The organism is Azonexus sp. MM2026_4 (assembly GCF_055901855.1).
In genome coordinates this window covers 3,374,018-3,430,673 of record NZ_CM148380.1, presented here as the reverse complement: position 1 = coordinate 3,430,673, position 56,656 = coordinate 3,374,018, and the positions used below count along the sequence as shown (strand labels likewise).

At 63.7% G+C, this 56,656-nt stretch carries 52 protein-coding genes, 4 tRNA genes and 1 pseudogene (2 of these 57 cut by a window edge); 17 read left to right on the top strand and 40 right to left on the bottom strand.

Going from position 1 to position 56,656, the window contains the following annotated elements; all coding sequences use genetic code 11:
- The 19 genes and pseudogenes from tuf (AC0KWY_RS16080) to ilvD form a co-directional block, all read right to left on the bottom strand.
- Nucleotides 1-55: the beginning of an elongation factor Tu gene (gene tuf, locus AC0KWY_RS16080; RefSeq protein ID WP_474026483.1), read on the bottom strand. It extends 1,136 nt beyond the left edge of the window; the window shows 55 of its 1,191 coding nt (coding positions 1-55); it begins with the start codon at nt 53-55; the stop codon falls past the left edge of the window.
- A 21-nt stretch (nt 56-76) separates the two neighbouring features.
- Complete coding sequence (fusA, locus tag AC0KWY_RS16075; protein WP_474026491.1) at nt 77-2,170, bottom strand: elongation factor G; 2,094 nt, start codon at nt 2,168-2,170, stop codon at nt 77-79.
- An 18-nt stretch (nt 2,171-2,188) separates the two neighbouring features.
- Complete coding sequence (rpsG, locus tag AC0KWY_RS16070; protein ID WP_474026490.1) at nt 2,189-2,659, bottom strand: 30S ribosomal protein S7; 471 nt, start codon at nt 2,657-2,659, stop codon at nt 2,189-2,191.
- 110 nt (nt 2,660-2,769) lie between these two features.
- Nucleotides 2,770-3,147 (bottom strand): 30S ribosomal protein S12, encoded by a 378-nt coding sequence (gene rpsL, locus AC0KWY_RS16065; RefSeq protein WP_011286083.1) that lies wholly within the window; start codon nt 3,145-3,147, stop codon nt 2,770-2,772.
- A 154-nt stretch (nt 3,148-3,301) separates the two neighbouring features.
- Complete coding sequence (gene rpoC, locus AC0KWY_RS16060; protein ID WP_474026489.1) at nt 3,302-7,513, bottom strand: DNA-directed RNA polymerase subunit beta'; 4,212 nt, start codon at nt 7,511-7,513, stop codon at nt 3,302-3,304.
- 21 nt (nt 7,514-7,534) lie between these two features.
- Nucleotides 7,535-11,819 (bottom strand): annotated as a pseudogene (rpoB, locus tag AC0KWY_RS16055) (DNA-directed RNA polymerase subunit beta).
- A 206-nt stretch (nt 11,820-12,025) separates the two neighbouring features.
- On the bottom strand, nt 12,026-12,394 hold the full coding sequence (gene rplL, locus AC0KWY_RS16050) for a 50S ribosomal protein L7/L12 (protein ID WP_474026488.1): 369 nt from the start codon (nt 12,392-12,394) through the stop codon (nt 12,026-12,028).
- Nucleotides 12,395-12,432: 38 nt separating this feature from the next.
- Complete coding sequence (rplJ, locus tag AC0KWY_RS16045) at nt 12,433-12,930, bottom strand: 50S ribosomal protein L10 (RefSeq protein WP_474026487.1); 498 nt, start codon at nt 12,928-12,930, stop codon at nt 12,433-12,435.
- 222 nt (nt 12,931-13,152) lie between these two features.
- Nucleotides 13,153-13,848, bottom strand: coding sequence for a 50S ribosomal protein L1 (gene rplA / locus AC0KWY_RS16040; RefSeq protein ID WP_474026486.1), 696 nt, complete (start codon nt 13,846-13,848; stop codon nt 13,153-13,155).
- Nucleotide 13,849: 1 nt separating this feature from the next.
- Nucleotides 13,850-14,281, bottom strand: a complete 432-nt coding sequence (gene rplK / locus AC0KWY_RS16035; protein WP_275707754.1) for a 50S ribosomal protein L11 — start codon at nt 14,279-14,281, stop codon at nt 13,850-13,852.
- Between the two features lie 102 nt (nt 14,282-14,383).
- Nucleotides 14,384-14,917 carry a transcription termination/antitermination protein NusG gene (gene nusG / locus AC0KWY_RS16030; protein ID WP_474026485.1) on the bottom strand — a complete coding sequence of 178 codons (534 nt, stop codon included), beginning with the start codon at nt 14,915-14,917 and terminating at the stop codon, nt 14,384-14,386.
- Entirely contained in the window at nt 14,914-15,267 is a 354-nt protein-coding gene (secE, locus tag AC0KWY_RS16025) for a preprotein translocase subunit SecE (RefSeq protein WP_474026484.1), read from the bottom strand. Before secE ends, nusG begins: the two co-directional genes overlap by 4 nt.
- A gap of 24 nt (nt 15,268-15,291) precedes the next feature.
- A tRNA-Trp gene (locus AC0KWY_RS16020) sits at nt 15,292-15,367 on the bottom strand.
- A gap of 60 nt (nt 15,368-15,427) precedes the next feature.
- On the bottom strand, nt 15,428-16,618 hold the full coding sequence (gene tuf, locus AC0KWY_RS16015) for an elongation factor Tu (RefSeq protein ID WP_474026483.1): 1,191 nt from the start codon (nt 16,616-16,618) through the stop codon (nt 15,428-15,430).
- A 53-nt stretch (nt 16,619-16,671) separates the two neighbouring features.
- A tRNA-Thr gene (locus tag AC0KWY_RS16010) sits at nt 16,672-16,746 on the bottom strand.
- A 30-nt stretch (nt 16,747-16,776) separates the two neighbouring features.
- Nucleotides 16,777-16,850 (bottom strand) — tRNA-Gly (locus AC0KWY_RS16005).
- 40 nt (nt 16,851-16,890) lie between these two features.
- Nucleotides 16,891-16,975 (bottom strand) — tRNA-Tyr (locus tag AC0KWY_RS16000).
- A 115-nt stretch (nt 16,976-17,090) separates the two neighbouring features.
- Nucleotides 17,091-17,399 (bottom strand): c-type cytochrome, encoded by a 309-nt coding sequence (locus AC0KWY_RS15995; protein ID WP_474026482.1) that lies wholly within the window; start codon nt 17,397-17,399, stop codon nt 17,091-17,093.
- A 187-nt stretch (nt 17,400-17,586) separates the two neighbouring features.
- Nucleotides 17,587-19,443: a dihydroxy-acid dehydratase gene (ilvD, locus tag AC0KWY_RS15990; RefSeq protein WP_474026481.1), complete on the bottom strand. Its 1,857-nt coding sequence runs from the start codon at nt 19,441-19,443 to the stop codon at nt 17,587-17,589.
- A gap of 89 nt (nt 19,444-19,532) precedes the next feature.
- Here ilvD and lgt point away from each other — a divergent pair, with 89 nt between their 5' ends.
- Genes lgt through AC0KWY_RS15975 form a run of 3 tightly spaced genes read left to right on the top strand, consistent with a single transcriptional unit; the run spans nt 19,533 to nt 21,623 of the window.
- Complete coding sequence (lgt, locus tag AC0KWY_RS15985; protein ID WP_474026480.1) at nt 19,533-20,324, top strand: prolipoprotein diacylglyceryl transferase; 792 nt, start codon at nt 19,533-19,535, stop codon at nt 20,322-20,324.
- Nucleotides 20,325-20,365: 41 nt separating this feature from the next.
- Nucleotides 20,366-20,839: a VOC family protein gene (locus AC0KWY_RS15980; RefSeq protein ID WP_474026479.1), complete on the top strand. Its 474-nt coding sequence runs from the start codon at nt 20,366-20,368 to the stop codon at nt 20,837-20,839.
- A 22-nt stretch (nt 20,840-20,861) separates the two neighbouring features.
- The gene (locus AC0KWY_RS15975; RefSeq protein ID WP_474026478.1) at nt 20,862-21,623 is read left to right on the top strand and encodes a hypothetical protein; all 762 of its coding nucleotides are present in this window, start codon (nt 20,862-20,864) and stop codon (nt 21,621-21,623) included.
- A 54-nt stretch (nt 21,624-21,677) separates the two neighbouring features.
- Here the strand turns inward: AC0KWY_RS15975 and htpX are convergent, their stop codons facing one another.
- The gene (htpX, locus tag AC0KWY_RS15970) at nt 21,678-22,556 is read right to left on the bottom strand and encodes a protease HtpX (protein ID WP_474026477.1); all 879 of its coding nucleotides are present in this window, start codon (nt 22,554-22,556) and stop codon (nt 21,678-21,680) included.
- Between the two features lie 102 nt (nt 22,557-22,658).
- Here htpX and AC0KWY_RS15965 point away from each other — a divergent pair, with 102 nt between their 5' ends.
- The 6 genes from AC0KWY_RS15965 to lipA are packed head-to-tail and all read left to right on the top strand — an operon-like array spanning nt 22,659 to nt 27,447.
- Entirely contained in the window at nt 22,659-23,561 is a 903-nt protein-coding gene (locus AC0KWY_RS15965) for a LysR family transcriptional regulator (RefSeq protein WP_474026476.1), read from the top strand.
- A gap of 33 nt (nt 23,562-23,594) precedes the next feature.
- On the top strand, nt 23,595-24,731 hold the full coding sequence (locus tag AC0KWY_RS15960) for a D-alanyl-D-alanine carboxypeptidase family protein (RefSeq protein ID WP_474026475.1): 1,137 nt from the start codon (nt 23,595-23,597) through the stop codon (nt 24,729-24,731).
- Nucleotides 24,732-24,735: 4 nt separating this feature from the next.
- Entirely contained in the window at nt 24,736-25,611 is an 876-nt protein-coding gene (locus tag AC0KWY_RS15955; RefSeq protein ID WP_474026474.1) for a D-amino acid aminotransferase, read from the top strand.
- A 1-nt stretch (nt 25,612) separates the two neighbouring features.
- Nucleotides 25,613-25,882: an HP0495 family protein gene (locus AC0KWY_RS15950; RefSeq protein WP_474026473.1), complete on the top strand. Its 270-nt coding sequence runs from the start codon at nt 25,613-25,615 to the stop codon at nt 25,880-25,882.
- Nucleotides 25,883-25,889: 7 nt separating this feature from the next.
- Entirely contained in the window at nt 25,890-26,501 is a 612-nt protein-coding gene (lipB, locus tag AC0KWY_RS15945) for a lipoyl(octanoyl) transferase LipB (RefSeq protein ID WP_474029743.1), read from the top strand.
- Nucleotides 26,494-27,447, top strand: a complete 954-nt coding sequence (gene lipA / locus AC0KWY_RS15940; protein ID WP_474026472.1) for a lipoyl synthase — start codon at nt 26,494-26,496, stop codon at nt 27,445-27,447. Before lipB ends, lipA begins: the two co-directional genes overlap by 8 nt.
- A gap of 1 nt (nt 27,448) precedes the next feature.
- Here lipA and AC0KWY_RS15935 read toward each other — a convergent pair whose 3' ends face one another.
- The 7 genes from AC0KWY_RS15935 to AC0KWY_RS15905 all read right to left on the bottom strand — a co-directional run bounded on the left by AC0KWY_RS15935 (nt 27,449) and on the right by AC0KWY_RS15905 (nt 32,595).
- Nucleotides 27,449-27,973 carry a YMGG-like glycine zipper-containing protein gene (locus AC0KWY_RS15935; protein WP_474026471.1) on the bottom strand — a complete coding sequence of 175 codons (525 nt, stop codon included), beginning with the start codon at nt 27,971-27,973 and terminating at the stop codon, nt 27,449-27,451.
- A 13-nt stretch (nt 27,974-27,986) separates the two neighbouring features.
- Complete coding sequence (locus AC0KWY_RS15930; protein ID WP_474026470.1) at nt 27,987-28,331, bottom strand: hypothetical protein; 345 nt, start codon at nt 28,329-28,331, stop codon at nt 27,987-27,989.
- An 88-nt stretch (nt 28,332-28,419) separates the two neighbouring features.
- Nucleotides 28,420-28,743: a hypothetical protein gene (locus tag AC0KWY_RS15925; protein WP_474026469.1), complete on the bottom strand. Its 324-nt coding sequence runs from the start codon at nt 28,741-28,743 to the stop codon at nt 28,420-28,422.
- Between the two features lie 15 nt (nt 28,744-28,758).
- Complete coding sequence (locus AC0KWY_RS15920) at nt 28,759-30,054, bottom strand: acetyl-CoA hydrolase/transferase family protein (RefSeq protein WP_474026468.1); 1,296 nt, start codon at nt 30,052-30,054, stop codon at nt 28,759-28,761.
- Nucleotides 30,055-30,156: 102 nt separating this feature from the next.
- Complete coding sequence (locus tag AC0KWY_RS15915) at nt 30,157-31,299, bottom strand: THUMP domain-containing class I SAM-dependent RNA methyltransferase (RefSeq protein WP_474026467.1); 1,143 nt, start codon at nt 31,297-31,299, stop codon at nt 30,157-30,159.
- Nucleotide 31,300: 1 nt separating this feature from the next.
- The gene (locus tag AC0KWY_RS15910) at nt 31,301-31,717 is read right to left on the bottom strand and encodes a CopD family protein (protein ID WP_474026466.1); all 417 of its coding nucleotides are present in this window, start codon (nt 31,715-31,717) and stop codon (nt 31,301-31,303) included.
- Nucleotides 31,705-32,595 carry an NAD-dependent epimerase/dehydratase family protein gene (locus AC0KWY_RS15905; RefSeq protein ID WP_474026465.1) on the bottom strand — a complete coding sequence of 297 codons (891 nt, stop codon included), beginning with the start codon at nt 32,593-32,595 and terminating at the stop codon, nt 31,705-31,707. Before AC0KWY_RS15905 ends, AC0KWY_RS15910 begins: the two co-directional genes overlap by 13 nt.
- Nucleotides 32,596-32,628: 33 nt before the next feature.
- Between AC0KWY_RS15905 and AC0KWY_RS15900 the strand changes: the two genes are divergently transcribed.
- Together AC0KWY_RS15900 and AC0KWY_RS15895 are read left to right on the top strand one after the other, a co-directional pair.
- The gene (locus AC0KWY_RS15900) at nt 32,629-33,639 is read left to right on the top strand and encodes a CDP-6-deoxy-delta-3,4-glucoseen reductase (RefSeq protein WP_474026464.1); all 1,011 of its coding nucleotides are present in this window, start codon (nt 32,629-32,631) and stop codon (nt 33,637-33,639) included.
- A gap of 2 nt (nt 33,640-33,641) precedes the next feature.
- The gene (locus tag AC0KWY_RS15895; RefSeq protein ID WP_474026463.1) at nt 33,642-34,256 is read left to right on the top strand and encodes a LysE family translocator; all 615 of its coding nucleotides are present in this window, start codon (nt 33,642-33,644) and stop codon (nt 34,254-34,256) included.
- A 3-nt stretch (nt 34,257-34,259) separates the two neighbouring features.
- Here AC0KWY_RS15895 and AC0KWY_RS15890 read toward each other — a convergent pair whose 3' ends face one another.
- From AC0KWY_RS15890 to AC0KWY_RS15870, 5 genes are all read right to left on the bottom strand, one after another.
- The gene (locus AC0KWY_RS15890) at nt 34,260-34,964 is read right to left on the bottom strand and encodes an ABC transporter ATP-binding protein (protein WP_474026462.1); all 705 of its coding nucleotides are present in this window, start codon (nt 34,962-34,964) and stop codon (nt 34,260-34,262) included.
- The gene (locus AC0KWY_RS15885) at nt 34,957-35,718 is read right to left on the bottom strand and encodes an ABC transporter ATP-binding protein (RefSeq protein WP_474026461.1); all 762 of its coding nucleotides are present in this window, start codon (nt 35,716-35,718) and stop codon (nt 34,957-34,959) included. The genes AC0KWY_RS15890 and AC0KWY_RS15885 overlap by 8 nt, the downstream gene beginning before the upstream one ends.
- Nucleotides 35,715-36,788, bottom strand: coding sequence for an ABC transporter permease subunit (locus tag AC0KWY_RS15880; RefSeq protein WP_474026460.1), 1,074 nt, complete (start codon nt 36,786-36,788; stop codon nt 35,715-35,717). Before AC0KWY_RS15880 ends, AC0KWY_RS15885 begins: the two co-directional genes overlap by 4 nt.
- A gap of 121 nt (nt 36,789-36,909) precedes the next feature.
- Nucleotides 36,910-37,833, bottom strand: coding sequence for a branched-chain amino acid ABC transporter permease (locus AC0KWY_RS15875; protein ID WP_474029742.1), 924 nt, complete (start codon nt 37,831-37,833; stop codon nt 36,910-36,912).
- 94 nt (nt 37,834-37,927) lie between these two features.
- Complete coding sequence (locus AC0KWY_RS15870; RefSeq protein WP_474026459.1) at nt 37,928-39,187, bottom strand: branched-chain amino acid ABC transporter substrate-binding protein; 1,260 nt, start codon at nt 39,185-39,187, stop codon at nt 37,928-37,930.
- A gap of 478 nt (nt 39,188-39,665) precedes the next feature.
- Here AC0KWY_RS15870 and AC0KWY_RS15865 point away from each other — a divergent pair, with 478 nt between their 5' ends.
- The 3 genes from AC0KWY_RS15865 to AC0KWY_RS15855 are packed head-to-tail and all read left to right on the top strand — an operon-like array spanning nt 39,666 to nt 46,038.
- Nucleotides 39,666-43,184, top strand: a complete 3,519-nt coding sequence (locus tag AC0KWY_RS15865; RefSeq protein ID WP_474026458.1) for an indolepyruvate ferredoxin oxidoreductase family protein — start codon at nt 39,666-39,668, stop codon at nt 43,182-43,184.
- Between the two features lie 19 nt (nt 43,185-43,203).
- A complete protein-coding gene (locus AC0KWY_RS15860; protein ID WP_474026457.1) occupies nt 43,204-43,953 on the top strand; it encodes a class I SAM-dependent methyltransferase in 750 nt (249 codons plus the stop codon).
- A gap of 6 nt (nt 43,954-43,959) precedes the next feature.
- Entirely contained in the window at nt 43,960-46,038 is a 2,079-nt protein-coding gene (locus AC0KWY_RS15855) for a sensor histidine kinase (RefSeq protein ID WP_474026456.1), read from the top strand.
- Nucleotides 46,039-46,041: 3 nt separating this feature from the next.
- Here AC0KWY_RS15855 and AC0KWY_RS15850 read toward each other — a convergent pair whose 3' ends face one another.
- Entirely contained in the window at nt 46,042-46,704 is a 663-nt protein-coding gene (locus AC0KWY_RS15850) for a response regulator transcription factor (protein WP_474026455.1), read from the bottom strand.
- A 96-nt stretch (nt 46,705-46,800) separates the two neighbouring features.
- Here AC0KWY_RS15850 and AC0KWY_RS15845 point away from each other — a divergent pair, with 96 nt between their 5' ends.
- Entirely contained in the window at nt 46,801-47,271 is a 471-nt protein-coding gene (locus tag AC0KWY_RS15845; protein ID WP_474026454.1) for a PhaM family polyhydroxyalkanoate granule multifunctional regulatory protein, read from the top strand.
- Between the two features lie 4 nt (nt 47,272-47,275).
- Here AC0KWY_RS15845 and AC0KWY_RS15840 read toward each other — a convergent pair whose 3' ends face one another.
- Nucleotides 47,276-48,172: an AEC family transporter gene (locus AC0KWY_RS15840; RefSeq protein ID WP_474026453.1), complete on the bottom strand. Its 897-nt coding sequence runs from the start codon at nt 48,170-48,172 to the stop codon at nt 47,276-47,278.
- Nucleotides 48,173-48,277: 105 nt separating this feature from the next.
- On the opposite strand from AC0KWY_RS15840, the gene AC0KWY_RS15835 reads away from it, so the two are divergent.
- Both AC0KWY_RS15835 and AC0KWY_RS15830 read left to right on the top strand, forming a co-directional pair.
- Nucleotides 48,278-48,718 (top strand): NfeD family protein, encoded by a 441-nt coding sequence (locus AC0KWY_RS15835; protein ID WP_474029741.1) that lies wholly within the window; start codon nt 48,278-48,280, stop codon nt 48,716-48,718.
- 12 nt (nt 48,719-48,730) lie between these two features.
- Complete coding sequence (locus tag AC0KWY_RS15830; protein ID WP_474026452.1) at nt 48,731-49,585, top strand: SPFH domain-containing protein; 855 nt, start codon at nt 48,731-48,733, stop codon at nt 49,583-49,585.
- A gap of 34 nt (nt 49,586-49,619) precedes the next feature.
- Here AC0KWY_RS15830 and gabT read toward each other — a convergent pair whose 3' ends face one another.
- The 6 genes from gabT to AC0KWY_RS15800 all read right to left on the bottom strand — a co-directional run.
- Nucleotides 49,620-50,927, bottom strand: coding sequence for a 4-aminobutyrate--2-oxoglutarate transaminase (gene gabT, locus AC0KWY_RS15825; RefSeq protein WP_474026451.1), 1,308 nt, complete (start codon nt 50,925-50,927; stop codon nt 49,620-49,622).
- A gap of 28 nt (nt 50,928-50,955) precedes the next feature.
- A complete protein-coding gene (locus AC0KWY_RS15820; protein WP_474026450.1) occupies nt 50,956-52,416 on the bottom strand; it encodes an NAD-dependent succinate-semialdehyde dehydrogenase in 1,461 nt (486 codons plus the stop codon).
- 48 nt (nt 52,417-52,464) lie between these two features.
- The gene (locus AC0KWY_RS15815) at nt 52,465-53,292 is read right to left on the bottom strand and encodes an ABC transporter permease (protein ID WP_474026449.1); all 828 of its coding nucleotides are present in this window, start codon (nt 53,290-53,292) and stop codon (nt 52,465-52,467) included.
- Between the two features lie 12 nt (nt 53,293-53,304).
- Nucleotides 53,305-54,549, bottom strand: coding sequence for an ABC transporter permease (locus tag AC0KWY_RS15810; protein WP_474026448.1), 1,245 nt, complete (start codon nt 54,547-54,549; stop codon nt 53,305-53,307).
- An 84-nt stretch (nt 54,550-54,633) separates the two neighbouring features.
- Entirely contained in the window at nt 54,634-55,677 is a 1,044-nt protein-coding gene (locus AC0KWY_RS15805; protein ID WP_474026447.1) for an ABC transporter substrate-binding protein, read from the bottom strand.
- 62 nt (nt 55,678-55,739) lie between these two features.
- Nucleotides 55,740-56,656, bottom strand: partial view of an ABC transporter ATP-binding protein gene (locus tag AC0KWY_RS15800; protein ID WP_474026446.1) — the 3' portion only. The gene runs 193 nt beyond the window's last position; only the last 917 of its 1,110 coding nucleotides appear in the window; its start codon lies beyond the right edge, outside the window — the gene reads right to left on this strand; it ends in the stop codon at nt 55,740-55,742.

The following is a 56,656-nucleotide window of genomic DNA, read 5'->3' as shown; positions in this document are numbered from 1 at the left end:
CAATCGTGCCAACGTTGACGTGCGGCTTGGTACGCTCGAATTTTTCCTTAGCCATTATCGGGTCTCCAATAAAGGATTACTTCTTGTTGATGACAGCTTCAGCGACATTCTTCGGCGCTTCGGCGTAGTGCTTGAATTCCATCGTATAGGTCGCGCGACCTTGCGACAGCGAACGCAGGGAAGTGGCGTAACCAAACATTTCCGACAGCGGAACTTCGGCGCGAACTTCCTTGGTGCCGCCCGGCAGGTCTTCCATGCCCTGAACGATGCCACGACGCGACGACAGGTCACCCATGACGTTGCCCATGTAGTCTTCCGGCGTCTCGACAACGACCGCCATCATCGGCTCAAGCAGCGTCGGCGCAGCCTTCTTCATACCTTCCTTGAAGGCCATCGAAGCAGCCATGCGGAAGGCGTTTTCGTTCGAGTCAACGTCGTGGTAGGAACCGTCGAACAGCGTAAACTTGACGTCGACCACCGGGAAGCCGGCGAGGACGCCGCTGCCGATCGCATCCTGGAGGCCCTTGTCGACCGCCGGAATGTACTCACGCGGAACGACGCCGCCCTTGATGGCGTCGACGAACTCGTAGCCCTTGCCAGCCTCGTTCGGCTCGATCTTGAGCCAGACGTGACCGAACTGACCGCGACCACCGGATTGCTTGACGAACTTACCTTCCTGTTCGACCGCCTTCTTGATGCATTCGCGATAGGCAACCTGCGGCGCGCCGACGGCGGCCTCAACGTTGAATTCGCGCTTCATGCGATCGACGATGATGTCGAGGTGCAGTTCGCCCATACCGGAGATGATGGTCTGCCCGGACTCTTCGTCGGTGCGGACACGGAACGAAGGATCTTCCGCCGCCAGACGACCCAGCGCAATACCCATCTTTTCCTGGTCGGCCTTGGTCTTCGGTTCGACGGCAACGTGAATCACCGGCTCCGGGAAAACCATGCGCTCAAGAATGATCGGCGCGTCCGGATCACACAGGGTTTCACCGGTGGTGACTTCCTTCAAGCCGACGCAAGCAGCGATGTCGCCTGCCAGAACTTCCTTGATTTCTTCCCGGTTGTTGGCATGCATCTGCAGGATACGACCAATGCGCTCCTTCTTACCCCTGACCGAGTTGTACACGCTGGCACCCGAGGCAAGCACGCCGGAGTAAACCCGGATGAAGGTCAGCTGGCCGACGAACGGGTCAGTCATCAGCTTGAAAGCCAGAGCCGAGAACTTCTCGCTGTCATCGGCCTTGCGCGACACCTCGCGCTCATGCTCGTCAACACCTTGAACCGGCGGAATATCGACCGGCGACGGCAGGAGCTCGACAACGGCGTCCAGCATGCGCTGCACACCCTTGTTCTTGAAAGCGGTACCGCACAGCATCGGTTGAATTTCGCAGGCCAGGGTACGCAGGCGCAGCCCTTCGCGAATCTTCTCTTCCGGCAGCTCGCCATTTTCGAGATATTCGTTCATCAGGTCTTCGGAGGCTTCTGCAGCCGCCTCGACCATTTGCTCACGCCAGGTTTGCGCAGTTTCAAGCAGTTCGGCCGGAATGTCGCGGTAATCGAACTTCATGCCCTGAGACGCTTCATCCCAGTAGATGGCCTTCATCTTCAGCAGGTCAACAACACCCTCGAAAGTATCTTCGGCGCCGATAGGAATGACGATCGGCACGGGGCTGGCCTTCAGGCGCGTCTTCATCTGGTCGACGACCTTGAAGAAGTTGGCACCGGAGCGGTCCATCTTGTTCACGAAGGCCAGACGCGGCACCTTGTACTTGGTTGCCTGACGCCAGACGGTCTCGGACTGCGGCTGAACACCACCGACCGCACAGTACACCATGCAGGCGCCATCCAGGACGCGCATCGAGCGCTCGACTTCGATCGTGAAGTCAACGTGTCCCGGGGTATCGATGATATTGAAGCGATGCTCCGGGAACGAATTGTCCATCCCCTTCCAGAAACAGGTGGTAGCAGCCGAAGTGATGGTGATACCGCGCTCCTGCTCCTGCTCCATCCAGTCCATGGTGGCGGCGCCGTCATGCACTTCACCGATCTTGTGATTCACACCGGTGTAGAACAGGATGCGCTCGGTCGTGGTGGTCTTGCCGGCGTCGATGTGGGCGCTGATGCCGATGTTACGGTAGCGCTCGATAGGTGTCTTACGTGCCACGATAAAGCCCTCGGTAGATTAGAAGCGGAAGTGCGCGAAGGCCTTGTTGGCTTCGGCCATGCGGTGGACTTCGTCGCGCTTCTTGACGGCACCACCACGATTTTCCGAGGCCTCGAGCATCTCGGCGGCGAGACGCTGACCCATGGACTTTTCCGAACGCTTGCGTGCGAATTCGCGCAACCAGCGCATGGCCAGCGCGGCGCGACGCGCCGGGCGGACTTCGACAGGCACCTGGTAGTTGGCACCACCAACGCGACGCGACTTCACTTCAACCATCGGCTTGATGTTGGACATGGCCGCACCGAACACTTCCAGCGGGTCCTTGCCAGACTTCTTGTTGACGATGTCGAAGGCACCATAAACGATGCGCTCGGCAACCGACTTCTTGCCACTTTGCATGACGGCATTGATGAACTTGGAGACTTCGACGCTACCGAACTTGGGGTCCGGCAGGATGTCACGCTTGGGTACTTCACGACGACGGGGCATATCAACCTCTCTTGATCACTATTCAGTTGAAAAGCCGGGAAGAGGTTTTCACCCCCCCGGCCCTCTCGGCCGCCCAGACGGACGACCACTTACTCAAGCCGCTGATTGAATCAGGCAGCCTTCGGACGCTTCGCCCCGTACTTCGAACGGGACTGCTTGCGATCCTTGACGCCCTGGGTATCCAGGGAGCCGCGCACGGTGTGGTAACGCACACCGGGCAAATCCTTGACGCGACCACCACGGATCAGGACCACGGAGTGCTCCTGCAGGTTGTGGCCTTCACCGCCGATATAGGAAATCACTTCGAAGCCATTCGTCAGACGAACCTTGCAAACCTTGCGCAGCGCGGAGTTCGGCTTCTTCGGGGTGGTGGTGTAAACGCGGGTGCAGACGCCACGCTTTTGCGGGCACTTTTCCAGCGCAGGAACCTTGCTCTTGGCCTTTTCGGCGACGCGCGGCTTGCGCACGAGCTGGTTGATGGTCGGCATATCAAACTTCCTTCAACAGCCAGGCCCCGGACGGGGCACGACGGCAATTTTGTTATCCATAGCAGAGACAATGATTAGTCTCTGCCGACAAAGACCATAGATTCTATGGTTGATCAACCCCCTTGTCAACGTGACGCGGGGGTTGCCCTACGCCTCAGAGACCTTGATCGGCCTCCTGTGTTGCATTTTCGACAACGGCACCTTCGAACGGCCGATCCGCCGCGATGTCCTCGCCGGCCACCTGAGCCTTGCGACTGCGGTGATAGGCCAAGCCGGTGCCGGCCGGGATGAGACGACCGACAATGACGTTTTCCTTGAGACCGCGCAGTTCGTCGCGCTTGCCCATGATTGCGGCTTCGGTAAGAACTCGGGTGGTTTCCTGGAAGGACGCCGCCGAAATGAAGGAGTCGGTGGACAGCGAAGCCTTGGTGATACCGAGCAGCATGTGATCGTAGATCGCCGGCAACTTGCCTTCGGCGACGATCCGGTCATTCTCGGCAAACAGCTCCGCCCGCTCGACCTGCTCGGACTTGATGAACTTGGTGTCACCCGGATCGACGATGGTTACCCGACGCAGCATCTGGCGAACGATCACCTCGATGTGCTTGTCGTTGATCTTCACACCCTGCAGACGGTAAACGTCCTGGACTTCGTCGGTGATGTAGCGGGCCAGGGCCTCGACACCCTGCAGACGCAGGATGTCGTGCGGATCCGGCTCGCCTTCGACGATCTTCTCGCCCTTGTTGACCACCTGACCATCGTGCACCAGCACGTGCTTGTCCTTGGAAATCAGGAACTCGTGCTGCTCGCCCTCGAGATCGGTGATGACCAGGCGCTGCTTGCCCTTGGTGTCCTTGCCGAAGCTGATGGTGCCGGTGACTTCTGCCAGCACCGAAGCATCCTTGGGAGTACGGGCTTCGAACAGCTCGGCAACCCGTGGCAGACCACCGGTGATGTCGCGAGTCTTTGCCGATTCCTGCGGCATCCGCGCCAGCACGTCACCGACGCCGACCTGCTGGCCGTCGACCACCGAGATGATCGAGCCAACCTGGAAGGCAATCGAGACTGTGTGCTCGCTACCATGCACCTTGACTTCCTGACCGGCGTCATCGAGCAGCTTGACGACCGGACGCAAGCCCTTGGCCGAGGCCTTGCCGCCACGCTTGTTGTCGATGACGACGAGGGTCGACAGACCGGTCACATCGTCGATCTGCTTGGCAACGGTGACACCTTCCTCGACGTTGTCGAAACGCACGGTACCGGCGTATTCGGTGATGATCGGACGCGTGTGCGGATCCCAGGTCGCCAGCTTGGCACCGGCCTTGACCGCCTTGCCTTCATCGACCGCCAGCATGGCGCCGTACGGCACCTTGTGACGCTCGCGTTCACGACCGTGGTCATCGGTAATCAGCACTTCGCCGGAGCGGGAAATGACAACCTTTTCGTCCTTGGCGCTGGTCACGAAACGCATGTTCGACGTGTAGCGCACGGTACCGGCGGACTTCGCTTCGACTTGCGAGGCGACAGCGGCCCGGGAGGCCGCACCACCGACGTGGAAGGTCCGCATGGTGAGCTGCGTGCCCGGTTCGCCGATCGACTGGGCGGCGATGACGCCGACCGATTCGCCCGCGTTGACCATCGTACCGCGGCCGAGATCGCGACCATAGCACTTGGCGCACAGACCGTAGCGCGTATCGCAGGTCAGCGGGGTACGGACCTTGACTTCGTCGATGCCGAGCTTGTCGATCAGGTCGACCAGGTCTTCGTCGAGCATGGTGCCGGCGAAAATCACGGTTTCCTGGGTTTCCGGGTTGACCAGGTCGTCGACCGTAACGCGGCCGAGAATCCGCTCGCGCAGTGCCTCGATGACTTCACCGCCTTCGACCAGCGCCTTGACGACGAAGCCGTTGCGGGTGCCGCAATCATCTTCGGTGATCACCAGATCTTGCGTCACGTCGACCAGACGACGCGTCAGGTAACCGGAATTGGCGGTCTTCAGCGCGGTGTCGGCCAGACCCTTACGGGCGCCGTGGGTCGAGATGAAGTACTGAAGAACGTTCAGACCTTCACGGAAGTTCGTGGTGATCGGCGTCTCGATAATCGAGCCGTCCGGCTTCGCCATCAGGCCGCGCATACCGGCCAGCTGGCGAATCTGCGCCGCAGAACCGCGGGCGCCGGAGTCGGCCATCATGTAGATCGAGTTGAACGAATCCTGCTTGACCTTCTTGCCGTGGCGGTCGATGACTTCCTCGTGGCCGAGTTCGTCCATCATCACCTTGGCAACCTGGTCACCGGTGCGGCCCCAGATATCGACGACCTTGTTGTAGCGTTCGCCCTGGGTCACCAGACCGTTGGTGTACTGGGTTTCGATTTCCTTGACCTCGGCTTCGGCCGCGGCAATGATCTCGTGCTTCTTGGCCGGGACACGCATGTCGTCGGAGCAGAAGGAAATGCCACCGCGGGTTGCCAGGCGGTAACCGTTCTGCATCAGTTGGTCGGCGAAGATGACGGTTTCCTTGAGGCCGCAGCGACGGAAGGATTCGTCGATCAGCTTGGAGATTTCCTTCTTCTTCAGCGCCTTGTCGATCGCCTTGAACGGCAGGCCCTTGGGCAGGATGCGCGAAAGCAGCGCGCGGCCGGCGGTGGTTTCGACACGGACCATCTTCTCGGTCCATTCGCCGTCGACGGCGGCCGGCTCGTACTGCTTCAGACGCACCGAGATACGGGCGTGGATGTCGAGCTCGCTGGCAGCCATGGCGCGATCGATCTCGGCGATGTCGGCGAAGTACATGCCTTCGCCCTTGGCGTTGATCTTCTCGCGGGTGGCGTAGTACAGACCGAGAACGATATCCTGCGACGGGACGATGATCGGCTGGCCGTTGGCCGGCGACAGCACGTTGTTCGAAGCCAGCATCAGGGTCCGGGCTTCCATCTGCGCTTCCAGCGACAGCGGCACGTGGACGGCCATCTGGTCACCGTCGAAGTCGGCGTTGAAAGCCGCGCAAACGAGCGGGTGCAACTGGATCGCCTTGCCTTCGATCAGGGTCGGCTCGAAGGCCTGGATACCCAGGCGGTGCAGCGTCGGCGCGCGGTTCAGCATGACCGGGTGTTCGCGGATGACGTCTTCGAGCATGTCCCAGACGATCGGTTCCTGGCTCTCGACCATCTTCTTGGCTTGCTTGATCGTCGTCGCGTAGCCGCCGACTTCCAGCTTGTGGAAGATGAAGGGCTTGAACAGTTCCAGTGCCATCAGCTTGGGCAGGCCGCACTGGTGCAGCTTGAGTTGCGGACCGACGACGATGACCGAACGGCCGGAGTAATCGACGCGCTTGCCGAGCAGGTTCTGCCGGAAACGGCCGCCCTTGCCCTTGATCATGTCGGCCAATGACTTCAGCGGGCGCTTGTTGGCGCCGGTCATCGCCTTGCCGCGGCGACCGTTGTCGAGCAGGCTGTCGACCGCTTCCTGCAACATGCGCTTTTCGTTGCGCACGATGATGTCCGGCGCCTTCAGTTCGAGCAGGCGCTTCAGGCGATTGTTGCGGTTGATGACGCGACGGTAGAGGTCGTTCAGATCGGAGGTCGCGAAACGACCGCCGTCCAGCGGCACCAGCGGGCGCAAGTCGGGCGGCAGCACCGGCAGCACTTCAAGGATCATCCAGTCCGGCTTGATGCCCGACTTCTGGAAACCTTCGAGGATCTTCAGGCGCTTGGCCAGCTTCTTGTTCTTGGCTTCCGAACCGGTGACGTCGAGTTCGGCGCGCAGGTTCTCGACTTCGATGTTGAGGTCGAGGTTGCGCAGCATCTCGCGAATCCCCTCGGCGCCCATCAGCGCCTGGAATTCGTCGCCATGCTCTTCCATCATCTCGAGGTACTGGTCTTCGGTCAGCAGCTGACCGCGCTGCAGGTTGGAGACCATGCCCGGGTCGGTGACGACGTAGGCTTCGAAATAGAGGACGCGCTCGATGTCGCGCAGCGTCATGTCGAGGACCATGCCCAGACGCGACGGCAGCGACTTGAGGAACCAGATGTGGGCGACCGGCGAGGCCAGTTCGATGTGACCCATGCGGTCACGGCGAACCTTGGCCAGCGTCACTTCGACGCCGCACTTCTCGCAGATCACGCCGCGATGCTTCAAACGCTTGTACTTGCCGCACAGGCATTCGTAATCCTTGATCGGGCCAAAGATCTTGGCGCAGAACAGGCCGTCACGTTCCGGCTTGAAGGTGCGGTAGTTGATGGTTTCGGGCTTCTTGACTTCGCCGTAGGACCAGGAACGGATCTTTTCAGGCGAAGCGAGGCCAATGGTGATCGCGTCGAATTCTTCTTCGGCGGTCACCTGCTTGAACAGGTCGAGCAATGCTTTCATCGTTTAACTCCTGAGCCCTAATCAGTAACGTTCCAGATCGATATCGATCGCCAGCGAACGGATTTCCTTGACCAGCACGTTGAACGATTCCGGCATGCCGGCATCGATCCTGTGCTCGCCCTTGACGATGTTCTCGTACACCTTGGTACGGCCATTCACGTCATCGGACTTGACGGTCAACATTTCCTGCAGCACGTACGAGGCGCCGTATGCTTCCAGCGCCCACACTTCCATTTCCCCGAAGCGCTGACCGCCGAACTGCGCCTTGCCGCCCAGCGGCTGCTGGGTAACCAGCGAGTATGGACCGGTCGAACGGGCGTGCATCTTGTCGTCGACCAGGTGGTGCAGCTTCAGGTAGTGCATGTAGCCAACCGTCACCTGACGCTCGAAGGCATCACCGGTACGGCCGTCGAACAGCGTCATCTGACCGGAAGACGGCATGCCGGCGAGGGCCAGCATGGCCTTGATTTCTTCTTCCTTGGCGCCATCGAAGACCGGCGTCGCGAACGGCACACCTTCCTTGAGGTTGCCCGCCATTTCGAGGATTTCGGCGTCGGTCAGCGAATCCAGATCTTCCGGCTTACCCTTGCTGTTATACACCTCTTCGAGGAAACCACGCACTTCCTTGGCCGTCGCCTGACGGCGCAGCATGTCGCCGATCTTGTGGCCAAGACCCTTGGCAGCGAGGCCGAGGTGGACTTCGAGAATCTGCCCGACGTTCATCCGCGACGGCACGCCGAGCGGGTTCAGAACGATGTTCAACCGGACGGCCGTCGGCCATGTAGGGCATGTCCTCGACCGGCAGGATGCGCGAAACGACACCCTTGTTACCGTGCCGGCCGGCCATCTTGTCGCCGGGCTGCAGGCGACGCTTGACGGCAACATAGACCTTGACCATCTTCTGCACGCCCGGCGGCAGTTCGTCGCCCTGCGTCAGCTTCTTGCGCTTGGCTTCGAAAGCGACGTCGAAGTCCTTGCGTGCCTGTTCCAGGCCTTCCTTGACCTGTTCGAGTTGCAGCGCAATCTCGTCGTCGGCCAGACGGATGTCGAACCAGTGGTGCGGGTCCATGCCGTCCAGGTAGGCCTGGTCGATGACCGTGCCCTTGGCCAGCTTCTTCGGACCACCGTTGGCCTTCTTGCCGAGGATCAGACGACCGATACGCTCGAAGGCGTCGCGTTCGACGATACGCATCTGGTCGGCGAGGTCGAGCTTGTAGTGGCGCAGATGCTCGTCGATGATCGACTGGGCGCGCTTGTCGCGCTCGATGCCTTCGCGGGTAAACACCTGAACGTCGATGACGGTACCGGCAATCCCGGCCGGCACGCGCAGCGAGGTGTCCTTCACGTCGGACGCCTTCTCGCCGAAGATCGCGCGCAGCAGCTTTTCTTCCGGCGTCAGCTGGGTTTCGCCCTTGGGCGTGACCTTGCCGACCAGGACGTCACCGGCGTGCACTTCGGCACCGATGTACACGATACCGGCATCGTCCAGGCGGGACAGTTGCACTTCGCCGAGCGAGGCGATGTCGCGCGTGATTTCCTCGGGACCGAGCTTGGTGTCACGAGCGACGACCGTCAGTTCCTCGATGTGGATCGAGGTGTAGCGGTCTTCGGCAACGACGCGTTCGGAGATCAGGATCGAGTCTTCGAAGTTGTAGCCGTTCCACGGCATGAACGCGATCAGCATGTTCTGGCCGAGCGCCAGTTCACCCTTGTCGGTCGAAGCGCCGTCGGCAACCACGTCGCCCTTGGCGATGATGTCGCCGATCTTGACCATCGGCCGCTGGTTGATGTTCGTGTTCTGGTTGGAACGGGTGTACTTGACCAGGTTGTAGATGTCGACACCGACTTCACCGGCAACGGTTTCATCGTCGTTGACACGGACCACAACCCGGCCGGCATCGACGTAGTCGACGACACCGCCACGCAGGGCGACGACGGCAGTACCCGAGTCAACGGCGACGGTGCGCTCGATGCCGGTACCGACCAGCGGCTTTTCCGGACGCAGACAGGGAACGGCCTGGCGTTGCATGTTGGCGCCCATCAGCGCGCGGTTCGCATCGTCGTGCTCAAGGAAGGGAATCAGCGAGGCAGCAACGGAAACGATCTGGCCCGGCGCCACGTCCATGTACTGGACGCGCGACGGTTCGGCGAGAATGGTTTCGCCCTTCTCGCGGCAGGTCACCAGATCGTCGGCCAGACGGCCTTCGCCGTCGAGCTTGGCGTTGGCCTGGGCAACCACGTAGTTGCCTTCTTCGATCGCCGACAGGTAATCGATTTCATTGGTCACCTTGCTGTCGACCACGCGACGGTAGGCGGTTTCAATGAAGCCGTAGTTGTTGACGCGGGCGAACAGCGCCAGCGAGTTGATCAGACCGATGTTCGGACCTTCCGGCGTTTCGATCGGGCAGACGCGGCCATAGTGCGTCGGATGCACGTCGCGCACTTCGAAGCCAGCGCGTTCGCGGGTCAGACCGCCCGGACCAAGGGCCGAGACGCGGCGCTTGTGGGTGATTTCCGACAGCGGGTTGGTCTGATCCATGAACTGCGACAACTGGCTGGAACCGAAGAACTCCTTGATCGCGGCGCTGATCGGCTTGGCGTTGATCAGGTCGTGCGGCATCAGGTTGTCGGATTCGGCCTGGCTCAGACGCTCCTTGACGGCGCGTTCGACGCGGACCAGACCAGCGCGGAACTGGTTCTCGGCGAGTTCGCCGACCGAGCGGACACGCCGGTTGCCCAGGTGATCGATATCGTCGATATCGCCGCGTCCATTGCGCAGATCGACCAGAACCTTGATCACGTCGACGATATCGCGCGGCGACAGCGTCAGTTGTTCGCGGACTTCGACGTTGGCACCCAGCGGCTTGATGCGGGCGGCCAGTTCATCGGCTACGGCCTTGGTCAGGTTCTCGCTCAAGGCGCGGGCGCCGAAAGGCAGACCGGCAACCAGTTCCTGGATGGTTTCCAGAGCAAAACCGGAAGCTTCGGCGAGGTTCTTCAGTGCCGCCTCGGCACGCGACGCCAGGCCCCTGACCATGACCTTGTGCTCAACCACGTCTTCACGACTGAGACGGCGATTGAACTTCATCCGGCCGACACCGGAAAGATCGTAGCGCTCGTCCGAGTAGAAGAGGCCGTTGAAGAGAATTTCCACGGCTTCTTCCGTCGGCGGCTCGCCCGGACGCATCATCCGGTAGATGGCGATCCGCGCCGCCTGGCGGGACGCAGTTTCGTCGCCGCGCAAGGTGTTGGAAATGAAGGCACCACGATCGAGATCGTTGGTGTAGAGCGTTTCGACGCTGGAGATACCGGCTTCGCGCAGCTTGGCGAGCAGGGTCTCGGTGATTTCGTCGTTGGCGTTGGCGACGATTTCGCCGGAGGTCGTGTTGACGATGTCGCGCGCTACCACGCGCCCCAGCAGGAACTCCTCGGGAACGACGATCTGCTTGATGCCAGCGGTGGCGATATCGCGGATGTGCTTGGCGGTGATCCGCTTGTCCTTGGCGACGATGACCTTGCCGTCCGGCCCCACGAAGTCGAAGCGCGCCACTTCGCCGCGCAGACGCTCGGGCATCAGCGTGAATTCAATCTTCTCGCCGGAAAGCTTGAACAGGTCGAAATCGAAGAATTCGGCAAGAATTTCTTCCGAGGACATGCCCAGTGCCTTGAGCAGCGTCGTCACCGGCATCTTGCGACGGCGGTCGACGCGGAAGAACAGGGAATCCTTCGGATCGAACTCGAAATCGAGCCAGGAACCGCGGTAGGGAATGACGCGGGCGGAGAACAGCAGCTTGCCGGAACTATGCGTCTTGCCGCGGTCATGCTCGAAAAACACACCCGGCGAACGATGCAACTGGGAAACGATGACCCGTTCCGTACCGTTGATGACGAAGGAACCGTTGGTCGTCATCAACGGGATTTCGCCCATGTAGACTTCCTGTTCCTTGACTTCCTTGACCGTATCCGGGGTTTCCCGATCCATCAGGACCAGGCGCACGCGGGCGCGTAGCGAGGCGGCAAAAGTCAGGCCGCGCTGCTGACATTCGACGACATCGAAAGCCGGTTCGCCGAGGGCATAGCTGACAAACTCCAGCCGAGCGTTTCCGGAATGGGAGACAATCGGAAAAATGGAAGTAAACGCAGCCTGCAGGCCTTCGTTCTTGCGCAGCTCCGCCGGCACCTCGGCCTGCAGGAAGTCGGTAAACGACTGCAACTGCGTGGCGAGCAGGAAGGGAACCTCAAGGACGCTCGCACGCTTGGCGAAGCTCTTGCGGATGCGTTTCTTCTCGGTGAAGGAGTAAGTCATGGTAACTCCGTGAAGGTTGAATCAGATGTCGGACCTGTGGAAACAGGCAAACGCAAAGCGGATCGCCCGGTCCTGAGGGAGCGGGAAATCTCGATTTGCGTTTGCCGGCAGGCAGGTAGTCGAGCGGAGGTCTTCAGATAAAAACCGTTTAATGAAGCACAAAAGGGCTGGTGGCGAAAACCACCAGCCCGCAAGGCTGCAATCGATTACTTGATTTCGACCTTGGCGCCAGCGTCTTCCAGTTGCTTCTTGAGCGCTTCGGCGTCGGCCTTGGCAATGCCTTCCTTGACCGGCTTCGGGGCACCGTCGACCAGGTCCTTGGCTTCCTTGAGGCCCAGGCCGGTGACTGCGCGGACGACCTTGATGACTTCAACCTTCTTTTCACCAGCGCCGGTCAGGACAACGGTGAACTCGGTCTGCTCTTCGACGGCAGCGGCAGCAGCAGCCGGGCCGGCAACGGCGACGGCAGCGGCGGAAACGCCGAACTTCTCTTCGAATGCCTTGACCAGGTCATTCAGTTCCATAACGGTCAGGGAGCCGACGGCTTCCAGGATGTCTTCTTTGCTAATTGCCATTTCAATAAACTCCTAATTCAGTTCGTATGCGGTAAGGATCAAGCGGCAGCTTCTTCGCGCTGCTTGGCCAGGGCGTCGAGCGCACGGACGAAGCCGGCGAGCGGAGCCTGCATGACGTACAGCAGCTTGGAGAGCAGCTCTTCGCGGCTCGGCACGGAGGCAAGAGCCTGCACGCCAGCCTTGTCGAGCACCTTGCCGGCATAGGAACCGGCCTTGAGCACCAACTTGTCGTTAGTCTTGGCGAAGTCGTTGAGGACCTTCGCAGCAGCTACCGGGTCGGCGGAAACGCTGTAAATCAGCGGTCCAACCATGTGCTCGGCCAGGCCGGCAAACTCGGTGCCTTCCACGGCACGACGCACCAGGGTGTTTTTCAGCACGCGCAAGTAAACGCCAGACTCGCGAGCCTTCCGGCGCAGCACGGTGAGATCTCCCACCTCGATGCCACGATATTCGGCGATCGCGATCGTCTGGGCGTTGGCTACTTGTGCCGACACCTCAGCCACGACGGCTTTTTTGTCATTCAGATTGAGACCCACAGGTCTTTCCTCCTTTCAAGTCATAACGCGGTGGAGAAATTCCACCGCACCTACGGCGACCTGAACCAGAAGCCCACCGATCAATGGCGATCGGCAAAAATCCGTTTCGGGAACACCGTCTGCGCAGGATGCTTTCGCGATTAAGCCCCGGAAAGGGCACCTGCGGTCTTTGACGATTCGCAGCCGGCAGTCGGAACCGCCGGCTACGACCCAAAGTACTTCTTAGCCAGCCAGGGTGGCCTGATCGACGCGAACGCCGGGACCCATGGTGGCGGAAACAGCAACCTTCTTCAGGTACTGGCCCTTGGCTGCAGCCGGCTTGGCCTTGTTCAGCGCGTCGATCAGCGCCTTCAGGTTGGTTTCCAGATTTTCCACGGAGAACGAAGCACGACCGATCGTGGCATGCACGATACCGGCCTTGTCGGTGCGGTACTGGACCTGACCGGCCTTGGCGTTCTTGACGGCGGTGGTGACATCCATCGTCACGGTGCCGACCTTCGGGTTCGGCATCAGACCGCGCGGACCGAGAATCTGGCCGAGCTGACCGACAATCCGCATGGCATCCGGCGTGGCGATGACGATGTCGAAATTCAGGTTGCCACCCTTGACTTCAGCAGCCAGATCGTCGAAGCCGACGATATCGGCGCCAGCAGCCTTGGCGGCCTCAGCCTTTTCGCCCTGAGCAAAAACGGCGACACGAACGGTCTTGCCGGTACCTGCCGGCAGGACGACGGAGCCGCGGACGACCTGGTCGGACTTGCGCGCGTCGACGCCGAGATTGACGGCGACGTCGATCGATTCGTCAAACTTGGCAACTGCGGTTTCCTTGGCCAGAACCAGGGCTTCCTGCAGCGGATAGAGCTTTTGCGGAACGACCTTGCTGGCAAGAGCCTTTTGCTTCTTCGTGAGCTTGGCCATGTTACAGACCCTCCACGGTAATGCCCATCGAACGGGCGGAGCCGGCGATGGTGCGGATGGCGGCTTCCATGTCGGCAGCCGTCAGGTCAGGCATCTTGGTCTTGGCAATTTCTTCGCACTGGGCGCGCGTGATCTTGCCAACCTTGTCGGTATGCGGCTTGGCCGAACCGGACTTGATGCCGGCAGCCTTCTTGATCAGGATCGTTGCCGGCGGGGTCTTCATCACGAAGGTGAAGGACTTGTCCGCATAGGCAGTGATGACAACCGGAATCGGCAGACCCGGCTCGACGCCTTGCGTCTGGGCGTTGAAGGCCTTGCAGAATTCCATGATGTTCAGACCGCGCTGACCCAGCGCGGGGCCGATCGGGGGCGACGGATTCGCCTTCCCGGCCGGGACTTGCAGCTTGATGAAGCCAACAATTTTCTTGGCCATAATAGCTCCTAGAAGTTGAGTGGTAGCGCGTTCTCGTCGCCGAGGCGACTAATGACGCTCCTCTTGCCGGATTCGAGGCCCCGGCAGGCCTTTAAACCAGGGTCAGGACTTTTCGACCTGACCAAATTCCAGTTCGACCGGCGTCGCCCGACCGAAAATGGTCACCGAAACGCGCAGACGATTCTTCTCGTAATTCACATCTTCGACCGAACCATGGAAATCGGTGAACGGACCTTCCTTGACCCGAACCACCTCACCCACTTCGAACAGCACCTTCGGACGGGGCTTCTCGACCCCTTCCTGCATCTGCTGCATGATCTTGTCGACTTCCTTCTGGGAAATCGGCGCCGGACGATTGGCCGTACCACCGACAAAGCCGGTGACCTTGGGCGTATTCTTTACCAGGTGCCAGGTCTCGTCGTCCATCTCCATTTCGACCAGCACGTAGCCCGGAAAGAACTTGCGCTCGGAAATGGACTTCTGGCCGCCCTTCATTTCGACGACCTCTTCCACCGGCACCAGGATCTGACCGAACTTCTCCTGCATCCCGAGACGATTGACGCGCTCCTGAATGGCGCGCATCACGCTTTTCTCGAAACCGGAGTAGGCATGCACGACGTACCAGCGTTTGCTCATGATTTCTTCCAGCCGAGAACCAGGTCGTACAGCACCCATTCCAGGCTCTTGTCGGTGAGATAGAGGAAGAGCGCCATGACGACAACGAAGGCAAACACCATCGCCGTGGTCTGCATCGTTTCCTTGCGCGTGGGCCAGACGACCTTGCGCGCCTCAACCACGGATTCGTTGGCAAAGGCAAAGAAGCGCTGCCCCTGAGCAGTCTTCCAGGCGACCGCTGCTGCCACAGCCAAACCGGCCAGAACCGCCAGGACGCGCAAAATCATTGCCTGCTCGGAAAGCAGATAGAAGCCAGCCACGCCAGCAGCCAGTAGCACCAGCGCCAGCGAGAACTTGATCTTGTCAGCCATGACGTTCGCGATCTTTAAAGAGAGTGGCAGGGGCGGAGGGAATCGAACCCCCGACCTACGGTTTTGGAAACCGTTGCTCTACCAATTGAGCTACACCCCTGCTGCAGAAACATCAAAGCGCCTCGGTTGCCCGAAGCGCCTTGTTCAAAAGAACAACCGATTACTCGATGATCTTGGAGACGACACCGGCGCCGACGGTACGACCGCCTTCGCGAATGGCGAAACGCAGGCCTTCTTCCATGGCGATCGGCGCAATCAGCTTGACCGTCATCGCCACGTTGTCACCCGGCATGACCATTTCCGTACCTTCCGGCAGCGAGATCGCGCCGGTCACATCGGTCGTACGGAAGTAGAACTGCGGACGGTAGTTGTTGAAGAACGGGGTGTGACGACCACCTTCATCCTTCGACAGAACGTACACTTCGCCCGTGAAGTGGGTGTGCGGCTTGACCGAACCCGGCTTGCACAGAATCTGGCCACGCTCGACGTCTTCACGCTTCGTGCCGCGCAGCAGCGCGCCGATGTTGTCGCCGGCCTGACCTTGATCGAGCAGCTTGCGGAACATTTCAACGCCGGTACAGATGGTCTTGACCGTCGGACGAATACCGACGATTTCGATTTCTTCACCAACCTTGACGATGCCGCGCTCGACACGACCGGTCACAACCGTACCGCGACCCGAGATCGAGAACACGTCTTCGACCGGCATCAGGAACGGCTGATCAACAGCGCGCTCCGGCGTCGGGATGTAGGAATCCAGCGCGTCGGCCAGACGGAAGATCGACGGCTCGCCGATTTCGGACTGGTCACCTTCCAGCGCCTTCAGCGCCGAACCGTGAATGATCGGCGTGTCGTCGCCCGGGAAGTCGTACTTGGAGAGCAGCTCGCGCAGTTCCATTTCGACCAGCTCGAGCAGCTCGGCGTCGTCAACCATGTCGCACTTGTTCATGAACACCAGAACGTACGGCACACCAACCTGGCGGGCCAGCAGGATGTGCTCGCGCGTCTGCGGCATCGGGCCGTCAGCAGCGGAACAGACCAGGATCGCGCCGTCCATCTGGGCGGCACCGGTGATCATGTTCTTGACGTAGTCGGCGTGGCCCGGGCAATCAACGTGGGCGTAGTGACGATTGGCGGTTTCGTATTCGACGTGCGCGGTATTGATCGTGATACCACGGGCCTTTTCTTCCGGCGCCGCATCGATTTCGTCGTATTTCTTCGCCGAACCGCCGAACTTGGCGGACAGCACCGTCGTGATCGCAGCGGTCAGCGTCGTCTTGCCGTGGTCAACGTGACCAATCGTGCCAACGTTGACGTGCGGCTTGGTACGCTCGAATTTTTCCTTAGCCATTCCAGTTCCTCAATAATCAAATTAGCAAACAATCCAGAATCAAAGCTAATCGGTGGTGCCCATGGGCAGGATCGAACTGCCGACCTCTCCCTTACCAAGGGAGTGCTCTACCACTGAGCCACATGGGCCTACCTTAAAACTCCAGCCGTACCGCGTCGTGGAGCGGGTGAAGGGAATCGAACCCTCGTCTTAAGCTTGGAAGGCTTCAGCTCTACCATTGAGCTACACCCGCTTAACCCCTACCCGCAGCACAAACCGCTACAGCATCAATCTGGTGGAGGGGGAAGGATTCGAACCTTCGAAGGCAGAGCCGACAGATTTACAGTCTGTTCCCGTTGACCGCTTGGGTACCCCTCCGGGAGAAGCCGGGATTATCCAGAGCGTCGCCCCCCCTGTCAACAGGCTAGACGAGAAATTCACAACAAAAAGCCGGCTGAAGCCGGCTTTTCAATATTCAGACTAGACGATCAAATCACTTGACCGACAACACCCAGGTGACAAGCTTCTTGGCTTCGTCATCGGTAACCTTGTTCGGCGGCATCGGGATCGCGCCCCAGTTGCCCTTGCCACCAGCAATCACCTTGGCTGCCAGGGTCGCAACGGCACCCTTGTCACCCTTGTACTTGGCGGCAACATCCTTGTAGGCGGGCCCAACCAGCTTCTTGTCGAGGGCGTGACAAGCCATGCAACCCTTGGCCTTGGCCAGGGCTTCGTCGGCGTGCGCCTGACCGGCCACCACGACACCAGCGGCAACCATCATGGCAATGTAAGCAGCTTTCATATTTCTCGCTCCGTTTTGGATAGGTTGATACTTTTAAGACTTGGCGTTATTTCATGAACGGATGATATAGCCCTTCACCGCCAATCGCAATTCTCACTTACAACATTTTCACATCCACCGGCCTGTCGTCAATCGCGTTCCCGGTCGCTGAATTAACGGACAGGCTTCCGAAAAGTTGACTCCCGTTCTATTTCCGACGCTGAATCTGCGTCACATCGCGAACCGCCCCCTTGTCCGCCGAGGTCGCCATCAGCGCGTAGGCTTGCAAGGCTGGCGAGACCAGACGCTGCCGATTCGCGGGCTTCCAGGCCGTTTCGCCCAGCGCGTCCATCGCGGCGCGTCGTCCGGCCAACACTTCATCGCTCACCGCGAGATGGATGCGCCGCCCGGGGATATCGATCTCGATCACATCGCCTTCCTCAACCAGGCCGATGGCTCCGCCGTCGGCAGCCTCTGGCGAAGCATGACCGATCGACAACCCCGAAGTGCCACCGGAGAAACGACCATCGGTGAGCAGGGCGCATTCCTTGCCCAATCCCATCGACTTCAGGTACGACGTCGGATAGAGCATCTCCTGCATGCCCGGGCCGCCCTTTGGTCCTTCATAGCGGATCACGACAACATCGCCGGCGACAATGCTGCCGCCAAGAATTGCCTCGACCGCGGCATCCTGGCTTTCGAAGACGCGCGCCCGGCCGCTGAACTTCCAGATCGATTCATCGACACCAGCTGTCTTGACGATGCAGCCGTCGACTGCAATGTTGCCGTAGAGCACGGCCAGACCGCCATCCTGCGAATAGGCATTGACCTGATTGCGGATGCAGCCGTTGGTGCGATCGAGATCGAGTTCGGGATAACGGCGATCCTGGGAAAACGCGGTCTGCGTCGGCACACCGCCCGGCGCCGCCTTGTAGAACTCGAGCACGTCGGGCGCCGCGCTATGGGTGACGTCGTAGGTGTGAATCGCCTCGCCCAGCGTCTTCATGTGCACGGTCAACACGTCGGTGTGGATCAGGCCGGCACGCGCCAGTTCGGCGAGGATGGCCATGATGCCACCGGCGCGATGCACATCCTCGATGTGGTATTTCTGCGTTGCCGGTGCCACCTTGGCCAGGCACGGCGTCTTGCGCGAGATGCGGTCGATGTCGGCCATCGTGAAATCGACTTCGGCTTCGCGGGCGGTAGCCAGCAGGTGCAGCACGGTATTGGTCGAACCGCCCATCGCGACGTCGAGCGTGATGGCGTTTTCGAAGGCCGCCTTGGTGGCGATCGCCCGCGGCAGGACCGAAGCGTCTTCCTGCTCGTAATAGCGGCGGCAGAGTTCGACGGCGATACGTCCGGCGCGCAGGAACAGCTGCTTGCGGTCGGCGTGCGTAGCGACGACGGTGCCGTTGCCGGGCAGGCTGAGGCCGAGCGCTTCGGTCAGGCAGTTCATCGAGTTGGCAGTGAACATCCCCGAGCACGAACCGCAGGTCGGGCAGGCGGAACGTTCGAAGCTCTCGACTTCGGCGTCGGAAACGCTCTTGTCGCCGGCCTTGATCATCGCGTCGATGAGGTCGACCTTGATCGTCTGGTCCTTCCAGCTGACCTTGCCGGCTTCCATCGGCCCGCCGGAAACGAAGATGACCGGGATGTTCAGGCGCATCGCGGCCATCAGCATGCCCGGGGTGATCTTGTCGCAGTTCGAGATACAGACCATCGCATCGGCGCAATGGGCGTTGACCATGTACTCGACCGAATCGGCGATCAGGTCGCGCGACGGCAGCGAGTAGAGCATGCCGCCGTGCCCCATGGCGATGCCGTCGTCGATGGCGATGGTATTGAATTCCTTGGCGACACCGCCGGCCGCCTCGATCTCGCGGGCGACCAGCTGGCCCATGTCCTTGAGATGGACGTGGCCGGGAACGAACTGGGTGAAGCTGTTGACGACGGCGATGATCGGCTTGCCGAAGTCGCCGTCCTTCATGCCGGTCGCGCGCCACAGGGCGCGGGCGCCGGCCATGTTGCGGCCATGGGTGGAAGTGCGGGAACGGTACTGGGGCATGCTCACTCTCCGTTTAGTATCTGGCGCCGGCACGTAGCTGTCACGGACGCGATCTATAATCGGCCAATTCTAGCCGAATCGATTCGACCATGCTGCTCCATCCTCAGTTCGATCCCGTCGCCATTTACCTCGGTCCGCTCGCCATCCGCTGGTACGGCCTGATGTACCTGCTCGCCTTCCTGCAGTTCATTGCGCTCGGCCGTCTGCGCATCCGCCAGAAGCTGGCGCCGGTCAGCGCCGAACAACTCGACGACCTGCTCTTCTACGGTGTGCTCGGCGTCGTACTCGGCGGCCGCCTCGGCCAGGTGCTGTTCTACGAGCCCGGCTACTACCTGGCCAATCCGCTCGAGATCCTCGCCGTCTGGAAAGGCGGCATGAGTTTCCACGGCGGCTTCCTCGGCGTGCTGCTGGCGATGACGCTGTGGGCAAAAAAAGCCGGCTTACGCTGGCTGACCGTGACCGACTTCATCGCGCCACTGGTCCCACTCGGCCTGGCCGCCGGGCGCGTCGGCAATTTCATCAACGGCGAGCTGTGGGGCCGACTGGCCGACCCGTCACTGCCGTGGGCGATGGTCTTTCCGCAATCGGGCAGCCTCGAACCGCGCCACCCGTCGCAGCTTTACCACGTCGGCCTTGAAGGCCTGGCGCTGTTTGCCATTCTCTGGCTGTGGACCGCAAAGCCCCGGCCGACCGGTGCCACGTCAGGCGTCTTCCTGATTGGTTACGGCAGCTTCCGCTTTGTCACCGAGTTCTTCCGGGAACCGGATCACGGCATCTTCGGCCAGTCGTACACGGTCAGCATGGGGCAGTGGCTGTCGCTGCCGATGGTGCTGGCCGGCGTCGCGCTGCTGACCTTTGCCTACCGCCGGAAATCCCTATAATTATGGATTACTCAAACCACAGCCCGACAGGGAGATAACGCATGACTCGTCCGTTCAAGGTTCTCGGCATCCAGCAAATCGCCATCGGCGGCCCATCCAAGGAAAAACTCAAGACCCTGTGGGTCGACAGGCTCGGCCTCGAGGTCACCGGCACCTTCATGTCGGAGCGCGAGAACGTCAACGAGGACATCTGCGCGATGGGCAAAGGCCCGTTCAAGGTCGAGGTCGACCTGATGCAACCGCTCGATCCGGAAAAGAAGCCGGCCGTACACACGACGCCGCTGAACCACGTCGGCCTGTGGATCGACGACCTGCCGAAGGCTGTCGAATGGCTGTCCGCCAACGGCGTCCGCTTCGCCCCAGGCGGCATCCGCAAGGGCGCCGCCGGCTTCGACATCTGCTTCCTGCACCCGAAGGGCAACGAGGAATTCCCGATCGGCGGCGAGGGCGTCCTCGTCGAACTGGTGCAGGCGCCACCCGAAGTGGTCGACGCTTTCGCTAAACTAGCGGGGTAATTACCACACAGGAGCGAGGACGATGGCCCAACTTCCCGACGAGGATCTCGAGAAAACCCGTTCCGCCCTCGCTCCGACCCTCGATGCCATGGCATCGATCCTGCCCTGGGTCGGCAAGACCCAGCCGGTACGCTACCCGCCTGAACTCAACAAACGCTGGCAAGCCGCCTGCCGGGCATTGGCCGACGACTGGTCGAAGCACGGACGCAGCGCCCCGGAAACGATCCGTCCCCGGGTCTTCGCGCTGCTTGCCGTGGCCATCGAAACCGGCGAAGCCGACTGCCTGCGCTTCGGCGAAACCCTGGCCAGCGTTGCCGATCACCTGGAACACAAGGCGCCGGGCAACCGTCTGAGCGCCGCCCTGAGCGCGGCCACCGAGGCCCTGCTCGACGAAGGCGGCCTGGAAAACCCGCATTTCGGCGAGCGCCTGCGCCATTTCACCGGCCGCCTGGAAGCCGCCTTACGCCCATCGAGCAAGCCCGGCGAGCGCTCCGACGTACTCGACCGCCTCTTCGTACAGGACGCCGAGGAGCGCGTCGCCCGCATGCACGAGGCGCTCGAAGTGCTGCCGATCGACGTTTACGCGATCGAACTGGAAGCCAGCGAGCTGATCCAGCACGCCGAACAGATCGAAATGTGGGGCATCTATCACCAGACCCGGCAGGTGCTCAATTTCGCGCTGCAGCTCGGTGACGCCAGCGAAGCGGTACAGGACCAGGCCGCCCGGGACATTGAGCAGCAGTTGCTGCTGATCGAGCAGGCCCTGCGCAACATCGACTACTGACCGCTCCGCCGGCCATAAAAAAGGGAGACCGCGGTCTCCCTTTTTGCTGCTCGCTCAGCGACCGCCGAGCGCGGCGATGCGTTCCTCGAGCGGCGGATGAGTGGAGAACAGCGCCATGAACCCGCCCTTGCCGCCAGCGATACCGGACGCCGCCATGTTCTGCGGCAAGGGTTCGGTATGCAGGTTGCCGAGGCGACGCAAGGCGTTCTGCATCGGTAGCGGCGAGCCCATCAGCCCGGCAGCGCCGGCATCGGCGCGGAATTCGCGCTGCCGCGAAAACCAGGCGACGACGATAGTGGCGAGAACACCGAAGACGATCTCACAGACCATGCTGGTGACCATGTAGCCGATGCCCGGGCCGCTGCTCTCCGAATCGTTGCGGCGCAGGAAGGAATCGACCAGATAGCCGACGACGCGCGAAATGAAGATGACGAAGGTGTTTACAACGCCCTGGATCAGCGTCAGCGTCACCATGTCGCCGTTGGCGATGTGTGCCACCTCGTGCGCCAGCACCGCCTCGACTTCCTCGCGGGTCATGCTCTGCAGCAGACCGGTGGACACCGCGACCAGCGAACTGTTCTTGCTGGCGCCGGTGGCGAAGGCGTTCGGTTCGCCGTCGTAGATCGCCACTTCCGGCATCGGCAGGTTGGCGCGCTTGGCCAGGCGGGCAACAGTATCGACCAGCCAGACTTCGGTGGACGAAGAAGGCTGCTCGATGACGCGGGCGCCGGTGCTCCACTTGGCCATCGACTTGGAGATCAGCAGCGAGATGAAGGAACCGCCGAAGCCGATCACCGCGGCGAACGCCAGCAGCATGCCGAGATTGAGCCCGTTGGCGGTGAGGAACCGATTGACGCCGAGCAGACTGGTCACCACGCTGAGTACCAGCATGACCGCCAGGTTGGTCAGCAGGAAAAGTACGACGCGTTTCATGTTGAACTCCGGGTGTGATGAAAACGGCGCCATGTTAACACGCGTTGGAATAACGAAAAAAACGTAGCAAAATTGAGGTCAACTTCGTTTTTTTCGAAAACCATGCTCAATTACAAACACCTCCATTACTTCTGGGTTGTCGCCAAGGAAGGCAGCATCACCCGTGCCGCCGAGCGCCTCGGCGTTGCCGTGCAGACGATCAGCGGCCAACTCGGCCTGCTCGAGCGACAACTCGGCAAGGCGCTGTTCAACAATCAGGGACGCGGTCTGGTGCTGAGCGACGCCGGGCGCAAGGCGCTGGCCTACGCCGACCAGATTTTCCTGCTCGGCGAACAGTTGGAGGAAGTCCTGCAGCACGACAGCGACGACACCATCCTGCGCCTGCGTGTCGGCATCTCCGACGGCATCCCGAAGCTGCTCGCCTACCGACTGCTCAACCAGGTCAGCGCGATGCCGGGCGACGTCCGCCTGATCTGCGACGAGGGCGAATTCGAAAACCTGCTCGCCGAACTGGCACTGCATCGCCTCGACGTCGTGCTCACCGACCGGCCGGCGCCGGTCGGCGGCAACCTGAAGGTATTCAGCACCCACCTCGGCGAATTTCCCACCGCCCTCTTCGCCACCGCGCCACTGAGCGAGCGCTACGGCAGCGGTTTTCCGGAAAGCTTGGCGCGCGCGCCGCTGCTGTTGCCGACGCGGCACAACGCGCTGCGCAACCGCATCGACCGCTGGCTCGAGGAAAACCAGGTGTCCCCGCGCATCGTCGGCGAATTCGAGGACAGCGCCCTGCTCACCACCTTCGGTCGCGGCGGCTTCGGCATATTCCCGGCGCCGCTCGCTCTCGCCGAGCAATTGGCCAGCGAATACGACGCCCGGCCGATCGGCACCCTGGATGGCGTCAGCGAGCATATCTACGCCATCTCCAATGAACGGCGCATCCGCCATCCGGCAATCGAGGTGCTGTGCCGAGCCGCGCCGCAGCCAGCGGCAACGGGAGCGGTATAATCCGCACTCCATTCCCCACCCCGAATCCCCCCGATGCTTTTCCGCAAACTGGCCGCGCTGGCGGCCGTTCTCATTCTTTCCTTTGCCGCGCTCGCTCAGGAGCAAACCACGCCGCCGCAACTCGCCGCCAAGTCCTGGCTGCTGATCGAAATGGGCTCGGGACAGACCCTGGCCGCCGAAAAACCCAACCAGCGACTGGAACCGGCCTCGCTGACCAAGCTGATGACCGCCTACCTGAGCTTCTCGGCGCTACGCCAGAAGACGCTGAACTTGCAGCAGACCCTGCCGGTCTCGGAAAAGGCCTGGCGCATGGGCGGCTCCAAGATGTTCGTCAAGGTCGGCAGCCAGGTGGCGGTCGACGACCTGATCAAGGGCATGATCGTGCAGTCCGGCAACGATGCCTGCATCGTCCTCGCCGAAGGCATTGCCGGCAGCGAACAGGGCTTTGTCGACCAGATGAACCGCGAAGCCCGCCGCCTCGGCATGACCGCGACCAGCTTCCGCAACGCTACCGGCATGCCGGACCCGGCGCATTACACCACCGCCCACGACCTTGCGCGCCTCGCTGCGGCGCTGATCCGCGAGTTTCCCGAGGAATACCGCCGCTATTACTCGATGAAGGAATTCACCTACGGCAACATCACCCAGCCCAACCGCAACCGCCTGCTGTGGACCGACCCCAGCGTCGATGGCGTGAAAACCGGTCACACCGATGCTGCCGGCTACTGCCTGATCTCCTCGGCGATCCGCAACCAGCGCCGCTTGCTGTCAGTGGTCCTCGGCACCGCTTCCGACGCCGAGCGCGCCAGTGAATCGCAGAAGCTGCTCAACTGGGGCTTCTTCGCCTACGACGCGGTGACGCTCTACAAGAAGGGACAGGCGGTATCGACGCAGCGCGTCTGGAAGGGCAAACAGAACCAGATCGCCGCCGGCTTCGCCAACGATTTCATCGTCGCCGTACCGAAGGGACAGGCAGCCAGGCTGCAGGCGCAACTGGTGAACCAGCCGCGCCTGATGGCGCCGGTCCAGCAGGGGCAGGCCGTGACCACGCTGAAACTGACCCTGGACGGCAAACCCTACGGCGAATACCTCGTCCCGGCTCTTGAAAATGTGCCGCTCGCCGGCATCTTCGGCAGAGCCTTCGATACCGTCAAACTCTGGTTCAACTGATGCCATGACCGCCTACGTCGCCGATCCCGTCTATCTCAATGGGCAGTTTCTACCGCTGGCAGAAGCCGGCGTGTCGCCGCTCGACCGCGGCTTTCTCTACGGCGACGGCGTCTACGAGGTAATTCCCGTCTATTCCCGGCGCCCGTTCCGGTTGGCGGAGCATCTCGCGCGACTGCAGGCGACGCTCGCCGGCATCCGTCTCGACAACCCACTGCCGCTGGCCGAATGGCAGGGGATCGTCGAGCGCCTGATCGAACAGGCGCCCTGGGACGACCAGTCGATCTACCTGCAGGTGACGCGCGGCGCCGACGACAAGCGCGACCACGCCTTTCCGCCGGCCAGCGTGCCGGCGACGGTGTTCGCCTTCGCTTCGCCGCTGGTCACGCCTTCGGCCGCCGTCCGCGCCGCCGGCGTCGCCGCCATCACCGTCGCCGACCAACGCTGGGCGCGCTGCGACCTCAAGGTGATCTCGCTGCTGGCCAACGTGCTGGCCCGCCAGCAGGCGGTCGAACAGGGCTGTGCCGAGGCGCTGCTGATCCGCGACGGTTTCATGAAGGAAGGCGCCGCCTCCAACATCTTCATCGTCAAGGACGGCCTGCTGCTGGCCCCGCCGAAGACGCAACTGATGCTGCCCGGCATCACCTACGACGTGATCCTCGAACTGGCGAAGCAGCACCAGTTGCCTCTGGAAGTGCGCGAAATCGGCGAAGCGGAACTTCGCGCCGCCGACGAGGTCTGGATGACCTCGTCGACCAAGGAAGTGCTGGCGATCACCACGCTCGACGGAAAACCCGTCGGCAATGGAAAGCCCGGCCCGGTCGGCGAACGGATGTGGCAGTGGTATCAGGATTTCAAGAACACGATCATGCGCAAAGGCTGAGATGGCTTCGTACAAGGACACCCTCCTCGAATTTCCCTGCGACTTTCCCCTGAAGATCATGGGCAAGGCGCACGACGAGCTCGCCCAGGTAGTGCTGACCATCGTCACTCGCCACGCCCCGGATTTCGACGCGACAACGGTGGAAATGCGCGCCAGCTCCGGTGGCAACTACCTGAGCCTGACCTGCACCGTGGTCGCCACCTCGAAGCCGCAGCTCGACGCACTGTACACGGAACTGACCGCCCACCCGCTGGTGAAGGTCGTCCTCTAAGGTGAACATCGTCGTCAAACGCCTGGGCCGGGTCGACTATGAACCGACCTTCCAGGCCATGCTCGATTTCACCGCCACGCGGACGTCCGAGACGCCGGACGAGTTGTGGATCGTCGAGCATCCGCCGGTGTATACGCTCGGCCAGGCCGGCAAACCGGAACACATCCTGCGCGACGTCGGCATCCCGCTGGTCAAGATCGACCGCGGCGGCCAGGTCACCTACCACGGCCCCGGCCAGGTGGTGATCTACCTGCTGCTCGACCTCTCTCGGCTGAAGATCAAGGTGCGCGCACTGGTCACCGCCATCGAACAGGCGGTCATCGATCTGCTCGCCGGCTACGGCGTCACCGCCGAACGCCGCGACGGTGCCCCCGGCGTGTATGTCGGCCCTGCCAAAGTGGCGGCGCTCGGCCTGCGCATCCGTAACGGCTGTTCGTATCATGGCGTCTCGCTGAACGTGGACATGGATCTGTCGCCGTTCGACGCGATCAATCCCTGCGGCTATCCCGGCCTGCAGGTCATCCAGACCAAAGACCTGGGCATTCCGCTCACCGCTCACGAGGCGGGCGAGCAACTCTCGCAGCACCTGCTGCAGCAACTGGACAATCAACATGGCTGAAACGAAGCAAAAAGGCGTCAAGCAAAAGGGCGAGCTGAAGACCGCGCGCATCCCGATCAAGGTCGTCCCGGTCGCCGAACCGCTGAGGAAGCCCGAATGGATCCGCGTCAAGGCCGGCAACAGCGCCGGCCGCTTCGGCGAGATCAAGACCATGCTGCGCGAGAAGAAGCTGCACACCGTCTGCGAGGAAGCCACCTGCCCCAACATCGGCGAATGCTTCGGCCGCGGCACCGCGACCTTCATGATCCTCGGCGACATCTGCACGCGTCGCTGCCCGTTCTGCGACGTCGGCCACGGCCAGCCGCTGCCGCCCAACCCGGACGAGCCGCGCGAGTTGGCCGAATCGGTCGCCGCGCTCAAGCTGCGTTATGTCGTGATCACCAGCGTCAACCGCGACGACCTGCGCGACGGCGGCGCCCAGCACTTCGTCGACGTCATCAAGAACGTCCGCGAGCTGTCGCCGACGACCACCGTCGAAACCCTGGTCCCCGACTTCCGCGGGCGCATGGACGTGGCGCTCGATGTCCTCGGCGGCGCCCTGCCCGACGTGCTGAACCACAACATGGAAACCGTGCCGCGCCTCTACAAGCAGGCCCGCCCCGGCGCCGACTACCAGCACTCGCTGGACTTCCTCAAGCAGTTCAAGGCCCGCTACCCGAAGGTGTCGACCAAATCCGGCCTGATGGTCGGCCTCGGCGAAACCGACGAGGAAATCCTGGAGGTCATGCGCGACCTGCGCGCCCACGACGTCGAGATGCTGACCATCGGCCAATACCTGGCGCCGTCCGGCCACCACCTGCCGGTAACGCGCTACGTCCATCCGGACGTGTTCAAGATGTACGAGCTGGAAGCAAAGAAGATGGGCTTCACCGGCGCCGCCTGCGCGCCGATGGTCCGCTCAAGCTACTGGGCCGACCAGCAGGCGCACAGCGCCGGCGTCGCCTGAGTCAGCGCGCGCCGGGCGGCGGTGCCGGCGGTTTGCCGGCCGGGGGCGCCGGAATCCCGGCATCCTCGGCACGCTGGGCGCGCCCCTGACTGAAATTGCCCGACACCGGCACGCGGTGTCCCTTGGCATACATGCACTGGACGTAGGCGTTGTCGTACTGGCGCTGCGTGCCGACCCGCGAAGCCCGGCCATGCTCGGCGCCGGCGGCGGTTCCGCCGAGCAGGCCGACCCCGGCGCCGACCCCGGCGCCCCGGCTGTTGCCGCCGATCGCCGCGCCGGCGATGGCGCCCACTGCGGCACCGACGGCGGCGCTGGTCACCGCCGATTCGCGCGCCGCCTCGCCGGCATTGGTGCCGCCGATCTGCCGCATCGCGTCGTCCTTGCACCAGGCCTCGTCGGCGCGGAAGCTCTCGATGCTGCGACCGGTCCCCGGTAGCACCATGACGCTGGGCCCAGTGGGCAAGACCGTGCAGGCGCCAAGCGCCAGCAGGCAGGGAAGCAGGGAAAATCGGAATGCGCTGGACATGGTTTTCAGCCTTTCATTGACCGGATCGGGGCAGCACCGGCACCCAGTCTTCGGGACAGGTCCGAGCCTCTGGGTAATAGGCCCGGGCGCTGGCGCAGTAATACCAGTAATCCTCGCTGACTGGCGCCGGAGCCGGTTCGGCCTGCTCGATATAGACGGGCGGCGGCGCTGGCGGCGTGACAACTACCGGCGGGTAGGGAGGATAGTAGGGGTACCAGGGGAAGGGGTCCCAGAAAGGCGACCAGAGGGGTGCCCCGATAACCACGCCGACATGCGCCCGGCGACCATGGGCCATCGCTTCCTGGCTGGTCAGCACAAGCAGGCCGCAACAAAGCAAAAAGAGGCTGGCGTATCTCATGGAAACTCCCCAACTGATGGCAAAAGCTTAAGCGCTCGCGCCGGCGGGAGCCAATGGCAAATTGCTACAGATTGTAATCGCCGACCACTCAGGAAATATCCCGCTCCAGCAATTCTGCCCGCACGCGGCGCAGCCCTTCCGGCATCTTCAGCGTCTGCCGGTCCCAGCCCTCGATCACCAGCACCTGCTCGAGGCAGGCCTCCATGATGGCGTGGGATTGGGCGGTAGCTTCGGCAATGCAGCGGTGCACGCTACCGTCATTTTCGGGCTCCGTCGCGCAGCACATCTGGTAGCGGTGCAATTCGCGCAAGCTGCGTAACTGCGCCGCTACCTGGCCCGGACAGGCGCACATGTAGATGGTTGCCTCTTCGACAATCTGTTCCAGTTCCTGGTCGGAGAATCGCTTCGGCAACCCCATCTCGGCACCTTAAAGGAGATTCAGCTTCTTCGCCGCCGCCCGCAGCTCCTCGCGGAAATTGGGATGGGCGATGGCGATCAGCGCCTCGCAGCGCTGCTTGGCGCTCTTGCCACGCAACTGGGCAACCCCATGCTCGGTGACAACATAGTTGATGTCGTTCTTGCTGGTGCTGACGTGTGCTCCCGGGGTCAGCGTCGGCACGATCCGGGAAATGGTGTCGTCCTTGGCCGTCGACGGCAGCACGATGAAAGCCTTGCCGCCGTTCGAGCGGTTTGCCGCGCGAACGAAGTCGGACTGGCCGCCGGTGCCGGAATAGGGCTTCGGTCCCAGGCTTTCCGAACCGCACTGGCCGAGGAAATCGATCTGCATGGTGGCGTTGATGCAATGCAGGTTGTCGTTCTGGCCGGCCAGGAAGGGATCGTTGGTGAAATCGACCGGGTGCATTTCCAGCGCCGGGTTGCGGTGCATGAAATCGTAGAGCTTCTTCGAACCGAGGGCGAAAGTCGCCAGCATCTTGCCGCGATGGACATTCTTGCGCTGATTGGTGACAACGCCGGCTTCGACCAGGGTCATGATGCCGTCACCGATCATTTCGGTGTGGATGCCGAGGTCGCGCTTGTGGGTGAGCTGCATGACCACCGCGTCGGGAATGCCGCCGTAGCCGATCTGCAGGGTGGCGCCGTCGGGAATCATCTCGGCGACGTGAGCGCCGATCGCTTCCTGGACCGGGCCGATCTTCGGCAGGCCGACTTCGAGCAGGGGATCGCTGCTTTCGGTGAGGGCGGCGACCCGGGAAATGTGGATGTGGCAATCGCCGTTGGCGAAAGGGACGTTGGGATTGACTTCGAGCACCACCGCCCGCGCCCGCTCGATTGCCGCCATGGTGTAGTCCGGCGCCAGCGCCAGCGAGAAGTAGCCATGTTCGTCCATCGGCGAGGCCAGCGCGAAGACGACGTCGGACGGGGTCAGGCCGCGCTTGATCAGCATTGGCAGCTCGGAGAAATAAGCGGGAACGAAGTCGATCCATCCCTCCTGACCGCCCGGACGAGTCGCGCCACCGAAGAAGTAGGCGCTGTGACGGACATGCTCGACCGTCTCCGGATCGATGTAGCCAAACTTGCGCAGCGGCAGAATTTGCGAAACCGTGATCCCGCGGTAGTTGCGTCGCGCGTCGGAAAGCGCGGTCAGCAGGCTGGGCGGTTCACCAACGCCGGTCGGCACGACGATGGTATCGCCATCGCTGAGCACCTGGATGGCGTCGGCGGCCGACATGCGCTTGGATTCGTAAAGGTTCTGGACGGACATGCTGATCTCCTGTGTTGTTTTTTATTTTGAGCCGGATGGCTCGCTCCGCATTGTCGCGAAAAAAACCGGAGAGTCAAACACTACCGCGCCATCGGCCCTGCTTCAGCGCTCCCGGTTACTGCCCGCCACCATGCGGATCTCGAACAGCCGGCATTCGAGCGGCCCGTTGAACAGCGGCGTCTTGCGACTCGGCTTGAGGCCGACCAGTTTGGGCAGCCGCAGGTCGGCGGTGAAGAAGAAACAGTTCCAGCCCGCCCAGCGCCGCTTCAGGGCGCTACCCAGCAGGGGGTAGAAGGCCGCCAGTTCGTCCTGCTCGCCGATGCGCTCGCCGTAGGGCGGGTTGCTCAGCATGACGCCCGTCGGCGCCGGCGCCTCGATGTCCAGCAGATCGGCGAGTTCAACCTGCACGCAATCGGCGAAGCCGGCTTCCTGCAGGTTGCGCCGGGTGGCGCGCACAGCGCGGTCGTCGTTGTCGGAGCCGAAGATCGGCAGCGGCCCGGCCGGCTTCACCCGCGCCTCGGCGGCGGCGCGAATCTGCGCCCAGGCCAGGGCATCGAACTTCTTCAGCAACTCAAAAGCGAAACCGCGGTCGAGGCCGGGCGCCCGGTCAAGGGCGACCTGCACGGCTTCGAGCAGAAAAGTGCCGCTGCCGCACATCGGGTCGATCAGCGGCGTCCCCGGCTGCCAGCCGCTCAGCTTGAGGATGCCGGCGGCGAGGTTCTCCTTCAACGGCGCGTCCACGCTGGCCTTGCGGAAACCGCGCTGCCACAGCGGTCGGCCTGAGGTGTCGAGATACAGCGTACAGAGGTTTTCGGTCAGGAAGACGTGGATGCTGACGTCGGGATCGCGCGTCTCGATATTGGGGCGCTCGCCGAAGTCCTCGCGGAAACGGTCGCAGACGGCATCCTTGACGCGCAAGGTGACGTAGTCGAGCGACTTCAGCGGGCACTTGATCGCCGTCGTCACCACGCGCATCGTCCGCGTCACCGCGAAATGATTCGGCCACAACTGGCGCAGCGCCAGTCGGTAGATGTCGTCTTCCTTGACGTAGGGCCCGGTCACCAGGTGCCAGAGGATGCGTGTCGCCAGGCGCGACTCCAGGTTGGCGCGGTAACAGACCGCCCAATCGCCGGAAAAATGGACGCCGCCGTGGGTGGTGCGCAGGTTTTCCGCGCCGATGCCCCGCAGTTCTTCGAGCAGGAGTTCTTCGAGGCCGCGCGGGCAGATGGCGAAATATTCGTTCATGTCAGAAGGGCTTGAGGACGACGAGGAAAAGGACGATCAGCAGGACGATCACCGGGATTTCGTTGAAGAAGCGGTACCAGACGTGCGACTTGCTGTTGCGCCCGCGGTTGAAATCGCCGAGCAGGCGACCGCAATACAGGTGATAGGCGGCCAGACCAACGACCAGCGTGGTCTTGGCATGCAGCCAGCCGCCGGAAAAGTTGTAGGCAAACCACAGCCAGAGGCCGGTCGCCACCGCCAGCACGCCGAGCGGCGTCATGAACTTGTAGAGCTTGCCCGACATCAGCAGCAGGCGTTCGCGCTCGGCGATGCTGTCGGCCGGCACCATCGCCAGATTGACGTAGATGCGCGGCAGGTAGAACAAGCCGGCGAACCAGGAAATGACCATCCAGATATGCAGGGTCTTCACGACGAGCATGCGTTTCTCCTTGAGATGGCCTCGGCAATTCCGACGTCGACCGTCGGATAGGCGAGGCTCAGTTTTAATTCCTGCTTCAGCCGGCGGTTGCCGATGCGGCGCGATTCGCGCATGAACGACAACTGCGGCGCCGAGACGGCCTGCGCCAATTGCGCCAGCGGCAGGCGCGGTGGCCGCGGCAGATGGAAGGCATCGGCGACGCGGTCGAAGTAGTCGGCCATTTTCAGGTCCGAGTCATCGACTGCATTGTAGGCGCGATTGGCGGCACCGCGCCGGATCGCCGCGCGACAGGCGGCGGCGAGATCGTCGGCGTGAATGTGATTGGTGAATACGTCCTCGTCGGCGGACAGCGCCGGCAACCGCTGCTCCAGCCGCGCCAGCGGCAGACGATCGGCGGCGTAGATACCGGGCGCGCGCAGGATGCTGACGGCGACGCCGCGGCGCGCCCCCCAGGCCCGCAACTGGTGTTCGGCATCGACCCGGCGCTGCGCCCGCGCATTGGCCGGCGAGCAGCGCCGGGTCTCGTCGATCCGGGCACCGGCGCAATCGCCATAGACCCCCGTGGTGCTTACGTAGATCAGACGACGTGGTAGACTTTTCGCGCTTTCCAGTGCGGCCAGCAGGTGCTGAGTTCGCGTGTCGCGCTTGCCACTGGCCGGCGGTGGCGCCAGGTGCAGGACGATGTCGGCGAGGCCGCCGAGGCGAAGCAGGCTGCGCCGGTCGTCGAGATCGCCGGCCACCGGCAGCGCGCCGGCGCGGCGCCATTCTGCATGGCGCGCCGCATCGCGCAGCAGGGCGTAGACGCGGTAATGCGGCGCAAGCAGGGTAAGGATGCGGCGGGCGACGTCCCCGCTGCCGACAATCAGGATTTTTTGCACGTCGGCATTGTAGCCGACGACCAAGGGGAACCGATGCGCTACCAAGTGACAGTCCAGCCAAGCGGCCGCCAGTTCGAGGCCGAAGCCGATGAATCCCTGCTCGAGGCCGCGCTGCGCCAAGGGCTGACCATGCCCTACGGCTGCAAGGACGGCGCCTGCGGCGCCTGCAAGGGCAAGGTCGTGGAAGGCGCGGTCAACCACGGCAAGACCAGCGCCCTGAGCGACGACGACAAGGCGGCCGGGCTGACGCTCTACTGCTGTGCCCACGCCACCTCCGATCTGGTCATCGAGTGCAAGCAACTGCGCTCGGCGCACGACATCCCGGTCAAGACCCTGCCGGCCCGCATCGAGAAGATGGAGAAGCTGGCCCCCGACGTCATCGACATGCACCTGCGTCTGCCGGCGGCAGAGCACCTGCAGTTCCTCGCCGGCCAGTACATCGACATCCTGCTCAAGGATGGCCGCAAGCGCAGCTTCTCGCTGGCCAACGCGCCGTACGAGGACAATCTGCTGCAACTGCACATCCGGCACGTTCCCGGCGGCTTCTTCACCGAGCAGGTGTTCACCACCATGAAGGTGCGCGACATCCTGCGCTTCGACGGCCCGCACGGCGGCTTCAGCCTGCACAACGAGGCCGGCAAGCCGATCATCCTGCTCGCCGGCGGCACCGGTTTCGCACCGATCAAGTCCATCGTCGAACAAGCGATCGCCGACCGCTACCCGCACCCGCTGCACATCTACTGGGGCGCCAAGGCGCGCGTCAACCTCTACCAGAACGCGCTACCGGAAATGTGGGCGGCCAGCCACGCCAACATCCACTACGTGCCGGTCCTTTCCGAACCGGCCGCCGACGACGCCTGGACCGGCCGTACCGGTTTCGTCCATCACGCGGTGCTGGCCGATTTCCCCGACCTCTCCGGCCACCAGGTCTATGCCTGCGGCTCGCCGGTGATGATCGACATCGCCCGCAAGGACTTCATTAGCCAGTGCGGCCTGCCGGAAGAAGAGTTCTTCTCCGACGCCTTCACCTTCTCGGCCAACTGAGCATGTTCGGCGTCGCCGACTACGGCGCTTTCGTCGCCGCCGTGCTGATCTTCCTGGCAATCCCGGGACCAGGCAACCTGGCGCTGCTGACCTCGACCGCCAAGGGCGGCGTGCGCGGCGGCCTGGCGGCGACGCTCGGCGTCATCCTCGGCGACCAGGTGCTGATGTGGGCCGCGGTGGCCGGTGTTGCCGCGCTGCTCGCGGCGCACCCGGCGGCCTTTGCCGCCATCCAGTGGAGCGGTGCCGCCTACCTCGCCTGGCTCGGCCTGCGCATGCTGTTTGCCAAGCCCGGCGCCGCGCCGCTGCTCGACATCAAGCCTTACCACTACCTGCGCCAGGCGATGGCAATCACCCTGCTCAATCCGAAGGCGATCATCTTCTACATGGCCTTCTTCCCGCTCTTCGTCGATCCGGCGCGGCATCGCGGCCTGCTCACCTTCGCCTTCATGGCCGGCAGCATCGCCACGCTGACCTTCCTCTACTGCATCACCGTCATCGCCCTCTTCCGCAAGCTGGGCAACCGCCTGCAGGCCGGCTCGCCGCTGGCGCGCTGGCTGGAGAAGCTGGCCGGCGTCGCGCTGATCGCCTTCGGCGTCCGCCTGCTCGGCGAACGCTGAGGCTCACTCGCCGAGGTAGGCGGCGCGCACCTTGGGGTCGTGCAGCAGGGCCGCCGATTCACCGTTCAGCGTGATCTCGCCGCTTTCCAGGACATAGGCGCGCTGGCTCGATTCGAGCGCCAGCTTGGCGTTCTGCTCGATCAGCAGGATGGTCATGCCGGCAGCGGCGACGTTGCGCACCACCTCGAAGATCTTCTGCACCATGATCGGCGCCAGCCCCATCGACGGCTCGTCGAGCAGCAGCATCTTCGGCCGGCTCATCAGAGCCCGGGAAATCGCCAGCATCTGCTGCTCGCCACCGGACAAGGTGCCGGCCAACTGGTCGGCACGCTCCTTGAGGCGCGGGAAATAGCCGTACATGCGCTCGGTATCGGCGGCGATGCCGTCCTTGTCGTTGCGCAGGAAGGCGCCCATGCGCAGGTTTTCCAGCACCGTCAGGCGGGGAAAGACGCCCCGCCCTTCCGGCACCAGCGCAATACCCTTGCGGATGACATCGTGCGGCGCAATGCCGACGATCTTCTCGCCGCAGAAATGCACGTCGCCGCCGGCGACCCCGACCATCCGGGAAATCGCCTTCAGGGTCGTCGTCTTGCCGGCACCGTTGGCGCCGATTAGGGCAACGGTCTCGCCCTCGTTGACATGGAAGGTGATGCTGCGCACCGCCTGGATGCCGCCGTAGGCGACGCGGAGTCCGGTAACTTCAAGCACCTAGGTAAGCCTCAATCACTCGTTGATCCTTCTGCACGACCGCAGGCACATCCTCGATCAGCAGCGCCCCGTACTCGAGCACCGCGACCCGGTCGCACAACCCCATCACCAGCTTGACGTCGTGCTCGATCAGCAACACCGTCGTCCCGTCCTTGCGGATACCTTCGATCAGCTGACGCAGTTCCTCGGTTTCCGTCGCGTTCATGCCGGCCGCCGGCTCATCAAGACAGAGCAGCTTCGGTTCGGTGGCCAGCGCCCGGGCGATTTCCAGGCGGCGCTGGTCGCCGTAGGAAAGATTCTTGGCCAGATCGTCGGCGCGGTCGGCGATATCGACGTAATGCAGCAGGTCGAGCGCGCGCTGGCGGATCGCCGCTTCCTCAGCGCGCGTCTTCGGATCGCGGAAGATGGCACCGAAAACGCTGGCCTTGGTCCGCACGTGGCGGCCGACCATGACGTTTTCCAGCGCCGTCATGTTGCCGAACAGACGGATGTTCTGGAAGGTGCGGGCGATCCCGCGTTCCGCCGCGCGCTGCGGCGCATCGGCCTGCAGCGGCGCACCGGCGAAGGTGAAGCCACCGCCGTCCGGCACGTAGAGGCCGGTCATGCAATTGAAGAAGGTCGTCTTGCCGGCGCCGTTCGGGCCGATCAGGCCATAGACCTCGCCCTGGCGGATCGACAATGAAACGTCCTGCAGGGCCTTGACCCCGCCGAAATGCTTGGCCACCGCCCGGGCTTCGAGAAGGACCTCGCTCATTTCGCCACCCCCGCCGTCTTTTCTTCCAGTTCCCGCGAGCGTTCTGGCGACGGCCACAGCCCGGAAGGCTTGAAGCGCATGACCAGCACCAGCGCCAGCCCGAACAGCAGCATGCGCAGGCTTTCCGGATCGATCAGTACCTTGCCGAACAGCGCCACCTGCGCCGGCGTCACCGCATAGCGCGCCATCTCCGGCAGGAAGGTGAGCAGGATGGCCCCCAGGATCACCCCGGGAATGTGGCCCATGCCACCGAGCACGACCATCGCCAGCACCATGATCGACTCGATCAGCGAGAAGCTTTCCGGCGAAACGAAGCCCTGCATCGCTGCGAAGATGCCGCCGGCGATACCACCGAACGAGGCGCCCATGGCGAAGGCCAGCAGCTTGACATTGCGGGTGTTGATGCCGACCGCCTTGGCGGCGATCTCGTCCTCGCGGATCGCCTGCCAGGCGCGGCCGATGCGTGAATTCTGGAGGCGCAGGTTGACGATGACGATGAAGATCGCCAGCGCCACCAGCAGGTAGTAATACTTATACGGCCCGGTCAGCGTCAGCCCGAAGAACTCGCTGCGCGTGGCGAAGCTGAAATCGCCGAACTTCACGGGGTCGATCAGGGTGATCCCCTGCGGCCCGTTGGTGATGTTGATCGGCGCATTCAGGTTGTTCATGAAGATGCGGACGATCTCGCCGAAACCGAGGGTGACGATGGCCAGATAATCGCCCCGCAACTTCAATGTTGGCGAACCGAGCAGCACCCCGAACAGGCAGGCGAGCAGCGCGCCGACCGGCAGGATCGCCCAGATCGGCCAGTGCAGGCCGAAGTGAGGACTCGCCAGCAGCGCCCAGGTGTAGGCACCGACCGCGTAGAAGGCGATGTAGCCGAGATCGAGCAGGCCGGCAAAGCCGACGACGATGTTCAGGCCGAGCGCCAGGAAGATGTAGAGGATGGCGAAATTGAGGATGCGCACCCAGGCCTGACCGGCCATGCCGACGACGAAAGGCAAGGCGATCAGGGCGGCGGCGATGAGCACGATCCCCAGAGTGGAACGGGGGTTGAGCCAGTTTTTCATGCACGCTCCGATGCGATGGCAAGACGAGGCGGCAAGCTGGCCGCTGACGAGACAGTGCTGCAGCACGGCGAGAAAGCGGACGGCGCAGCCAACGAAGGATTGGCGAGCAGCGGTGCGTGCATCATGCGCGGTCTCCCGTCTTCTCGCCGAACAGGCCGGACGGCTTGAACATCAGCACGACGATCAGCACCGCGAAGGCGAAGATGTCCTGATAGTGACTGCCGAGGAAATCACCGGTGAGATATCCGATGTAACCAGCGCCTAGTGCTTCAATCAGGCCGAGCAGGATGCCACCGACCATCGCTCCAACCAGGTTGCCGATGCCGCCGAGCACGGCAGCGGTGAAAGCCTTCAGGCCGAGGACGAAGCCCATCTGGTAGTGCGCCACTTCGTAGTAGCTGCCGACCATGACGCCGGCCACCGCCGCCAGCGCCGAACCGATGACGAAAGCGGCGGAAATGACCCGGTTGATGTTCACCCCCATCAGGCTGGCCACCGCCGGATTCTGCGCCGTGGCGCGCATCGCCATGCCCAGCTTGGTGCGATAGACGAGCAGCACGAGGCCGGTCATCATCGCCGCCGACAGCAGCACGATGACCACCTGGACCAGCGTGAAATGGGCGCCGGCGAATTCGAAACTGACCTTCGGCAACAGCGGCGGGAAGGTCATGTAATTGCGTCCCCAGAGGATCATCGCCAGGTTCTGCAGGACGATCGACATGCCGATCGCCGTGATCAGCGGCGTCAGCCGCGGCGAACCGCGCAAGGGCCGATAGGCCACCCGCTCCAGGCTCCAGCCGATCGCCATGCAGGAGAGGACGGAAACAACCAGCCCGCACAGGCCGGCGATGCCGACCGGCATGCCGGCGGCAGCCAGCGATCCAGTGACGGTGATGGCGACCAAGGTACCGATCATCACCACCTCGCCATGGGCGAAATTGATCAGGCCCATGATGCCGTAAACCATCGTGTAGCCCAGCGCGACCAGAGCGTAGATACTGCCCTGGACAAGACCATTGACAATTTGCTGCGGAAACTGCTGCAGGAGCTGATGAAGGGAAATATCCATTTGGAATCCGTTGACCGCAAGATACGGAAACGGCACCTTGCGGTGCCGTTTCATTGAGCCGACTGGCTGCTTACTTCTTCGCTTCGGCAGGAGCCGCCGGCGCGGCAGGCGCTTCCGCCGGTGCCGGTGCGGCAGCCGGCGCCGGCGTACCGCCCAGGGTCTCGACATAGCTCAACGTGCCGCCCTTGTACTGGTAGAGCGAAATTGCGCCGCTCTTCAGGTCGCCGAACTCGTCGAACTCGATCTTGCCGGTAACGCCTTCAAGGTTGGTCTTGCCGACTTCAGCCAGATACTTGGCCGGCTCGACCGAATCGGCACGCTTCATCGCATCGGCGATCACCATCACCGCGTCGTAGGCATTCGGCGCGTAGAGCTGGATGTCATAACCAAAGCGGGTGTTGAAGCGGGTCTTGAATTCCGGCCCCTTCGCCAGTTGCTCGAGCGGCACGCCCGGCAGCGAGCAGAACTGACCGTCGGCCGCCGGACCACCCAGCTTCATGAACTCCGGCGTACACACGCCATCGCCACCGAGGAACTTGGCCTTGATGCCCAGTTCCTTCATCTGCTTGACCATCGGCCCGCCCTGCGCGTCCATGCCACCGTAGAAGACCAGCTCGGCCTTGGTCGACTTGATCTTGGTCAGGATGGCCTTGAAGTCGGTCGCCTTGTCGGTGGTGTATTCGTTGGCCACCACCTTCAGGCCGGAAGCTTCGGCCGCCTTGCGGAATTCGTCGGCCAGACCCTGACCGTAAGCGGTACGGTCGTCGATGATGGCCACCGTCTTGACGCCCTGCTTGACAGCGAACTCACCGAGCACCTTGCCCTGCTGGACGTCGTTGGCCATCACGCGGAAAGCCGTCTTGAAGCCCTGCTGGGTGTACTTCGGGTTGGTCGCCGACGGCGAAACCTGCGGCAGGCCGGCATCGGAGTAGAGCTTGGAGGCCGGGATCGTGGTCCCGGAGTTGAGGTGGCCGACGACGCCATTGACCTTCTCGTCAACCAGCTTCTGGGCAACGATGGTGCCTTGCTTCGGGTCGGCCTGGTCGTCTTCCGAGACCAACTGGAACTTGACCTTGGCACCGCCGATTTCGAGGCCCTTGGCATTCAGTTCCTCGATGGCGAGAACGGCACCGCTCTCGTTGTCCTTGCCCAGGTGCGCCTGCGGGCCGGTCATCGGCGCGACATGACCGAGCTTGACGACCACTTCGGGCTTGGCAGCGGGGGCGGCGGGGGCGGCCGCCGGGGGCGGCGCCTCTTCCTTCGGTCCGCAAGCGGACAGCGCGAAAGCGGCGGCAATGGAGAGGGCTACTGCGGAAAGCTTGGCTTGCATCGGTAAGTCTCCTGAATTGGGGGGCGGGAAATCTGCTCGAAACAACAGGTACCGATTCTGCGCATACAGACTGCGCATCGTCAATACGGAAAATCCCTAAAATCGCGGCGGCTGGCGCGTTTGGGGTGATTGCCGCCGAGAGCTGGAGTTATCCGCGCCGATATTCGGGTGGGTTTGGTTTCCGAGGCGGCGGGATCCGCTTTTGCCAGGCGGGCGTTTGTTGATGCTGAAGCGCTGGGTTCCGCCGTTGACCGGTGGGCATCTGAGTTGTCTGATGCGTTGTGTTCTGCGCCTGACGGGCGCGGAACACAACGCATCAAATCCTCAAAAAAAGCGGCATCAGGAAACAGCTACGCCCCCTTCTTGCAAGAACCATCCCCTCCCCCCAATACTCCAATCTCCAGACCCGCCCGCCACCACCCCCGGCAGGCAGAGAGACGACAACCGGCTCACAAGGCCGCAAACAATGGAGACAAACATGGGCAAACCCGATTTGCCGGCGTCAATCACCGCGACGCTGGACGACAAATATTCCCGTCTCACCGGCCGCGTCTACCTGACCGGCACCCAGGCGCTGATCCGCCTGCCCATGCTGCAGCGCGAGCGCGACCTCGCCGCCGGGCTCAATACCGCCGGTTTCGTTTCCGGCTACCGCGGCAGTCCGCTCGGCAATCTCGACCTCGGCCTGTGGCAAGCGAAGGCACATCTCGCCGGCCACCATGTCACCTTCCAGCCCGGCATCAACGAAGACCTCGCCGCCACCGCCGTCTGGGGCAGCCAGCAGGTCGGACTGTTCCCGGGCGCCAAGTACGACGGCGTCTTCGCCATGTGGTACGGCAAGGGGCCGGGCGTGGACCGCTGCGGCGACGTCTTCCGCCACGCCAACGCTGCCGGCACGGCGAAACACGGCGGCGTCCTGGTCATTGCCGGCGACGACCACGCCGCCAAGTCCTCGACGCTGCCGCACCAGACCGAGCATGTCTTCAAGGCGGTGATGATGCCGGTGCTCTACCCGGCCAACGTGCAGGAATACCTCGACTTCGGCCTGCACGGCTGGGCGATGAGCCGTTATTCCGGCTGCTGGGTGGCGTTCAAGGCGCTGGCCGACACGGTCGAGACCTCAGCCTCGGTGAATATTGACAATGCTGCGGTCAACATCAAAATTCCCACGGATTTTTCCCTGCCGCCCGACGGCCTCAACATCCGCTGGCCGGACCCGCCGCTGGTCCAGGAAGCGCGCCTGCTCAACCACAAGCTCTACGCGGCGCTGGCCTATTGCCGGGCGAACAGGCTCGACCGCGTGGTCATCGATTCGCCGGCCCCGCGCCTCGGCATCCTGACCGCCGGCAAGAGCTATCTCGATGTGCGCCAGGCTTTGGATGAACTCGGCATCGACGACGCCCTGGCCGCGCAGATCGGCATCCGCCTGTACAAGGTCGGCATGGTCTGGCCGCTGGAGCCGGAAGGCGTGCGCCACTTTGCCGAAGGCCTGGAGGAAATCCTCGTCGTCGAGGAAAAACGCCAACTGCTCGAATACCAGTTGAAGGAAGAGCTGTACAACTGGCGCGATGACGTGCGCCCGCGCATCGTCGGCAAATTCGACGAAAAGGGTGAGTGGACCGTCGAAGGCGACGGCGGCTACCTGGCGCACAGCGACTGGCTGCTGCCGGCCGCCGGCGAACTGCCGGTGGCGACCATCGCCCGCGTCATCGCCCAGCGTATCGACCGCTTCTTCACCTCGCCGGCCATCGCAGCGCGACTGAAGCTGATCGAAGGCAAGCAACAGGTGGCGAAGATGCCGGTCGTGCTCGCCGAGCGCAAACCGCACTTCTGTTCCGGCTGCCCGCACAACACCTCCACCAAAGTCCCCGAAGGCTCGCGCGCCGTCGCCGGCATCGGCTGCCATTACATGGTGACGTGGATGGATCGCTCGACCTCGACCTTCACCCACATGGGCGGCGAAGGCGTGCCCTGGGTCGGCCAGGCGCCGTTCACCGAGGAAAAGCACATCTTCGCCAACCTCGGCGACGGCACCTACTTCCACTCCGGGCTGCTCGCCATACGGCAAGCAATCAGTGCTTTCAACCGCCATCCCCCCACCCCCCTTCCCGAGGAAGGGGGAGAAAACCCCTCCGGCAAACGCTCTGGAATCACCTACAAGATCCTCTACAACGACGCCGTCGCCATGACCGGCGGCCAGCCGGTGGACGGCGTCCTCAGTGTCGCCCGCATCACCCGCCAGCTGGAGGCCGAAGGCGTCGGCAAAATGGTCATCGTCGCCGCCGAGCCGGAGAAATACGCAGAGATCAGCGATCTCGCCCCGAACGTTCCCGTCCGCCACCGCGACGAACTCGACGCCGTGCAGCGCGAGCTGCGCGAATTCCCCGGCGTCTCGGTCCTCATCTACGACCAGGTCTGCGCCACCGAAGCGCGCCGGCGCAGGAAGCGCGGCAAGATGCCGGCAGCGACGCAGCGTGCCTTCATCAACGAGGACGTCTGCGAAGGCTGCGGCGACTGCTCGGTGCAGTCCAACTGCCTGTCGGTCGAGCCGGTCGACACCGATTTCGGCAGCAAGCGGCGCATCAACCAGTCCGCCTGCAACCAGGATTTGTCCTGCCTGAAGGGTTTCTGCCCGAGTTTCGTCACCATCGAAGGCGGCACGCTGAAAAAGCAGAATCCCACGGTCAACAGTGAAATTTGGCCGATTTTGCCGGCACCGCCACTGCCGTCCACGGCAACACCGTGGAACCTGATCATCACCGGCGTCGGCGGCCAGGGCACGATCACCCTCGGCGCGCTCATCGGCATGGCCGCCCACCTCGACGGCAAGGGCGTGTCGACGCTGGACATGACCGGGCTGGCGCAGAAATACGGCGCCGTCTTTTCGCACCTGCGCATTGCCGACCGTCCGGAGGACATCCACGCCGCCCGCATCGCCACCGGCGAGGCGCACGCCATCCTCGGCGGCGACCTGGTGGTCAGCGCCAGCAGCGACGCGCTGGCCAAGATGCTCGAAGGCAAGACGCGCGCCGTGGTCAGCAGCACCGACACGCCGACCGCCGAATTCACCCGCAACCGCGACTGGCGCTTCCCGCAGGCCGGCCTGCAGAAGCAGCTGACCGACACCCTCGGCGCCGACGCCGTCGATTTCCTCGACGCCCAGCACCTCGCCGAACGCCTGCTCGGCGACACCCTGTTCGCCGGCGCCCTGCTCCTCGGCTACGCCTGGCAGAAGGGTCTGGTGCCGGTGTCGGCGGCCGCGCTCGACCGCGCCATCGAACTCAACGGCACGGCCATCGCCGCCAACCGCCAGGCCTTCCTGTGGGGCCGGCGCGCGGCGGTCGACCGGCAGAAAGTCGAGAAAATCGCCGGGCCGCTGCAGACGCAGCGCCAGGAAATGACGCTCGACGAACTGATCGCCCATCGCGCCGCCCACCTCACCGCCTACCAGGACGCGGCGCTGACCGAACGCTACACGCAACGCGTCGCCGCCATCCGCGCCCTCGGCGACGAGGCGCTGACGCGCACGGTGGCCGAGCAGTACGCCCGCCTTCTCGCCCCCAAGGACGAATACGAGGTGGCGCGGCTGTACACCGAAGGCGACTTCGCCCGCCGCCTGGCGGAGACCTTCGACGGCGGGAAAATCTCCTTCCATCTGGCGCCGCCCGGACTGCACCGTCCAGGGCCGGACGGACGCCCGAAGAAGTGGCGTTTCGGCCCCTGGCTGCAGCCCTGGCTCGGACTGCTGGCGAAGGCCAGGCGACTGCGCGGCGGCTGGTTCGACCCCTTCCGCAACAGCCACGAAAGGCAGCTCGATCGCGCCCTGCTCGCCGACTACGAGGCCGACCTCGACCTCATCCTCAGCGCGCGCCCAGCTTCGCCGTCGGCGCTTGCCGCCTGGCCGGCCGAAGTCAGGGGCTACGGCCCGGTGCGCGAGGCCGCGCTGACGCGGGCCCGGCAGAAAAGGGAGGCAGCCCGCGCGGCGACCATGACATAAATCTGGGTAGAATCGCGGGATGTCATCGACCCCGCTTCGCCAGTTCGCCCTGCAGGGCGCCGCCGTCATCCTCGTCCTCTCGCTGGCCTGGCCCTATTACGGCTGGGCCGGCGGCAATCTGCCCTGGCAGCAGACCAGCCTGCTGATCGGCGCGGTCGCCCTGGCGCTGGCGACGATCGCCCGCCAGCCCTGGTGGTGGCGACTGATCCATGCCCTGTTCATGCCGCTGGTCTGGCTGACCTGGACGCTGAACATCGACCCCGGCTGGTTCCTTTTCGCTTTCATCCTGCTGCTGCTGGTCTACCGCGGCGCGCTTTCCGGCCAGGTGCCGCTCTACCTGTCCAACCGCGAGACCGTTGCCGCGCTCGACGAACTGATCGGCAAGGAAGAAAGCCAGCGCTTCCTCGATCTCGGCGCCGGCATCGGCAGCACCGTCATCCCGCTCGCCGACCGCTGGCCGGATCGCCAGTTCACCGGCGCCGAAAACGCCCCGCTGACCTGGCTGACCGGCCGCATCCTCGGCATCGGCCGGCCCAACCTGCACTGGCTGTGGGAAGACCTTTGGCAGATGCCGCTTGGCGAACACGATCTGGTCTATGCCTTCCTGTCGCCGGTACCGATGCCCAAGCTGTGGGAAAAAGTTAAGGCCGAAATGCAACCGGGCAGCCTCTTCGTCAGCAACAGTTTCCCGGTGCCCGGGGTGACGCCGGAGAGCATCGTCGAAGTCGCCTGCTCGCCGCCGCGGCCGTTGTATTGCTACCGGATCTGATCCCGCATGCAACTGACGCGCAAGCCGGAAAAACTCGCCCTGCTGGTGGCCCTGCTCGGGACGCTGACGGTGCTGGTCATCTTTCTCACCGACCTGGTGCTTTCCTACCAGCGCGACATCGACAGCGGCGAAACCCGTCTCAAGCAATTCTCGGTGATGATGGCCGAACACACGGCCCGCGCTTTCGAAGCCGTCAACGTCCTGGTCAAGGAAGTCGCCACCGATCTCTCGCTCAATCGCGCCGACTGGCCGGACTGGGAACCGGTGCGCGGTTGGGAATACATCGCCCAGCGCCATTCGCGTGCCATGCCCCAGTTGCGCGACCTGAGCGTTTTCGACGAACAGGGCAACCAGCGCTTCATCTCCAGCTATTTCCCGAGCCCGCAGGTCAACGTCAGCGACCGCCCCTATTTCGCGGCGCTGGCCCGCGGCACGCCGTGGACCACCTACGGCCCCTATGTCGGCCGCAATTCGGACCATTACACCTACGCCATCGCCCACCGTCTGAACGGCCCGGGCAATAGCTTCGCCGGCGCCGCCTTCGCCGCCATCGAGCCCGCCTACATGCAGGATTTCTGCTGGGCCAACCGTCTCTCCGACGATTTCGACGCGGTGCTGACCAATGCCAAGGGGGAAATCGTCGCCTCCTGCCGCCCCAGCGATCTCAGCACCCGCTCCGGCATCCTCGGCCAGCAGGCCGGCGTCGCCCTGTTCGACGGCCGCGCCGCCGGCATGATCCCGGAAACCGGGATCGTCGAAGTCAGCGGCCTGCTGATCTCGACGACACCGGTCCCCGGTTTCTCCGACCTGCGCATGGTGGCGATGATGCCGACCGATTCGCTGCTCGCCAACTGGCACAACCGCCTGTTCGAAATCGGCACCCTCGGCATCATGCTCAGCGCCCTGCTCTTCTTCGGCGCCGTCCTGGTCCGCCGCCAGGTCCGCGACCTGCGGGCAATGGCCGAAGCCCTGGCCGACAGCCGCGACCTGCTCGAAGAGCGTATCGACCAGGCCACCGCCGCACTGGCCGCCGAAAAGGACACCGCCGAGCGCGCCAACGCCGCCAAGAGCCGGTTCCTCGCCGCCGCCAGCCACGACCTCCGGCAGCCGCTGCATGCCCTTTCCCTGTTCACCACCGACCTGCTGCGCCAGGCTGCCGCCGGCAAACTGCGCGAAGTGCCGCGCATCGCCGAACAGATTGCCGCCTCGACGCAAACCCTGGGCGACATGCTCAACGCGCTGCTCGACATCTCCCGCCTCGACATCGACGGAGTCCGCGCCAATCTGCAGCCCTTCCCGCTGGCCGCGGTTTTCCAGCGCCTGCACGACGCTTTTTTCCGGCAGGCCGAAGCCCACCAGTTGCGCCTGCGCTTCCATGCACCGCGCTATTTCGTCTACAGCGACCCGCAACTCCTCGAACGCATGCTCGGCAACCTGATTTCCAACGCCCTGCGCTACACGCCGGCCGGCGGCGCCATCCTGGTCGGCGCCCGGCTCCAGGGCGACCGCCTGCGCATCGAGGTGCGCGACAGCGGCATCGGCATCGCCCGCGAACACCGGGCGGCGATCTTTGCCGAGTTCTACCAGGTCGCCAACGTTGCCCGCGAACAGGACGGCGGCCTCGGCCTCGGCCTCTCCATCGTCCAGCGCCTGGCCAAGGGGCTGGGCATCGAAGTCTCGCTCGCCTCGCAGATCGGCAACGGGACGACCTTTTCGCTACTCGTCGAACGGGCGGCGGAACAGGCGACGCCCAGCGCCCGAAACAACCGGGAAGCGAGCAACGGCATCGTTCATTTCATCGGCGAATCGAGCGAACTGGCAGCCTGCCGCGAACTGATCGCCTCGTGGAATTACGCCACCAGCAGTGGCGACCGGCAGTCGGTCGAGCGCTTGCGCAGCGACACCATCGTCCTCTGCGACGCCGGCTGGATCCCCGACATCGATCCGGAAATGGCCCTGATCGTCATCGGCCCGACCGGTGCCGACCCCTTGCCGGCCAATACCCACGTCCTGGCGCCGCCGGTCCGGCCGGCCCGCCTGCGCGCCCTGCTGCGCGCCAGCGCGCCGCGCGGGCCGATCACCTGAGTCTCAGAAAACGTCGCTGAAGTCGATGCCGTAGCGGGCCGCGGTAACCAGTGCCTGGGTCCGGCTGGTGACGCCGAGCGCCTTGAAGACCGCGGTCGCGTGAATCTTCACCGTGCCTTCGGAAAGATCGAGCTGATCGGCGATGTCGCGATTCGACAGGCCGCGCACCATGAGGCACAGCACCTGCGCCTGGCGATCGGTCAGGCCGATCTCGCCGGGCTTGACGCTGACGCTGGACGGCGGCAACGGCACCGCGTCGTCGAGGCGCGCCGGCATCTGGCCGCTGGGCCGGACGATGTTGCCGGCCAGCACGTCGCGTACCGCCTGCAGCAGACGTTCGCCGTTGAGCGCTTTGGGAATGAAGCCGGAAGCCCCGAGGTTCATCACCCGGGTCACCGTCGGCTGGTCGTCGAAAGCCGAAACCACCGCCACCGGCATCGCCGGATAACGGCGACGCAGGATGTCGAGCCCGGCAAAGCCATCGATCCCCGGCAGGGCAAGATCGAGCAGGACCAGATCGAAATCGCCTTCGCTGTCGAGCACGCTCAGCGCGCTCTCGAAATCGGCGCTCTCGAATACGTGCACACCTTCTTCCACCTGGGAAAGCAGGCCGACCAGTCCCTCGCGGACCAATGCGTGATCTTCAACTACCAACAGCTTGAGCATCGGTTATTCCTTTTTCATAACAGGCGGTAATTTATCATTTTGCACGATAAAAGTGGTTTAAGATCGTTGCATCAGATGACCCCGGAGGAGACCAAAATGAACCAAGCATCTGCCAACGACCCGCTCAACTTCATGCGCAACCTCTGGAGCAACATGGGTTTCGGCCTCCCCGGCATGGTCACCCCGACCTTCGACGTGGAAGAACTGGATAAACGGATCAAGGACATGAAAGCCGTCGAAGGCTGGCTGCGCATGAACCTGTCGATGCTGCAGATGACCATCCAGGGACTCGAGATGCAGCGCAGCACGGTGACCACGATGCAGGCGATGGGTCAGATGGCGTCCGACGCCGCCCGCCAGATGAACGAACCGACCGCCCCGGAAGCGCCCGCCGAAGAAACCGGCAAGGCCTTTTCGGAAGCTGCGCTGTGGCCTTGGCAGATGATGCAGCAGATGCGCGAGCACCTGCAGCAGAACGTCGAAGCCGCCGCCGCCACGCAGGCGGAACCGGCCGCCACCGGCACCGAAGAAAAACCGAAGCCGCGCCGGCCTGCAGCCAAGAAATAGGCGTCTAGCCGAGCAACCAGGCCGCCCACAGCGGCAGCGTCAGCATCGCGGCGAGCGTGCTCGCCGAGATCAGCCAGGCGACGCTGCGCCCGTCGCCGCCCATGCGCATCGCCAGGATGTAGGCCGACGACGCCGTCGGCATCGCCGCGAACAGGACGGCGACCTGGAAATTCAGCCCGCTCAGGCCAACCGTCCGACCGACGACGATGGCGATCAGCGGCAGCGCCAGCAGCTTGACGGCGAGCAGCCAGCCGGAGAAGAAGCGGGCGCCGGCGGTGCCGTCGAGGCGCAGGGCGGCGCCGACGGCGATCAGGCCGAGGGCGATCGAGGCATCGGCAAGACGCCCGAGGAAAGCCTGCAACGGCGCCGGCGGCAGAAAGCCGGCGAGGTTGAGCAGGAAACCGCCGGCCGTCGCCCAGATCAGCGGGTTGCGCGCCACTTCGCGCCACAGGCCGACCTCGCCGTGGCGCGCTAGCATCCACACCGAGACCAGGTTGGCGAAGGGCACCGCAGCACCGACGATCAGCCCCATGGTGGCGATGCCCGGACTGCCGAAGAGCATCCCGGCGACCGCCAGCGCGATGTAGGAATTGAACCGGTAGGCGCACTGGAACATCGAGGCGAAGCGCAGGTCCGGCATGCGCAGCCACAGCTTCGGCAGCAGCCCGAGGAGCATGCCGGCGGCCAGCGCGGCGAAGGCGGTAGCCAGCAAGGGCAGCGCCGCGCCGAGGTCGAGCCGGGTGCGCATGATCGCGTTGACCAGCAGCGCCGGGAACAGGATGAAATAGACCAGCTTCTCGACCCCGCTCCAGAAATGGTCGCCCAGGTGCATCCAGCGGCGGATGGCGGCGCCGAGCAGGATCAGTGCGAAATCGGGAAGGAGCAGGAGAACGGTATGCATCGGTCGATTCTAATCCGGCGGCCGACCGCCGTTGATCCGTAAATACCGCAAGCCGCCTTGACCGCGGCCGACAAACCCGAAATACTCGGCGGCATGGACATCGTCATGCAACCTCAATGGTGGCACTGGATCGTCGGCGGCATCGCCCTGGTGATCGCCGAACTCGCCATGCCGGCCTTCTACATCATCTGGTTCGGCCTCGGCGCGCTGCTCGTCGGGCTGCTCCTGCTGCTCGCCCCCGGCCTGCCATTGACCGCGCAGGTCCTGTGCTGGATCGTCGCCTCGCTGGCAATGACCGTGCTCTGGTTCCGCGTCTTCCGCCAGGCGCAGACGACGCAAAGCGGCACCGCCGACGGCGAGGCGATCGGCGAGATCGGCCTGCTGACCGGCGCGATCGAACCGTTCCAGAAAGGCCGCGTGCGTTTCCAGCGGCCGCTGCTCGGCGCCGACGAGTGGGTCTGTCTCGCCGACAGCGCCATCGCCGCCGGCGAGCGGGTGCGCGTCGTCGCCGTCGAAGGCAGTTATCTGAAAGTCGTCAAAAACTGAAGGGAGTTCCCCATGGAAGCCGGATTCGTCGTTGCCCTCGCACTGCTTGCCTTCGTCGTCGTCACCATCGCCAAGGGCGTGCGCATCGTGCCGCAGGGCGAGGAATGGATCGTCGAGCGGCTGGGCAAATACCACGGCACGCTGAAGCCCGGCCTCAACGTGGTCATTCCCTACATCGACCGCATCGCCTACCAACTGGTCACCAAGGACATCATCCTCGACGTCCAGGAGCAGGAAGTGATCACCCGCGACAACGCGGTGATCCTGACCAATGCCATCGCCTTCATCAAGGTCACCGACCCGGTCAAGGCGGTCTATGGCGTCACCGATTTCTCGGAGGCGATCCGCAACCTGATCATGACCACGCTGCGCTCGATCGTCGGCGAAATGGAACTCGACGAGGCGCTGTCGTCGCGCGACAAGATCAAGGCGCGGCTGCGCGAGAGCATCGCCGACGAGGCGATCGACTGGGGGCTGACGGTGAAGTCGGTCGAAATCCAGGACATCAAGCCGTCGCAATCGATGCAGAAGGCGATGGAGATGCAGGCCGCCGCCGAGCGCGAGCGCAAGGCGGTGGTGACCAAGTCGGAAGGCGCCAAGCAGTCGGCCATCCTGGAAGCCGAAGCGCGCCTCGAATCGGCCAAGCGCGACGCCAACGCCCAGGTGATGATGGCCGAGGCCTCGGCCGAAGCGATCCGCCGGGTCAGCGCGGCGATTGGCGACCAGGCCGGGCCGATGGCCTTCCTGCTCGGCGAGAAATACATCGCGGCGATGGAGCGCCTGGGCGAGAAGGACAACGCCAAGCTGGTGGTGCTGCCGGCCGACCTCCAGGACGCGGTGCGCGGCCTGCTTGGACGCAAGAGCTGACGGGGCCTTCCGGCCCCGCCAGCAGCGGCCTCGCTCAGGCCTGGGCGGCAACCTCGATGGCAGCAACCAGGAGCTCCATGCCTTCTTCAAGCACGGCATCGGGAATGGTCAGCGGCACCATCAGGCGCAGCACGTTGCCGTAGGTACCGCAGTTGAGCAGCAGCAGGCCGCGCTTGGCCGCCTCCGCCTTCAGCGCGTTGGCGATTTCCGGCGCCGGACGATGGGGATCGCCAGCCCGGCAGAATTCGACCGCGGTCATCGCGCCCAGACCGCGCACCTCGGCGATGCAATCGAGACGACCGGCCAGCGCGCTCAGCTTTTCGCGCATCGCCTGGCCGATCCGCTCGGCACGGGCACACAACTGCTCTTCCTCGATCACGTCGAGAACGGCCAGCGCACCGGCGACGGCAATCGGATTGCCGGCGTAGGTCGAACCGAGGCCGCCCGGCGTTGCCGCGTCCATGATCTCGGCCTTGCCGATCACCGCCGACAGCGTCAGACCGCCGCCCAGACCCTTGGCCATGGTGATGATGTCGGGTTCGATACCGCTGTGTTCGATGGCGAACATCGTGCCGCAGCGCGCCGCGCCGGTCTGGATTTCGTCGGCGACGAGCAGGATGCCGTGGCGATCGCACAGTTCGCGCAGGCGGACGAAGAACTCCGGCGGCGCCGGCAGATAACCGCCCTCGCCCTGCACCGGCTCGGCGAAGATCGCCGCCACGCGACGGGCTTCGATGTCGTTCTTGAAGATCGCTTCCAGACCGGCGATCGAGTCATCGACCGAAACGCCGTGCAGCGCGTTCGGATACGGCGCGTGGAAGATTTCGCCGGGGAAGGGACCGAAGCCGACCTTGTACGGGTTGACCTTGCCGGTCAGCGCCATGGTGTACATGGTGCGGCCGTGGAAAGCGCCCTGGAAGGCGATGATGCCGCTGCGCCCGGTGTAGGCGCGCGCCACCTTGATCGCGTTTTCGACCGCTTCGGCGCCGGTGTTCATGAAGAAGGTCTTCTTCGGCGTTGCGCCCGGCGCCAGGCGGTTCAGCTTCTCGGCCAGTTCGACGTAGGACTCGTAGGCGACGACCTGGAAGCAGGTGTGGGTGAACTTGTCGAGTTGGGCGTGCGCGGCGGCGATCACGCGCGGGTGGCAATGGCCGGTGTTGACCACGGCGATGCCGGCGCAGAAGTCGATCCAGCGGCGGCCTTCGACGTCCCAGATTTCCGCGTTCTCGGCGCGCTCGGCAAATACCGGGTGGCCCTGGCCGACACCGCGCGGCAAGGCGGCGGCGCGTCGCTGCATGAGGGCGGCGTTGCCTGCGCGGGTGATTTCGTGATGTGCATTCATGGTGCTGTTCTCCGATGATCCGTTGTCGTCAGCGGCCGATGCCGGCCATGCAGACATATTTGATTTCGAGGTAATCCTCGAGTCCGTACTTCGATCCCTCGCGGCCGAAGCCGGAGGACTTGATGCCACCGAATGGCGCCACTTCGGTCGAAATGGCGCCGGTATTGACGCCGACCATGCCGTATTCCAGCGCTTCCGAAACGCGCCAGACCCGGCCCAGGTCCTTGCTGTAGAAATAGGCGGCGAGCCCGAACTCGGTCGCGTTGGCAAGCTGGATCGCCTCTTCCTCGCTGCTGAAACGGAAGATCGGCGCCACCGGCCCGAAGATTTCCTCGCGCGCCACGCGCATTTCCGGGGTCACGTCGGCGACGATGGTCGGCTCGAAGAAGGTGCCGCCCAGCGCACTACGCTGTCCGCCGCAGAGCACGCGCGCGCCCTTGGCGGTGGCGTCGGCGAGCAGGGTTTCGACCTTGGCCAGCGCGTTGCCGTCGATCAGCGGCCCCTGGGTGACGCCCGCTTCGGTACCGACGCCGAGCACCAGTTGTCCGACCGCCGCCGCGAGCTTTTCCGTGAAGCGCTCGTAGATGCCGTCCTGGACCAGGAAGCGGTTGGCGCAAACGCAGGTCTGCCCACTGTTGCGGTACTTCGACTGCATTGCGCCGAGCACTGCGGCGTCGACATCGGCGTCGTCGAAGACGATGAAGGGCGCGTTGCCGCCCAGTTCGAGCGACAGCTTCTTGAGCGTCGGCGCGCATTGCTGCATCAGCTTGATGCCGGTCGCCGTCGAGCCGGTGAAGGAAAGCTTGCGCACCGTCGGGTTGGCGCACATTTCGCCGCCGATCGCCAGCGCGTCGCCGGTCAGCACCGAGAAGACGCCGGCCGGGACGCCGGCACGCTCGGCCAGCAGCGCCAGCGCCAGCGCCGAGAACGGAGTCTGCGGCGCCGGCTTGACCAGCATGGTGGCGCCGGCGGCCAGCGCGGCGGCGGCCTTGCGCGCGATCATCGCGGTCGGGAAGTTCCACGGCGTGATCGCCGCGCAGACGCCGATCGGCTGCTTGATCGCCAGGATGCGGCGGTCCGCCAGATTGGCCGGGATCACGTCGCCGTAGGCACGCTTGCCCTCTTCGGCGAACCACTCGATGTAGGAGGCGGCGTAGGCGATTTCGCCCTTCGCCTCGGCCAGCGGCTTGCCTTGTTCGCTGGTCAGGATCAGCGCCAGGTCGTCGATGTTGGCGAGCAGGGCATCGTGCCAGGCGCGCAGGATGCGCGCCCGCTCGCCGGCGGTACGCGCCGCCCAGCCCGCCCCTGCCCGCTCGGCGGCGACGATGGCGCGTTCCGTCTCGGCTTGCCCCATGACCGGCACGCTGCCCAGCACTTCCTGCGTCGCCGGGTTGCGGATGGTTTGCGTCGCGCCGCTGTCGGCGGCGCACCAGACGCCGGCGAGGTAGGCCTGCTGGCAGAAAAGTGAAGTGTCTTTCAATCCTTGCATGGAAGAGTCCTGAGAGATGAAGGGGAGAATGCGGGGTGAGCCGCCGGCTTACTCGGCGACGGCGGTGCGCAGGCGCTCGTTGCGGCCGCGCAACCATTCCAGCGTGAGCAGCATGAGCACCGAGATGACGGTCAGGATGGTGGCGACGGCGGCGATCGTCGGACTGATGTTTTCCCGGATGCCCGCGAACATCTGGCGCGGCAGCGTCGTCTGCTGCGGGCCGGCGAGGAACAGGGTGACGACGACCTCGTCGAACGAGGTGCCGAAGGCGAACAGGCCGCCGGAGATCACGCCCGGCGCAACCAGTGGCAAGGTGACCCGGAAGAAGGCGGTGAGCGGGCTGGCACCGAGGCTGGTGGCGGCGCGCACCAGGTTGTAGTCGAAGCCTTGCAGCGTCGCGCAGACGGTGGTCACGACGAAGGGCACGCCGAGCGCCGCGTGCACCATGATCAGGCCGAGGTAGCTGCCGCTCAGGCCGATCGGCGCGAACACCAGGTAGGTGGCGACACCGACGATGACCACCGGCACCACCATCGGCGAGATCAGCACCGCCATCAGCAGCGCCTTGCCGGGGAAATCGATGCGGGTCAGGCCGATTGCCGCCGGGGTGCCGAGCGCCATCGCCAGCAGCGTGGCGAACGGGGAGACGATCAGGCTGTTCTTCAGCGCGTGGGTCCAGATTTCGGACTGGAAGAATTCTTCGTACCAGCGCAGCGAGAAACCCGACATCGGGTACATCAGGATGGAATCGCTGTTGAACGAGAGCGGAATGATGACCAGGACCGGCGTCACCAGAAACAGCAGGACCAGCCCGCAGAAAACGCGGAAGCTGTAATACCAGAGCTTCTCGGGCAGGGAGGCATAAGGCGGCAGCATGAATATCTCCGATCAGCGTTGCGGGGCGCCGTTCGTCGCGCTGCCGACGAGGCGGTTATAGACGACGTAGAGCAGCATGGTGGCGGCCAGCAACAGGGCCGACAAGGCGGCGGCCATGCCCCAGTTGGTGGTCTCGTTGGTGTAGAAGGCGACGAAGTAGCTGACCATCTGTTCCTTCGGGCTGCCGAGCAGGGCCGGCGTGATGTAGTAACCCATCGACAGGATGAAGACGAGCAGCCCGCCGGCGGCGATGCCGGGCACCGTCATCGGGAAATACACCTTCCAGAAACTCTTGAACGGCGGGCAGCCGAGCGACATCGCGGCGCGCATGTAGGTCGGCGAGATGCCCTTCATCACGCTGTACAGCGGCAGCACCATGAAGGGCAGCAGGATGTGCACCATCGCCACGTAGACGCCGACCCGGTTGAACACCAGTTGCAGGGGTTCGTCGGTGATGCCCAGCGCGATCAGCGCCTGGTTGATCAGGCCGCCCTGCTGGAGAAGAACGATCCAGGCGGCGACGCGGACCAGGATCGAGGTCCAGAAAGGCAACAGGACGAACACCATCAAGAGGTTCGAGCTGCGTTTCGACAAGGTGGCCAGCAGGTAGGCCAGGGGGAAGCCGAGGAGCAGGCAATACACCGTGACGACGAAACTCATCCAGATGGTGCGGCCGAAAATCTCGGTGAATACCGAGTCGCCCTGCTCGCCCCGGCTGATTTCGCCGCTCGCGTCGCGCGTCAGGTCGAGCGCGGCGAGCAGGTAGTAATCGGTTTTCTGGCTGGCATTGCGGGCGATCAACTGCCAGGTGCGCAGCTCGCCCCAGCGCTCGTCCATCGCCACTAGCGACTCGCGCGGACCGGCATCGGTCGCCAGCGGCAGCTTGCGGGCGGTGTTCATGAGCAGCGAACGCAGCCCGGGTTCTTCCATGTTCAGGCGCTTGGCGGCTTCGGCCAGGGTCTTGCTGCCCTTGCCCAGGCTCAGGTCGCTGACCAGCGCGGCGTAGGCGCCTTCATGCGGCAAATCCTTGCCGGACCAGCCGGACAACTGGTGCAGGGTCTGCGGCAGCGCCGCCGCCACTTCCGGGTTATCGACGCTCTTCAGCAACAAGGCGGCGATCGGCCACAGGAAGGTGAGCAGAAGAAAGACCGCCAGCGGCGCGATCAAGGCACCGTAGCGCAGCTTCTTCATGCGTTCGGCGCGCTGCAGCATGCGCTTGAGCGGAACGGCTGCCGTTTCGGCAATCGGCTCGGACATCGTTTCTCCCTGGACCATCATCGTCTTCCCTCATTCCCCGATCCGGCCGCTTCCCCGCTCAGCGCGGGAAAGCGGCCAGCTTTACTAGCGTGCGGCCCAGGCGTTGAAACGCTGTTCCAGATCCTCGCCGTGCTCGACCCAGAACATGGTGTTGCTGGCGACGGCGGTCTTGATGTTGGCGGCGGAAGTCGGCAATTCGGCAGCGATCGCCGCGCTGATCTGCGGATTGGCCTTGACGTTGGTCGGGCCGTAGGGAATCTCGCCGGAGAAGACCACCTGGTTTTCCGGCTTGGCCAGCGTCGCCAGGAACTTGTAGGCCTCCTCGCGCTTGGCCGTGCCCTTCGGAATACCGTAGGACTCGACGTCGTAGATGTTGCCGGTCCAGACGATCTTCAGGTTGCGACCTTCCTTCTGCGCGGTGGCGATGCGGCCGTTGTAGGCGGAACTCATCACCACGTCGCCGGCGGCCAGCAGTTGCGGCGGCTGAGCACCGGCTTCCCACCACTGGATGTGCGGCTTGATCTGGTCCAGCTTCTTGAACGCCCGATCGACACCCGCCTTGGTCGCCAGCACCTTGTACACATCGGCCGGAGCGACGCCGTCGGCCATCAGCGCGAACTCCAGCGTGAACTTGGCGCCCTTGCGCATGCCGCGCTTGCCGGGGAACTTCTTCACATCCCAGAAATCGCTCCACGAGGTCGGCGCCTGCTTCAGCTTGTCGGCGTTGTAGGCAAGCACGGTGGACCAGACGAAGAAGCCGATGCCGCACTCATTGACCGCCGCCGGCAGGAAATCCTTCTTGTTGCCGATCTTGCTGTAGTCGAGCTTCTCGTACAGCCCCTCTTCGCAGCCGCGAGCCATTTCCGGGGATTCGAGTTCGACGACGTCCCAGCTGACATTACCGGCTTCGACCATGGCCTTGACCTTGGCCTGTTCGCCGTTGTATTCGCCGGGGATGATCTTGATCCCGGTATTGCGCATGAACGGTTCGTAATAGGCCTTGACCTGCGCCTTCTGGTTGGTGCCGCCGAAGGAGATGACGGTCAGGTCGGCCGCTTGCACCGCGCCGACCAGACCGAGGCCGGCGGCGATGGCGGCGAGTTTGTTCAGGGACTTCTGTTGAATCATGGCAATACCCTCCTCTGAGTTGTTGGTGAATCGCTGCCCGGCGGCGCCGGGCAAGTTGAAAATCAATGCGCTTCGTCGACCGGATCGAGCGCGCAGACATGTTCGGGGGCCATCGCCACCACCACCTGGTCACCCGCGCGCAACTGGCGGTCGAGGTGGGAAATCGGCAACTTGACGGTGAAGTCGTGACCGCCGACCAAGTCGAGGCGAATCCGGACGTGGTCGCCGAGATAGATGATCTCCTTGACCCCGGCGCTGAACCGATTGCCGCCGCCCTCGCCGTCGGCCAGGAAAGCGCGCTCCGGGCGCACCGAAACCATGGTCCGCGCCCCGACGCCCTGCACGTTGCGCGCTTCGGCCTCGATCCGCGCGCCGCAATCGAGGCGCACGCTACAGCGACCGTCGGCGATCTGCTCGACGGTGCCGTGCAAGGCGTTGTTCTCACCGATGAAGCTGGCGACGAAGGAATTGACCGGGTGCTCGTAGAGCGCTTCGGCGCTGTCGATCTGCTGGATCACCCCATGGTTGAAGACGGCGATGCGGTCGGACATGGTCAGCGCCTCGCCCTGGTCGTGGGTGACGAAAACGACGGTGATGCCGAGGTTCTCGTGGATGTGCTTGATCTCGAGTTGCATGTGTTCGCGCAACTGCTTGTCGAGGGCGCCGAGCGGCTCGTCCATCAACACCAGCTCCGGACCGAAGACCAGGGCGCGGGCCAGGGCGATGCGCTGCTGCTGGCCGCCGGACAGTTGCTGCGGATAGCGGCCGGCGAACTTCTCGAGACGGACCATGGCCAGCGCGTTCTTGACCTTGGTATCGATCTCGGCCGCCGGCAGCTTGCGCACGGCGAGCGGGAAGCGCAGGTTCTCGGCCACCGTCATGTGCGGGAACAGCGCATAGTTCTGGAAGACCATGCCGATGTTGCGCTTGTGCGGCGGCAGCTTGTTGATCACCCGGTCGCCGAGGCAGATTTCGCCGG

Excerpts from the sequence above, each read along its gene's own strand:
- rpsG (WP_474026490.1), bottom strand. The coding sequence starts at position 2,659 with ATGCCCCGTCGTCGTGAAGTACCCAAGCGTGACATCCTGCCGGACCCC.
- rpsL (WP_011286083.1), bottom strand. The coding sequence starts at position 3,147 with ATGCCGACCATCAACCAGCTCGTGCGCAAGCCGCGCGTCGCCGAAAAG.
- rpoC (WP_474026489.1), bottom strand. The coding sequence starts at position 7,513 with ATGAAAGCATTGCTCGACCTGTTCAAGCAGGTGACCGCCGAAGAAGAA.
- rplL (WP_474026488.1), bottom strand. The coding sequence starts at position 12,394 with ATGGCAATTAGCAAAGAAGACATCCTGGAAGCCGTCGGCTCCCTGACC.
- rplA (WP_474026486.1), bottom strand. The coding sequence starts at position 13,848 with ATGGCCAAGCTCACGAAGAAGCAAAAGGCTCTTGCCAGCAAGGTCGTT.
- rplK (WP_275707754.1), bottom strand. The coding sequence starts at position 14,281 with ATGGCCAAGAAAATTGTTGGCTTCATCAAGCTGCAAGTCCCGGCCGGG.
- nusG (WP_474026485.1), bottom strand. The coding sequence starts at position 14,917 with ATGAGCAAACGCTGGTACGTCGTGCATGCCTACTCCGGTTTCGAGAAA.
- secE (WP_474026484.1), bottom strand. The coding sequence starts at position 15,267 with ATGGCTGACAAGATCAAGTTCTCGCTGGCGCTGGTGCTACTGGCTGCT.
- tuf (WP_474026483.1), bottom strand. The coding sequence starts at position 16,618 with ATGGCTAAGGAAAAATTCGAGCGTACCAAGCCGCACGTCAACGTTGGC.
- AC0KWY_RS15995 (WP_474026482.1), bottom strand. The coding sequence starts at position 17,399 with ATGAAAGCTGCTTACATTGCCATGATGGTTGCCGCTGGTGTCGTGGTG.
- ilvD (WP_474026481.1), bottom strand. The coding sequence starts at position 19,443 with ATGCCCCAGTACCGTTCCCGCACTTCCACCCATGGCCGCAACATGGCC.
- lgt (WP_474026480.1), top strand. The coding sequence starts at position 19,533 with ATGCTGCTCCATCCTCAGTTCGATCCCGTCGCCATTTACCTCGGTCCG.
- AC0KWY_RS15980 (WP_474026479.1), top strand. The coding sequence starts at position 20,366 with ATGACTCGTCCGTTCAAGGTTCTCGGCATCCAGCAAATCGCCATCGGC.
- AC0KWY_RS15975 (WP_474026478.1), top strand. The coding sequence starts at position 20,862 with ATGGCCCAACTTCCCGACGAGGATCTCGAGAAAACCCGTTCCGCCCTC.
- htpX (WP_474026477.1), bottom strand. The coding sequence starts at position 22,556 with ATGAAACGCGTCGTACTTTTCCTGCTGACCAACCTGGCGGTCATGCTG.
- AC0KWY_RS15965 (WP_474026476.1), top strand. The coding sequence starts at position 22,659 with ATGCTCAATTACAAACACCTCCATTACTTCTGGGTTGTCGCCAAGGAA.
- AC0KWY_RS15960 (WP_474026475.1), top strand. The coding sequence starts at position 23,595 with ATGCTTTTCCGCAAACTGGCCGCGCTGGCGGCCGTTCTCATTCTTTCC.
- AC0KWY_RS15955 (WP_474026474.1), top strand. The coding sequence starts at position 24,736 with ATGACCGCCTACGTCGCCGATCCCGTCTATCTCAATGGGCAGTTTCTA.
- AC0KWY_RS15950 (WP_474026473.1), top strand. The coding sequence starts at position 25,613 with ATGGCTTCGTACAAGGACACCCTCCTCGAATTTCCCTGCGACTTTCCC.
- lipA (WP_474026472.1), top strand. The coding sequence starts at position 26,494 with ATGGCTGAAACGAAGCAAAAAGGCGTCAAGCAAAAGGGCGAGCTGAAG.
- AC0KWY_RS15935 (WP_474026471.1), bottom strand. The coding sequence starts at position 27,973 with ATGTCCAGCGCATTCCGATTTTCCCTGCTTCCCTGCCTGCTGGCGCTT.
- AC0KWY_RS15930 (WP_474026470.1), bottom strand. The coding sequence starts at position 28,331 with ATGAGATACGCCAGCCTCTTTTTGCTTTGTTGCGGCCTGCTTGTGCTG.
- AC0KWY_RS15920 (WP_474026468.1), bottom strand. The coding sequence starts at position 30,054 with ATGTCCGTCCAGAACCTTTACGAATCCAAGCGCATGTCGGCCGCCGAC.
- AC0KWY_RS15915 (WP_474026467.1), bottom strand. The coding sequence starts at position 31,299 with ATGAACGAATATTTCGCCATCTGCCCGCGCGGCCTCGAAGAACTCCTG.
- AC0KWY_RS15910 (WP_474026466.1), bottom strand. The coding sequence starts at position 31,717 with ATGCTCGTCGTGAAGACCCTGCATATCTGGATGGTCATTTCCTGGTTC.
- AC0KWY_RS15900 (WP_474026464.1), top strand. The coding sequence starts at position 32,629 with ATGCGCTACCAAGTGACAGTCCAGCCAAGCGGCCGCCAGTTCGAGGCC.
- AC0KWY_RS15895 (WP_474026463.1), top strand. The coding sequence starts at position 33,642 with ATGTTCGGCGTCGCCGACTACGGCGCTTTCGTCGCCGCCGTGCTGATC.
- AC0KWY_RS15885 (WP_474026461.1), bottom strand. The coding sequence starts at position 35,718 with ATGAGCGAGGTCCTTCTCGAAGCCCGGGCGGTGGCCAAGCATTTCGGC.
- AC0KWY_RS15880 (WP_474026460.1), bottom strand. The coding sequence starts at position 36,788 with ATGAAAAACTGGCTCAACCCCCGTTCCACTCTGGGGATCGTGCTCATC.
- AC0KWY_RS15870 (WP_474026459.1), bottom strand. The coding sequence starts at position 39,187 with ATGCAAGCCAAGCTTTCCGCAGTAGCCCTCTCCATTGCCGCCGCTTTC.
- AC0KWY_RS15865 (WP_474026458.1), top strand. The coding sequence starts at position 39,666 with ATGGGCAAACCCGATTTGCCGGCGTCAATCACCGCGACGCTGGACGAC.
- AC0KWY_RS15860 (WP_474026457.1), top strand. The coding sequence starts at position 43,204 with ATGTCATCGACCCCGCTTCGCCAGTTCGCCCTGCAGGGCGCCGCCGTC.
- AC0KWY_RS15855 (WP_474026456.1), top strand. The coding sequence starts at position 43,960 with ATGCAACTGACGCGCAAGCCGGAAAAACTCGCCCTGCTGGTGGCCCTG.
- AC0KWY_RS15850 (WP_474026455.1), bottom strand. The coding sequence starts at position 46,704 with ATGCTCAAGCTGTTGGTAGTTGAAGATCACGCATTGGTCCGCGAGGGA.
- AC0KWY_RS15845 (WP_474026454.1), top strand. The coding sequence starts at position 46,801 with ATGAACCAAGCATCTGCCAACGACCCGCTCAACTTCATGCGCAACCTC.
- AC0KWY_RS15840 (WP_474026453.1), bottom strand. The coding sequence starts at position 48,172 with ATGCATACCGTTCTCCTGCTCCTTCCCGATTTCGCACTGATCCTGCTC.
- AC0KWY_RS15835 (WP_474029741.1), top strand. The coding sequence starts at position 48,278 with ATGCAACCTCAATGGTGGCACTGGATCGTCGGCGGCATCGCCCTGGTG.
- AC0KWY_RS15830 (WP_474026452.1), top strand. The coding sequence starts at position 48,731 with ATGGAAGCCGGATTCGTCGTTGCCCTCGCACTGCTTGCCTTCGTCGTC.
- gabT (WP_474026451.1), bottom strand. The coding sequence starts at position 50,927 with ATGAATGCACATCACGAAATCACCCGCGCAGGCAACGCCGCCCTCATG.
- AC0KWY_RS15820 (WP_474026450.1), bottom strand. The coding sequence starts at position 52,416 with ATGCAAGGATTGAAAGACACTTCACTTTTCTGCCAGCAGGCCTACCTC.
- AC0KWY_RS15815 (WP_474026449.1), bottom strand. The coding sequence starts at position 53,292 with ATGCTGCCGCCTTATGCCTCCCTGCCCGAGAAGCTCTGGTATTACAGC.
- AC0KWY_RS15810 (WP_474026448.1), bottom strand. The coding sequence starts at position 54,549 with ATGTCCGAGCCGATTGCCGAAACGGCAGCCGTTCCGCTCAAGCGCATG.
- AC0KWY_RS15805 (WP_474026447.1), bottom strand. The coding sequence starts at position 55,677 with ATGATTCAACAGAAGTCCCTGAACAAACTCGCCGCCATCGCCGCCGGC.